The 57,671-nt window shown below is 57.3% G+C and carries 52 protein-coding genes (1 of these 52 cut by a window edge); 28 read left to right on the plus strand and 24 right to left on the minus strand.

The genetic code is table 11. The features are described from left to right. Positions 1–186 precede the first annotated feature (186 nt). The 8 genes from BUC36_RS19370 to BUC36_RS04655 all read left to right on the plus strand — a co-directional run bounded on the left by BUC36_RS19370 (position 187) and on the right by BUC36_RS04655 (position 5,631). Positions 187–345, plus strand: a complete 159-nt coding sequence (locus tag BUC36_RS19370; protein WP_143186882.1) for a transposase — start codon at positions 187–189, stop codon at positions 343–345. 140 nt (positions 346–485) lie between these two features. Beyond that, on the plus strand, positions 486–989 hold the full coding sequence (locus tag BUC36_RS04625; protein WP_073272092.1) for a GNAT family N-acetyltransferase: 504 nt from the start codon (positions 486–488) through the stop codon (positions 987–989). Between the two features lie 97 nt (positions 990–1,086). Continuing rightward, entirely contained in the window at positions 1,087–1,806 is a 720-nt protein-coding gene (locus BUC36_RS04630; RefSeq protein ID WP_073272095.1) for a methyltransferase family protein, read from the plus strand. A gap of 198 nt (positions 1,807–2,004) precedes the next feature. After that, positions 2,005–2,196, plus strand: a complete 192-nt coding sequence (locus BUC36_RS04635) for a DUF3185 family protein (protein ID WP_073272100.1) — start codon at positions 2,005–2,007, stop codon at positions 2,194–2,196. Between the two features lie 141 nt (positions 2,197–2,337). Continuing rightward, complete coding sequence (locus tag BUC36_RS04640) at positions 2,338–3,180, plus strand: YwqG family protein (RefSeq protein WP_159435980.1); 843 nt, start codon at positions 2,338–2,340, stop codon at positions 3,178–3,180. A gap of 99 nt (positions 3,181–3,279) precedes the next feature. Beyond that, entirely contained in the window at positions 3,280–4,068 is a 789-nt protein-coding gene (locus BUC36_RS04645) for an alpha/beta fold hydrolase (RefSeq protein WP_200797182.1), read from the plus strand. 217 nt (positions 4,069–4,285) lie between these two features. Next, positions 4,286–5,050 (plus strand): AHH domain-containing protein, encoded by a 765-nt coding sequence (locus tag BUC36_RS04650; RefSeq protein WP_084535612.1) that lies wholly within the window; start codon positions 4,286–4,288, stop codon positions 5,048–5,050. Continuing rightward, the gene (locus tag BUC36_RS04655; protein ID WP_073272105.1) at positions 5,047–5,631 is read left to right on the plus strand and encodes a hypothetical protein; all 585 of its coding nucleotides are present in this window, start codon (positions 5,047–5,049) and stop codon (positions 5,629–5,631) included. Before BUC36_RS04650 ends, BUC36_RS04655 begins: the two co-directional genes overlap by 4 nt. Before the next feature lie 91 nt (positions 5,632–5,722). Here BUC36_RS04655 and BUC36_RS04660 read toward each other — a convergent pair whose 3' ends face one another. From BUC36_RS04660 to BUC36_RS04675, 4 genes are all read right to left on the minus strand, one after another. Then, entirely contained in the window at positions 5,723–6,406 is a 684-nt protein-coding gene (locus BUC36_RS04660) for a spermine/spermidine synthase domain-containing protein (RefSeq protein ID WP_073272108.1), read from the minus strand. A gap of 197 nt (positions 6,407–6,603) precedes the next feature. Then, positions 6,604–7,908, minus strand: a complete 1,305-nt coding sequence (locus tag BUC36_RS04665; RefSeq protein ID WP_159435981.1) for a carbohydrate porin — start codon at positions 7,906–7,908, stop codon at positions 6,604–6,606. 37 nt (positions 7,909–7,945) lie between these two features. Beyond that, complete coding sequence (locus BUC36_RS18960; protein ID WP_234994884.1) at positions 7,946–8,275, minus strand: hypothetical protein; 330 nt, start codon at positions 8,273–8,275, stop codon at positions 7,946–7,948. Between the two features lie 508 nt (positions 8,276–8,783). Next, positions 8,784–9,965 (minus strand): PilT/PilU family type 4a pilus ATPase, encoded by a 1,182-nt coding sequence (locus BUC36_RS04675; RefSeq protein ID WP_073272116.1) that lies wholly within the window; start codon positions 9,963–9,965, stop codon positions 8,784–8,786. Positions 9,966–10,074: 109 nt separating this feature from the next. On the opposite strand from BUC36_RS04675, the gene BUC36_RS04680 reads away from it, so the two are divergent. Next, positions 10,075–10,479, plus strand: coding sequence for a GFA family protein (locus BUC36_RS04680; RefSeq protein ID WP_073272119.1), 405 nt, complete (start codon positions 10,075–10,077; stop codon positions 10,477–10,479). A gap of 54 nt (positions 10,480–10,533) precedes the next feature. On the opposite strand, the gene BUC36_RS04685 is transcribed toward BUC36_RS04680, so the two are convergent. Beyond that, a complete protein-coding gene (locus tag BUC36_RS04685; RefSeq protein ID WP_073272122.1) occupies positions 10,534–12,390 on the minus strand; it encodes a cation:proton antiporter in 1,857 nt (618 codons plus the stop codon). A gap of 172 nt (positions 12,391–12,562) precedes the next feature. Here BUC36_RS04685 and BUC36_RS04690 point away from each other — a divergent pair, with 172 nt between their 5' ends. From BUC36_RS04690 to BUC36_RS04700, 3 genes are all read left to right on the plus strand, one after another. Next, positions 12,563–13,153, plus strand: a complete 591-nt coding sequence (locus BUC36_RS04690) for a class I SAM-dependent DNA methyltransferase (protein ID WP_073272128.1) — start codon at positions 12,563–12,565, stop codon at positions 13,151–13,153. 74 nt (positions 13,154–13,227) lie between these two features. After that, positions 13,228–14,616: a glutamine synthetase family protein gene (locus BUC36_RS04695; protein WP_073274580.1), complete on the plus strand. Its 1,389-nt coding sequence runs from the start codon at positions 13,228–13,230 to the stop codon at positions 14,614–14,616. Between the two features lie 159 nt (positions 14,617–14,775). After that, positions 14,776–15,519 (plus strand): hypothetical protein, encoded by a 744-nt coding sequence (locus BUC36_RS04700; protein WP_084535619.1) that lies wholly within the window; start codon positions 14,776–14,778, stop codon positions 15,517–15,519. A gap of 105 nt (positions 15,520–15,624) precedes the next feature. Here the strand turns inward: BUC36_RS04700 and BUC36_RS04705 are convergent, their stop codons facing one another. Then, entirely contained in the window at positions 15,625–17,964 is a 2,340-nt protein-coding gene (locus BUC36_RS04705; RefSeq protein WP_234994885.1) for a DUF305 domain-containing protein, read from the minus strand. Positions 17,965–18,715: 751 nt separating this feature from the next. On the opposite strand from BUC36_RS04705, the gene BUC36_RS04710 reads away from it, so the two are divergent. The 4 genes from BUC36_RS04710 to BUC36_RS04725 all read left to right on the plus strand — a co-directional run bounded on the left by BUC36_RS04710 (position 18,716) and on the right by BUC36_RS04725 (position 22,075). After that, positions 18,716–19,375, plus strand: coding sequence for a DUF2306 domain-containing protein (locus BUC36_RS04710; protein ID WP_073272131.1), 660 nt, complete (start codon positions 18,716–18,718; stop codon positions 19,373–19,375). A gap of 344 nt (positions 19,376–19,719) precedes the next feature. Continuing rightward, a complete protein-coding gene (locus BUC36_RS04715) occupies positions 19,720–20,253 on the plus strand; it encodes an NlpC/P60 family protein (RefSeq protein WP_073272134.1) in 534 nt (177 codons plus the stop codon). Positions 20,254–20,360: 107 nt separating this feature from the next. Further along, positions 20,361–21,554 carry a hypothetical protein gene (locus BUC36_RS04720; RefSeq protein WP_073272137.1) on the plus strand — a complete coding sequence of 398 codons (1,194 nt, stop codon included), beginning with the start codon at positions 20,361–20,363 and terminating at the stop codon, positions 21,552–21,554. A gap of 137 nt (positions 21,555–21,691) precedes the next feature. Continuing rightward, positions 21,692–22,075, plus strand: coding sequence for a DUF2750 domain-containing protein (locus BUC36_RS04725; RefSeq protein WP_073272139.1), 384 nt, complete (start codon positions 21,692–21,694; stop codon positions 22,073–22,075). A gap of 146 nt (positions 22,076–22,221) precedes the next feature. Here BUC36_RS04725 and BUC36_RS04730 read toward each other — a convergent pair whose 3' ends face one another. Together BUC36_RS04730 and BUC36_RS18965 are read right to left on the minus strand one after the other, a co-directional pair. Further along, positions 22,222–23,178, minus strand: a complete 957-nt coding sequence (locus tag BUC36_RS04730; protein ID WP_073272141.1) for a DUF4862 family protein — start codon at positions 23,176–23,178, stop codon at positions 22,222–22,224. A gap of 109 nt (positions 23,179–23,287) precedes the next feature. After that, on the minus strand, positions 23,288–23,461 hold the full coding sequence (locus tag BUC36_RS18965; protein WP_159435983.1) for a hypothetical protein: 174 nt from the start codon (positions 23,459–23,461) through the stop codon (positions 23,288–23,290). Between the two features lie 278 nt (positions 23,462–23,739). Here BUC36_RS18965 and BUC36_RS04735 point away from each other — a divergent pair, with 278 nt between their 5' ends. The 5 genes from BUC36_RS04735 to BUC36_RS04755 all read left to right on the plus strand — a co-directional run bounded on the left by BUC36_RS04735 (position 23,740) and on the right by BUC36_RS04755 (position 30,119). Then, positions 23,740–24,213, plus strand: coding sequence for a tRNA-uridine aminocarboxypropyltransferase (locus BUC36_RS04735; protein ID WP_073272148.1), 474 nt, complete (start codon positions 23,740–23,742; stop codon positions 24,211–24,213). A gap of 389 nt (positions 24,214–24,602) precedes the next feature. Next, positions 24,603–26,570, plus strand: a complete 1,968-nt coding sequence (locus BUC36_RS04740) for an acyltransferase family protein (RefSeq protein WP_073272151.1) — start codon at positions 24,603–24,605, stop codon at positions 26,568–26,570. Positions 26,571–26,770: 200 nt separating this feature from the next. After that, positions 26,771–27,415, plus strand: coding sequence for a rhombosortase (gene rrtA, locus BUC36_RS04745; RefSeq protein ID WP_073272154.1), 645 nt, complete (start codon positions 26,771–26,773; stop codon positions 27,413–27,415). A 667-nt stretch (positions 27,416–28,082) separates the two neighbouring features. After that, a complete protein-coding gene (locus BUC36_RS04750) occupies positions 28,083–28,943 on the plus strand; it encodes a hypothetical protein (protein ID WP_073272157.1) in 861 nt (286 codons plus the stop codon). A 9-nt stretch (positions 28,944–28,952) separates the two neighbouring features. Next, the gene (locus BUC36_RS04755; protein ID WP_073272160.1) at positions 28,953–30,119 is read left to right on the plus strand and encodes a DUF4785 domain-containing protein; all 1,167 of its coding nucleotides are present in this window, start codon (positions 28,953–28,955) and stop codon (positions 30,117–30,119) included. A gap of 173 nt (positions 30,120–30,292) precedes the next feature. Here BUC36_RS04755 and BUC36_RS04760 read toward each other — a convergent pair whose 3' ends face one another. Together BUC36_RS04760 and BUC36_RS04765 are read right to left on the minus strand one after the other, a co-directional pair. After that, a complete protein-coding gene (locus BUC36_RS04760) occupies positions 30,293–30,961 on the minus strand; it encodes a DNA-3-methyladenine glycosylase I (RefSeq protein WP_073272163.1) in 669 nt (222 codons plus the stop codon). A gap of 37 nt (positions 30,962–30,998) precedes the next feature. Further along, positions 30,999–31,886: a dienelactone hydrolase family protein gene (locus BUC36_RS04765; protein ID WP_073272168.1), complete on the minus strand. Its 888-nt coding sequence runs from the start codon at positions 31,884–31,886 to the stop codon at positions 30,999–31,001. 253 nt (positions 31,887–32,139) lie between these two features. Between BUC36_RS04765 and BUC36_RS04770 the strand changes: the two genes are divergently transcribed. Continuing rightward, positions 32,140–33,597, plus strand: a complete 1,458-nt coding sequence (locus BUC36_RS04770) for an amidohydrolase (protein WP_073272171.1) — start codon at positions 32,140–32,142, stop codon at positions 33,595–33,597. A 159-nt stretch (positions 33,598–33,756) separates the two neighbouring features. Here the strand turns inward: BUC36_RS04770 and BUC36_RS04775 are convergent, their stop codons facing one another. The 5 genes from BUC36_RS04775 to BUC36_RS04795 form a co-directional block, all read right to left on the minus strand. Further along, positions 33,757–35,934, minus strand: a complete 2,178-nt coding sequence (locus BUC36_RS04775; protein ID WP_073272173.1) for a prolyl oligopeptidase family serine peptidase — start codon at positions 35,932–35,934, stop codon at positions 33,757–33,759. Positions 35,935–36,086: 152 nt separating this feature from the next. Continuing rightward, positions 36,087–36,725, minus strand: a complete 639-nt coding sequence (gene tmpT / locus BUC36_RS04780) for a thiopurine S-methyltransferase (RefSeq protein WP_073272176.1) — start codon at positions 36,723–36,725, stop codon at positions 36,087–36,089. Positions 36,726–36,833: 108 nt separating this feature from the next. After that, the gene (locus BUC36_RS04785; RefSeq protein WP_073272181.1) at positions 36,834–38,594 is read right to left on the minus strand and encodes a DUF3592 domain-containing protein; all 1,761 of its coding nucleotides are present in this window, start codon (positions 38,592–38,594) and stop codon (positions 36,834–36,836) included. A 180-nt stretch (positions 38,595–38,774) separates the two neighbouring features. Beyond that, the gene (locus BUC36_RS04790) at positions 38,775–39,578 is read right to left on the minus strand and encodes a zinc metalloprotease (protein WP_073272184.1); all 804 of its coding nucleotides are present in this window, start codon (positions 39,576–39,578) and stop codon (positions 38,775–38,777) included. A gap of 455 nt (positions 39,579–40,033) precedes the next feature. Further along, positions 40,034–40,846: a metallophosphoesterase gene (locus BUC36_RS04795; RefSeq protein WP_073272187.1), complete on the minus strand. Its 813-nt coding sequence runs from the start codon at positions 40,844–40,846 to the stop codon at positions 40,034–40,036. A 212-nt stretch (positions 40,847–41,058) separates the two neighbouring features. Between BUC36_RS04795 and BUC36_RS04800 the strand changes: the two genes are divergently transcribed. Continuing rightward, positions 41,059–41,952, plus strand: coding sequence for an alpha/beta fold hydrolase (locus BUC36_RS04800; RefSeq protein ID WP_159435984.1), 894 nt, complete (start codon positions 41,059–41,061; stop codon positions 41,950–41,952). A gap of 205 nt (positions 41,953–42,157) precedes the next feature. Continuing rightward, the gene (locus tag BUC36_RS04805) at positions 42,158–43,375 is read left to right on the plus strand and encodes an MFS transporter (RefSeq protein WP_073272194.1); all 1,218 of its coding nucleotides are present in this window, start codon (positions 42,158–42,160) and stop codon (positions 43,373–43,375) included. 90 nt (positions 43,376–43,465) lie between these two features. Here the strand turns inward: BUC36_RS04805 and BUC36_RS04810 are convergent, their stop codons facing one another. Continuing rightward, positions 43,466–45,649, minus strand: a complete 2,184-nt coding sequence (locus tag BUC36_RS04810) for a S9 family peptidase (RefSeq protein WP_073272196.1) — start codon at positions 45,647–45,649, stop codon at positions 43,466–43,468. A 255-nt stretch (positions 45,650–45,904) separates the two neighbouring features. Further along, complete coding sequence (locus BUC36_RS04815) at positions 45,905–47,281, minus strand: SLC13 family permease (RefSeq protein WP_073272199.1); 1,377 nt, start codon at positions 47,279–47,281, stop codon at positions 45,905–45,907. A 226-nt stretch (positions 47,282–47,507) separates the two neighbouring features. On the opposite strand from BUC36_RS04815, the gene BUC36_RS04820 reads away from it, so the two are divergent. The 4 genes from BUC36_RS04820 to BUC36_RS04835 all read left to right on the plus strand — a co-directional run bounded on the left by BUC36_RS04820 (position 47,508) and on the right by BUC36_RS04835 (position 50,925). Beyond that, positions 47,508–48,131, plus strand: a complete 624-nt coding sequence (locus BUC36_RS04820; RefSeq protein WP_073272202.1) for an MliC family protein — start codon at positions 47,508–47,510, stop codon at positions 48,129–48,131. A 124-nt stretch (positions 48,132–48,255) separates the two neighbouring features. Next, complete coding sequence (locus BUC36_RS04825) at positions 48,256–49,674, plus strand: Na+/H+ antiporter NhaC family protein (protein WP_268778199.1); 1,419 nt, start codon at positions 48,256–48,258, stop codon at positions 49,672–49,674. Between the two features lie 85 nt (positions 49,675–49,759). Continuing rightward, positions 49,760–50,359, plus strand: a complete 600-nt coding sequence (locus tag BUC36_RS04830) for an SLATT domain-containing protein (protein WP_073272209.1) — start codon at positions 49,760–49,762, stop codon at positions 50,357–50,359. A gap of 50 nt (positions 50,360–50,409) precedes the next feature. Next, complete coding sequence (locus BUC36_RS04835; RefSeq protein ID WP_073272212.1) at positions 50,410–50,925, plus strand: TrmH family RNA methyltransferase; 516 nt, start codon at positions 50,410–50,412, stop codon at positions 50,923–50,925. Positions 50,926–50,976: 51 nt separating this feature from the next. Here BUC36_RS04835 and BUC36_RS04840 read toward each other — a convergent pair whose 3' ends face one another. The 7 genes from BUC36_RS04840 to purL all read right to left on the minus strand — a co-directional run. Further along, on the minus strand, positions 50,977–51,855 hold the full coding sequence (locus BUC36_RS04840) for an aldo/keto reductase (protein ID WP_073272215.1): 879 nt from the start codon (positions 51,853–51,855) through the stop codon (positions 50,977–50,979). Between the two features lie 502 nt (positions 51,856–52,357). Next, positions 52,358–52,681, minus strand: coding sequence for a TfoX/Sxy family protein (locus BUC36_RS04845; RefSeq protein ID WP_073272218.1), 324 nt, complete (start codon positions 52,679–52,681; stop codon positions 52,358–52,360). A 10-nt stretch (positions 52,682–52,691) separates the two neighbouring features. Further along, a complete protein-coding gene (locus tag BUC36_RS04850; RefSeq protein WP_159435985.1) occupies positions 52,692–53,024 on the minus strand; it encodes a DUF1801 domain-containing protein in 333 nt (110 codons plus the stop codon). Between the two features lie 344 nt (positions 53,025–53,368). Beyond that, entirely contained in the window at positions 53,369–53,770 is a 402-nt protein-coding gene (locus BUC36_RS19165; protein ID WP_234994886.1) for a DUF5655 domain-containing protein, read from the minus strand. A gap of 536 nt (positions 53,771–54,306) precedes the next feature. Beyond that, complete coding sequence (locus tag BUC36_RS04855; RefSeq protein ID WP_073272224.1) at positions 54,307–54,792, minus strand: DUF2059 domain-containing protein; 486 nt, start codon at positions 54,790–54,792, stop codon at positions 54,307–54,309. Positions 54,793–54,912: 120 nt separating this feature from the next. Beyond that, positions 54,913–55,497 carry a hypothetical protein gene (locus BUC36_RS04860; protein WP_073272227.1) on the minus strand — a complete coding sequence of 195 codons (585 nt, stop codon included), beginning with the start codon at positions 55,495–55,497 and terminating at the stop codon, positions 54,913–54,915. Between the two features lie 428 nt (positions 55,498–55,925). Then, positions 55,926–57,671, minus strand: partial view of a phosphoribosylformylglycinamidine synthase gene (gene purL, locus BUC36_RS04865; RefSeq protein ID WP_073272230.1) — the 3' portion only. It continues 2,121 nt past the right edge of the window; the window shows 1,746 of its 3,867 coding nt (coding positions 2,122–3,867); the start codon falls outside the window, past its right edge — the gene reads right to left on this strand; the stop codon is at positions 55,926–55,928.

Genomic DNA, 57,671 nt, shown 5'->3' on the forward strand with positions numbered 1-57,671 from the left:
TTTATGGCGTCATTTTATATTGGAGAGTTTCATGCCGCAGCCCCCACTTATTCCGCCCAATAAGTTGGACTGGAATGTACAAAAAACGCGCGCCGATCTGTAATCACTTTCGTGGACGGTATTTACTGTTCATGAAAGAGGGCCAGAATTGGACAAACAAAAAAGATAAATTACGACCACTATACGTTGGCTTACAAGATTCAAGCCGTTAAGTTGGCCAATCATCCTGACGTTAGATCAAAGGATGTGGCAGAATCCCTCGGAATACATCCGGTGATGCTTTATCGGTGGCAGATGGAGCACCGCCGAAGAGTAAATGGGGTCAGAGTAAAATTTTGGCATTGAAACAGTCCAAACAAGCATGGCCAAAACATTGCCCGACCCTATTTATCGCATCCCGACCGCAAAATAGCGCGGCCTACGCAAGGCAGCCTACACTACGTTTCCGCTGCTCCTACAATGGGCGTTAAGCAAACTAGACGAAAATGATACCGACAATAGAAACAGAGCGACTCCGATTAATCCCACCCAGCCCAGATAGCTTTGACGTGTATGAGCGGTTTTACACCGATCCAGAAGCATCAAAGATGTATGGTGGCCCCATAGGTAGAGAACAGGTTTGGGCTAGGCTGAAGGCCGATCTCGGCTCGTGGTATTTACTCGGCTTTGGCGTCTGGGTTATCCAGCTGAAGGCCGATAACAGCCTGATTGGCACCTGCGGCTACTGGCAAGGAAGAGACTGGCCCAGAGAACTCACCTGGTGGGTAATGCCTGAGGGCCGTGGCAAGGGTATTGCCACGGAAGCGTCTAGAGCAGCCTTACTGCATGCGTATAACGAATTCAAATGGGACAAAGTTGAATCCTATATGAATGATGAAAATATTGCTGCACGCGCTTTAGTAGAAAAACTGGGCGGTACAACATCCAGGCGGCAAGAATTTAGCGATGGCTTGAGCAGAGATATCTATTTATTGCCAAAACCAGCCTGACGAGTCAATCAATCTAGTCTCAATACGCTACGCTTCTTTCGACGGCTAATCGGGGCGTTAGGCACACACTCAAATCCGTTTTGTTGTGGGGAATGACATGTCAGCGAAGACGGTTAATGACGAGGCAGCGCAAACAGTATCCCCTCGCCAGTGGATCAGATTAGTTCTGGTATATCTCTTTATCCCGCTGATTCTATTGATATGCGGTGGGGATCTCGGTTGGTGGCAGGCGTGGCTCTATTCCCTACTGATCTTTGCCGCTGGTATAGGAGGGCGCATGTGGGCGGAACAGCGACACCCCGGATTAATGGCCGAACGACAAAATATTGAAAATTTCCAAAACGCAAAAGTCTGGGACAAAGTGCTTGCTCCGCTGATGGCGGTGAGCCTCGTGTTCCCTATGGTCATTGTGGCGGGGCTGGACCACCGCTATAACTGGTCCCCCGAATTCCCGCTATGGCTCATCGTGATTGGCTTCACATTGATCGCCCTCGGATACGCTTTCGCTGCCTGGGCATTGGCAGAGAACCGCTTTTTCTTCAGCGTGGTGTGTATTCGGACGGATCGAGGGCATGTGGTGTGTGACAGCGGCCCGTACCGGTTTGTGAGGCACCCGGGTTATGCTGGAAATATTTTCCCACTGTTCGGTATTGTTCTTGCGCTGGGCTCGGTGTGGGCACTGATTCCTGCGGCGCTGGCAACAATCATCACGGTGATTAGAACCGCACTTGAAGACCAGATACTACAGGAAGAGTTGCCAGGCTATCGAGACTATGCACGACGCGTGCGCTATCGGTTGATTCCCGGGATATACTGAATAAATGGGGTCAGAACAACTTTATGGCGTTACTTTTATCGGAAGAATTTCATGCCGAAACACCTACCTGACCACATTTATCACGCCCAACATGTTTGACTGGGACGCGCACAAGATCACACGTCCTGCAAAGCAGTCATGTGACAAAAATTTTTAAAATTATCAAAATCTCTATAAATCAATACTTTTGGTTGGCATATGAACAATAAAATTATCGGAATTGGACTCATCATGGCCGGAGTGGCTCTGGGTATCTGGGGTTACGATATTTACGATTCGGCAAGCTCACAAATCACCAGGGCTCTGAGTGGGGATACCCCCATCGAGGCGTGGGGTGGAATGATCGGTGGTGCGATATGTCTTTTTATTGGCATAGCCAAAGTAAAATAGCGCATACACCACAAAGCACGTATCAAGACCGGTCAGCGCGCGCCCTGCGGGCGCCTGACTCGCTGTGCTCACATCTATCGCAAGTAGGTTGCTGCGCCCATTCGGACCTCCGCGGAAAGCAAATCCTCTCGAGAAATGATCATGGAACTGTTTAGAAAGTTATTTGGCGGGAAACCAACAATCGATTGGGATGAAGTAACAAGGTCGCTGGAGCCAAAACTAGAGAGCTTGAGGCGTCCCGCTGTACGACTCAAAAAAACATCAGCCGTAAAGAATTCAAAATTTGGCGGACTGCCTTTTGCCGACTCAAGCAGCTTTGAATGGCCTCGAAGCAACGGAAAACCTATGGCGTTCTTGGCTCAGTTAGATTTGTCGGAGATTTCCAGTGCCCATAAGTATGACTGGCTGGAAGATAAAGGTTTGCTGCTGTTTTTTTACGATGTCATCGAAATGCCGTGGGGATTCGACCCAAAGGATAGAGGGAAGTGGAGCATTCTCTTTCAACCGGAGCCAGATACCTACATCTCATATCCCGAAGACTTAGGGAATGAATTTAGAATTCGGGAGCTGTATATACAACCTGAGCTGGTACAGGTTTTACCGAACTACGATGACCCGAGCATAGAAGACCTTGGCCTTTCAGACGAAGAGATTGATGCATATATCGACTTGAACGAAGGAGATGAAGAGCCCTCCCATCAAGTCGGAGGTTTTCCGTCTCCAGTCCAGGGCAATTATATGGAGCTGGATTCACAACTGGCCTCAAATGGAATCTATGTCGGTAATGCTGAGGGATATAACAGTGAGGAAGGCAAGAAACTGGCATCAGGCGCCAAAGATTGGAAATTGCTATTCCAGTTTGACAGTGATGACGATTTAGACATTATGTGGGGCGACTGTGGAATGCTCTATTTCTGGGTTCAGGAGCATAAAGCCAAACAAAATCAATTTGATAATAGTTGGCTGATTTTGCAATGTTGCTAAACAAGCTTTATGGGCTTGTGAGAAGCACGCCCCTATTTTCGCGCCTATTTACAATAGCGTTAACCTTTTAATCACAGAGGTTATAGCGAGATGCCTACCATGACACTCAATGGCGTTGAGCTCTACTACGAATGCCACGGAAAGGGCCAGCCGCTGATGCTGATCGCCGGCCTGGCCAGCGACTCCCAGAGTTGGCAGCCGCTAGTGGAGGAACTGTCCAGGCACTACCTGGTTATCCTGCCGGACAACAGGGGCACGGGCAGGACAAAGCCGCAGGATATTGACACAAGCATCCGGCACATAGCCGACGATTGCATGGCCCTTCTCGACTTTTTAGGCCTGTCATCTGCCACGCTGCTCGGCCATTCAATGGGCGGCTTTGTCGCACTGGATTGCGCCATCCGCTATCCAGCGCGTGTCGCCAAATTGGTCCTGGCGGGAACGTCGGCGTTTAATTCAGACAGGAACAACCTCTTATTTCGCGATTGGGTTTCCTATCTGAAATCGGGAATGAACACAGAGCTTTGGTTTCGAAACGTCTTTTACTGGATATTTTCCAGGCGCTTCTTTGAGGACAGGGAAACATTAACTGATGCCCTGCGCTTTGCCGTTGACTACCCCTACCCGCAAAGCGCCGCGGCGTTCGAAAAACAGGTCGATGCTATCAGGGAATTTAACTGTCGGGAAAAGCTAGCTGGCATTAACGCAGAGACTTTGATCATCAGCGGCAAAGAGGACCTGCTATTTCCCCCTGAAGACTGCATCGAGGTTTTGCAGGCGATTCCGAGTACCAGTATCCGCGTTATCGAGGATGCGGCACATTCCATACATATGGAAGATCCCCAGGCATTCACGGACTGTGTCTTGCACTTCCTGGGCAATGGCTGAAAAATTGCTTCAGAAATAATTGGAATCAAGAGATAACTTGGGTCTGATCGGCATTTTGGAATTAACCGAAACCATCCAGGTCGATACCAACATCTTGATCTCACCCCACCTGATCGAAGCAATATTCAAATATATTTCCGTAAATAAGCCCCCTATTCTCACCCTTGCCGGCTAACGGTACAATCGGTCGAGCACATCCAAGGAAAGGAACTCCGCGATGCCCCACCCGATGAAACCCATTGAGCGCACCCTGGCCGCCTTTGAAGTCGCCGCGCGTGAATACCACCAACTCCGCGCTAAAGTCGCCAGATCACAGGAAGAGCGCCGGGCGCTCGATAAAGAGCTGCGCGATCGCCTCGCCGACCTGAAGCTCCGCTACAACCAGCTGACCGTGGAAGCCGACATCGCCGAACAGGTCGCCAACCAGGAGGCACTGCAAGAATACAGGGCGCACAACAACAAGGCGCTCGACAGCGATAAAGCGGTGTCCAAAGCCGCCCGGGCAACCATGAAAGCAGAGCCGCATCATCCCACTGAGGTACTGCGCAAGAATATGGCCGCGATCGGCGATGTGGAGCCAGACAGGTATTGCCGCTGCCACCATATCGTCATGGGCGTAGGCAAGAAGGAGCGCGATCCGGTCACCAATGAGAGGCGGCCGACCAAGAATTCGCTGCAGGCGCGGGCCAAGCTCCATATGCTCGGCATCGGTATCAACGACCCGCACAACGGGGTCTTCCTCCCCGCCAGCTTGGCCCATGTTCCCCACTGGCGTTTTCCGCGTGCGCTGCCACATGCGAACATCCACACGCTGGCCTACGAGAAAATGGTCGTCGACTATGTCGGGCATTTGAATGACCAGCAGAGCCTGGTGCAAAACCTTCGCCGGATCAGGAGACACCTGGAGGAAGGCGACCGCATCCTGTTTATGCGTGAAGAGAAGCAGCTGGCCTATAACGAGAAAATGAAATTACTGGCATGAAATACTTTAGACTTCAGGAATTGAGCAGCGTCTATGGTCTGCTGGAGATCGACTCTCACAAGATCATCGAAGCCTATGACGACGATATCTTTGATGAGCTCAGGGAGGCCTCGGCGCCGATCGGCGAGCACTGGCCCGATTGTCACGGTGTTTTCTATGACATGACGACAACCGCTAGCAGGGTTATTGAAGAAGCCCCTGACATCTATATCTGGAACAGTTCGTCGCTGGCGCTGTCCCCAAATGCCATGTCCGCGCTCGAAGGCCTGATCAGTCCGTTTGGCGAGTTCCTGCCGTTCCAGTATCAGGACAAACAGTTTCACCTGTTTGTCGTTCATGCCATGGCCGAAGAAGATAAAGCGGTTTCTGAAAAGCTCTACGATGAATTCGGGGAAGTAGGAATTAAACGCCTGGGTTTCCAGGCCGAGTCAGTGGGTACCAAGCCAGTATTCAAGACTGGATTCGATTCCTGCACACATCTGTACTGCACAGAGCGCTTTAAGGATGCCTGTATCGACAAGGGCCTGGCCGGTCTGGTGTTTCACGAAAACCTGGCGAGTGTTATTGGAGAAACCATTTAGCAACAAATGGCTTCAGATCAACATTTTGGCACCCAACCACCCAGGACAGACACACGTCAAAATTTGATTCGCCCCCCTCTTTCCTTGCGCGTCACATGCTCGTTTTCCTGGCCAGAAAAATGGTATGTCGCGCACCCTTGCCGGGGCGCTCGCGCACGGTCTTGACCTCGACGTCAAAACCGGTCTTTTTCAGCCGGTGAACATACATTGTGTCGGGCCCCGCCGACCACACCGCCAGCATGCCGCCTGGCGTCAGACTCTCGTAGATAGAGCTGGTACCCTCAAGTGAGTAAAGCCAGTTGTTGTCACTCTTGGTCAGCCCCTCGGGGCCGTTGTCGACATCCAGCAGCACGGCGTCGTAGTCACTGTCACCCTTTTCCAGCAGTTCACGCACGTCGCCGATATGCACGGCACAGCGGCTGTCGTCCAGGGGCCGGCCGGCACAGGCGCCCAGTGGTCCGCGGTTCCACTCCACTACCTCCGGGATCAGGTCGGCGACGATAACCTCTGCATCGGGCGGCAGTACCTCGAGGGCGGCGGCGAGCGTGTAACCCATGCCCATGCCACCCACGACCACACGGGCGTTGCTGTGCTGCTTCAGGTGGGCGCAGCCCAGCAGCGACAGCTCCCGCTCACTGTTAAAGCGGCGACTGTTCATCAACTCGCCGCGGGGGCCAGACAGGGAGATAGAGAACTCCTGTTCACGCTGGCGCAGTGTGAGTATGCCGCCGCCATTGGGAATGTGGGCAGTACCGAGTTCGACCCAGGGCTTCATGGTGTGTGCTCGCTGTGTGACGGTGGAGGGAGGGCGAGCAATGTAACATAGAGCCTCGCCGTATTGGTTAGCGATATTTGCTTTTCTTAAGGGGTAAGAGATACGCACAGTTAACCTGTGCTAACGGTTTCTGGTGGTAGAACAATTGCAAAGATTCGACAGCTGTGGAGCAGGCATCTTCCCGACCGCGCCCCAGCTCAGAAGCGGATCTGCAATCGCACCGCCCCGACAGTAACATCGTCGCGACTCAGCTCGTGCGGCTTGACCCTTTGCACGTCACCGGTGAGGCGCAGCCAGGGTGTCACGTAGAAGTTGTAGAACGCTTCGACGCCCCTCTCCGCACCGATGAAAAATGTCGGATCGAATGGCATGGTGGAGCCGATCTGTGCCAGCCCGTTGACCAGGTGCTCGCTCAAGCCGTACTTAAAATAAGCGATGCCCCAGCGGTCCTGTGTCCGGCTGGGGAACAGCCCCTGCCCGGCGAGGCCGACCAGGAAGTGCCATTCCAGTGGATTGGGGTTGCCATCGGAAATTGCCCCTTCTGCAAACAGGCCCCAGCCGAGGTCCGGGTTGCCCGGGTAGTGGTAAAGATATTGCTGCACAGCGGCGCTTAGGTACCAGTAGCCTTTTTTCACGAGAACGGATTGGGCCTCGGGGGGCAGGTCGATGAGCGCGGGAATGGTCTCAAGGTTCAGTCCTCTTTTAGAACTGTAGACACCGCGTACGCTGTAGAAACCTTTCTCACCGGCTATCGTTAGCGGGAACATCGCCGCGAGGCTTGTGGTCGTGCCGTCGGAGAAGGGATTCTCGATGACATTCTTGTCCTGGGCGTTGCGGGGATCGTAGACCATCAGCGCAAGGGCTGCGTGATCGGTCTTGTGCGTGCCAATGAACCCAAACAGATACGGCGGCGTTACCCCACTGATCGGTGCGGCGAGCGCGATATTCATGAAGGTGTCGAGACCGCCGCCGCCGGCGAGGGGTTTCTTGGCAGCGACGCTGAGCATATTGAATTTGCCGAGGGCCAGCGAAGAGCGGTCGTCGAAGGTCTGCTTCAGCGTAAGCGCCGTCTCGCCGTCACTGCCCCCGAGTCGCGGAAAGGCGAGCGCCGTATTGAACGGAAATAGCTCGCCACTACCCGGGTTGTTGGCATCTTCACCAAAAATCCCCTCCTGATGCACATTGATCGAAAAGCCGTTCCACAGCCCCAGCTTCGACATGTCCAGGTTGACGATAAGATCTGCTTTGCCGCCGTATTGCCAACTCTTGCTGCCATCCCCAGCGGTAACTCCCTGGGAGAACTGTGTCAGCCAGACGTCGAGGCTTATCCCACGATCCTGCAGGGCTTGCTTCGCACCGCCCGGACAGTCGGACAGGGAATCCCCTGAACAAAGTGCGTAACCGCGATCGGCTTCGTCAATCTCTTGCGCGGAGGCCGCCTGTAAAAAGGCAATGCAGGTACATACGATTATCGCAATCACCCGTCCCAGGTTATGTCGCATAGGCGCCTCACCTTCGCTCGCCCTGACCGCGTTTTGCTCAGGGGAGCCGAGCCTGCTCAACTTGTTCATATTCGCCCCGAACTCTGATGAATATTCGATAGAACCGCTGCCCGGCCAGCGTCCCTGCACTACTCGGGTTTCCTGATACATAGGCCTGTTCGCATCCAGCCCCGGCCGACATTTTCGTCATGTCTCGATAGGCTGTTGGCATCTGTTCGCGATATCCCGGGTGCGACTGCTTCATTTCCTCCTGCTTGGGGCCGTCCGGGCCGGCCTGTTGGGTGAATTTTCCGTGCAGATTGGTTTTCAGGACATTGATCTCGGAGACCTTCTCCGGATCCATATCGAGCGGGGTACTGGCCGGCACAACGATATCGGCGCCCCTGCCAAGGCGCGGCCGCCACCTTCTCACCCCGGCCTGACAGAGACGCAGTACTCTGGCGCAGCGGCACCAGCGTATAGGAAATCTTAGCCTAGCCCGGGAATGTTCGATCACTCCCCGGCCGGCCAACAGGAACAATGGGGGTCAGCGTAAAGTTTTGGCAGCCGGATCGACTGTTGGTGCAATTTCATGCGACACGAACGCATAGCGTCAATCCGGGCATGATAATGAGGCGGCCCGGCTTGCTGCCGGAGGGCCCTTGGGGAGGTGCAGGCCAACACAAATGGAAAAACAAATGAGGAAAAAAATGGGGTCAGACCAGCATTTTGACGTCGTATTTGCCTGAACAAATATGCCGTAAACGTTGGACCTGCCGCCAATTGATCCTGGTTGATTCAACGCCTCCAACAGCCGCTAACTGCGGAGGAGCATGCACCGAGGAAGCCACAGACGGACGGCATTGGCCGCCCCAGCTCAAATGGACGGAAGTGCATCAGTAATGCACCGCCTCCTCTTCTTCCTCCTCCAGCGCTTCGAGGGATAACGAAAGGCCAGCGCCGGTCTTGCCGCTGCTGTCACCATCTTTTTCCGCTGCAGCGGTTTTGGGCTTCCTGGCCTCTTCATACAGCTTGATGCGCAGGCGCAGGTTGTTGGCCGAGTCCGCATTGCGGATCGCCTCATCGTGGCTGATACGACCCTCCACGTAGAGTTTGAACAGCGCCCCGTCAAACGTCTGCATGCCGATATTTTCCGACTTCTCCATCATCTCCTTGATAGAGTGGAACTCACCCTTGAGGATCAGCTCGTTAATGGTCTGGGTGCCCAGCAGGATCTCTACCGCGGCACAGCGTTTGCCATCCACGGTGGGCACCAGGCGCTGGGAAACAAACGCGCGGATATTCTGCGACAAACTCATCAGCAGCTGCGGGCGGCGCTCCTCGGGGAAGAAGTTCACGATCCGGTCTAGGGCCTGGTTGGCGTTGTTGGCGTGCAGGGTGGAAATCGCCAGGTGGCCGGTTTCAGCAAAGGCGATGGCGTGCTCCATGGTCTCGCGGTCGCGGATCTCGCCGATCAGGATCACATCCGGCGCCTGACGCAGGGTGTTCTTCAGCGCGGCGTGGAAGCTGCGGGTATCCACCCCCACCTCGCGCTGGTTGATCACGCTCTTCTTGTGCTTGTGCACATACTCCACCGGGTCTTCGATGGTGATGATATGGCCACCGCTGTTGGTGTTGCGGTGGTCGATCAGCGCCGCCAGCGAGGTGGATTTACCGGAACCGGTGCCGCCGACAAACAACACCAGGCCGCGCTTGGCCATCACCACATCCTTGAGGATGGGGGGCAGCTTCAGGTCATCAAACTTGGGGATCTCGGTGACGATATTACGCGCAACAATGGAGACCTGGTTGCGCTGCCAGAAAATGTTGATGCGGAAGCGCCCCACTCTGGGAATGGTCATCGCCAGGTTCATCTCCAGCTCGCGCTTGAACTCCTCCCGCTGCTCCTCGTCCATGATTTCCATGGCGATCTTCTCGATCTCGCCGGGCGCCAGGGGTTCCTTGCTCAGGGGCTTCAGTACACCCTGGAACTTGGCACAGGGCGGCGCGCCGGTACTGAGGTAGAGGTCAGAGCCATCATTTTTGGCGAGTACACGGAGGTAGCCGGTAAAATCCATCGATAGAGTTCCTGTTGGCGCGATAATCATCGAATGCAAAGCTTAACGAATACTGTGATATGCAGCAAAGAAAAACCCAGTGAAATCAGGATTGCGAGAGGAGTAAGGAATGAGCATCAACTTAATGGAAGTCGACGGAGTCGCGATTCAGCCGAAACATCGGGCGACTTGCCACTGCGGCACTGTCGAATTGGAACTCGATTTACCACTGGGGCTGGTGGATGTGCGGCGCTGTGACTGCTCCCTGTGCCGCAGGAGAGGAGCCATTGCCGCTTCGATACCTCTAGACGGTATCAAGATTGTGAACGGCGCCGCGCACCTGAAGCTCTATCAGTTCAACACCAAAACCGCCCGGCACTACTTCTGCGATATCTGCGGTATCTATACCCATCACCAGAGGCGTTCAAATCCCAATCAGTTTGGTTTTAATGTCGCCTGCCTGGAAGGTATAAATCCATTGAAGATTGAAGGCATTCCCACCTACGACGGCGTCAATCATCCGGCCGACCAGTAATCAGGCTCAAGGCGCGCCTCGCGATCAAAGCTCCGTCTCAAGCTTGTCTCGAGACTAATCGGCAGAAGAATCGCCGTACGACAGCGGCGCACCCGCTGTCGGCCTTTCCGCACCCTCCTCCGGCGCGATAAGGCTGACAAGCTGCCAGTCGGCCTTCAGCGCAATGTCGTGTGAGCTTGTATAGATATGGATTTTGCCCTGCGGGTCCAGCGTATAGAGTCGCAGGGCGCGGTTGCCGTAGGTTTCGTTGTAATCCTCGATGGTGAAGGTTTCCGTGAGGCGCGTAGTGCGGATAACTGCGCCTTTCGCCACCAGGCTGGCAAGGCGACTGTAGGTTGCGCTCTCGGAGAACAGTTCCAGTTTCTTCGCGTAGTCCTCCGACACCTGGTGGCTGGCCCGCCCCTCCGGTGCGCCGTGGCTCAACCCGAGCACCGAGCCGTTACCAAGCAAGTGCTCGAAGTGATAAGTCACCAGTGGATTGAGCTGCTTGTAGGGCGACAGCACCAGCACCTTGCCCACCGTGGAAAGATCCATGGTCAGGCTCGCGTGCTCCGAGATCGGATTGCCGTAATAAGTACGGATATTTTCCATACGCGCCTCGCGTATGGCGTCCCAGTTGGTATCCGCAATGATGACGGGAACGTCCTTTTCCATCAGGTCCTTTGCCAGCAAGCGCGCAAACTTGTTGCCGCCGAACAACAGGTAACCGTTAGGATAGGGAGCGCGGATGCCCAGCAGTTTGGCAATGGTCTTGGAGGTGAGGCTCTGCAGTACGACGGTGGCGATAATCACCAGAAACACCATCGGCACCAGCAGCTCGGATTTTACCAGGCCGAACGCCTCCAGTTTCAGGGCAAACAGCGCGGACACCGCGGCGGCCACGATGCCGCGCGGCGCAATCCAGCTCAACATGGCCAGCTCGCGCCAGTTCAAGCCCGACCCGGGTGATGACAGGAACACGGATAGCGGTCGGGCGACAAACATGATCGCCGCCAACACCAACAGCGCCCCCCAGCCCAACTGTGTCAGCGTGAACAGCTCCACCCGTGCGGCAAGCAGGATGAACAGCGCCGAAATCAGCAGCACGCTGAGGGTTTCCTTGAACTCGAGAATATCGTCGACATCCAGTCCCTTCATGTTGGCCATCCAGATACCCATCACGGTAACCGTGAGCAGGCCGGATTCGTGGGACAGCAGATCGGAAGCGGCGTAGGCACCGAGCATCAGCGTGAGCACCGCGGTATTGCGCAGGTAGTGCGGCACCCAGTTGTTCCTGAGCAGTGTGCCGAGGAAATAGCCCATCAGCGAGCCGAGCCCGAAGCCGATACCCACGACCTTCAGCAAAGTCACCAGCGTGTGTTCAACCGCATCTTGCGCGGCAACAACGTACTCGTACACGAGCACCGCCAGCAGGGCGCCGATGGGGTCAATAACAATGCCCTCCCAGCGGAGGATATTGGAGATGCGCGTATTGGGGCGCACCGAACGCAACATCGGTACGATGACAGTCGGCCCGGTAACCGTGACAATGGCGCCAAACAGCGCCGCCAGCTGCATGGGCATGCCGAGCACATAGTAGGCGGCGGGCGTGGCGATCAGCCAGGTCACCAGGGCACCCAGCGTACACAGGTTGCGCACCATGGTGCCGTGCCCGGCGAGGTCGGAAAGCTTCAGTGTCAGCGCCCCTTCAAACAGGATAATCGCGACCGCCAGTGACACGAGCGGGAACAGCAGATCGCCAAACAGGGCATCCGGGTCGAGTACGCCGGTCATTGGCCCAAGCACGAGGCCAGCCAGCAGCAGGGGCAGGATCGCGGGTAACTTGAGCATAAACGCCAGGTACTGGCACGCAATCGAGACAATGCCCACCATCACTAACAGGGCCATTGGGTTCGAGAGGATTTGTTCCATAATGCGGATCAGCCGATTGCGGTAGGTGTTTGAGCGCGAGATGATAAGTTAGCGAATCGCCGCCGAAATTCAATGATTCAGAGCAAATGCCATGCGGCACTGCTGGTTACATTATCGCCAGTTCAGCACCGTGGCGTTTGGCACTCACTAACAGACGGAGAAGTCACCTGTAATGAGTAACAACACCTGGGATGATTATGCTGAGGGATGGGACAGCAATAGCGACGTCATCACTTATGCGGAGCGCGCATTTCAATCGCTTACAGATGCCATCGACTGTAAGGGTGCCCGAATTCTGGATTTCGGCTGCGGCACGGGTTTATTGACGGAGAAGCTGTCTGCACAGGCAAGCACTATAGTCGCCCTCGACCCATCGGCGAAAATGATCTCGGTGTTAAACGACAAGCATCTGCAAAATGTTATCACCATCCAGTCCGAGTTAACCCAGGGTCTGCTCGATCAAAACAAGCACCTGCAGACCAGGTTTGACCTGATCGTCGCCTCCTCTGCGCTGGCGTTTGTGCCGGATTACAAGAAGACATTGCTGCTGCTCAAGCAACTGTTAACAGAAAACGGCCGCCTGGTGCAGTGGGACTGGCTGAAAAAGAACGCGGACGCCGGCATGGGGTTTACCGGGGAAGAGATAGCAAACGCCTTCAGGGAAGCCGGCCTTGCGGATATCCAAGTGTCCGTCCCGTTCTCGATGCGCGCGGACGGCAACAGCATGGAGGTTGTCATGGGCATAGCCACCAATACCCGGTAAGCTTCCCTCCCGCACCATTTCTATACGGGACCATATGGCCAATGGCCACCTACCCTTTTGTTGTCGGAGTCACCATGAGTCAGTCTGAAAGTCGTTCCTGGCTGGACAAATTACCCGCGGCCTTCCAGGCCTATCGCAATGGCCGCAGGCTGGATGAAGTGGAGTGCATCGTTCCCGACCTGAACGGCATGTCCCGTGGCAAGGCGATGCCGCTGAAGAAGTTCTCACCGGAGACGCCGATCTTCCTGCCGATTTCCATTTTTTACCAGACCATCACCGGCCAGGATGTGGAGATGGACATCGTCAACCAGTGGGCAGAAAGCGATATGGTGCTGGTGCCGGATATGTCGACGGCAATGGCGGTGCCCTGGGCCAAACAGGCAACGCTGCAGATCATCCACGACCTGCAGGACCTGGACGGCAAGCCGATTTTCTGCGCGCCGCGGAATATCCTCAAGCACGTTATCGGTTTATATGAACAGCGCGGCTGGCAGCCCGTGGTGGCCCCGGAGCTGGAGTTCTACCTGACCAAGCCGAATATCGATCCCAACGAACCGATACAGCCGCCGGTCGGCCGCAACGGGCGTTCCGGCACGGCGCTGCAATCCTATTCGATGTCCGCCGTCGATGAATACGGCCCGGTGATCGATACCATTTATGATTATGCCGAGGCCGCCGGCCTGCATATCGATTCGGTGATCCAGGAGGACGGCGCGGGCCAGGTGGAGTTCAACCTCACCCACGGCGACCCGCTGCTGCTGGCGGACCAGGTTTTCTATTTCAAGCGCATCATCAAGGAGGCGGCGCTGAACAACAATATGTTCGCCACCTTTATGGCCAAGCCGATGCGCGACCAGCCGGGCAGCGCCATGCATGTGCACCAGAGTGTGGTGGATATCGCCAGCGGGCAGAATATCTTTTCCGATGCGCAGGGCAATGCCACCGACCTGTTCCGCTACTTTATCGGCGGTACGCAGAAGCACCTGCGGGAAGTGATGCCGTTTATCGCACCGAACGTCAATTCCTACCGGCGTTTCGAATCGGAAGCCAACTCCAGTGCGCCGACCAACCTCGCCTGGGGCTATGACAACCGCGCCACCGGTCTGCGCGTGCCGCACTCCGGCGCTCAGGATCGCCGCCTGGAAAACCGCGTGATCGGTGTGGACACCAACCCGTATCTGTCGATTGCCGCGAGCCTGGTCTGCGGCTACCTGGGCATGGTGAATCAAATTGCGCCGGGCGCGCCGGCAGAAGGCGAACTGGATGACGGGCAGCGCGCCGAGTCCTATATCCCCACGACCTTCGACGAGTCGCTGCGCATCTTTGCCAATGCGGAACCGGTCCACCAGGCACTCGGCCAGGACTTCTGCCGGCTGTATGCGGAAGTCAAAAAGGAGGAGCTGCGCCAGTTCCACCGCGAAATCTCGCCGTGGGAACGCGAGCACCTACTGCTGAATGTGTAGGGAGCGGGAAGGCCTGCCTTTAATGGCGTATGGAAGTCGCGCGAGTTCAACATTCTGTTGGTAACTCGCGCGGACCAGCCATACAGTTGAACCTTGCCCCGAATAAGAATTACAAGAGTACGAACTACTCCAACCACTAAAGTGTCTTGAGGAGCCCAAGTGACAGTCAACGACCAGCAGATAGAGCAATTTATGCAAACTTTCCTGGGTTATGGAAACCTGGAAAGTGACTTCTGGTTTATTGGGATGGAAGAAGGTGGCGGCAATACCGTAGAGGAAATTCAGGCGCGACTGAGCTACTGGATCGAGGGCGGCTGCAAGGTGGTGGAAGACGTTGCGGAATACCACCAGAAGTTCGGCATGGGATATTTTTTTGACGAATCGCCCAAGAACCAGCCAACCTGGAACAAGCTGATTCGTATCATACTGGCACTCGAACAACAGCCACTATCGCTCAATTGTGTTAAGGCATTCCAAAAAGACAGACTGGCCCGCCAGGGAGGCGACAACTGCCTGCTGGAGCTTTTCCCCCTACCCTCTCCATCGGTCGGACACTGGCTGTATTCAGAAGTCTCCGCTCTGGATTATCTCGCCAGTCGCGACCGGTATAAGGCCCACCTGCAGGAGCTTCGTATCGAACTGCTGCGGGAGAAAATAGCTAAGTACAAACCGAAACTGGTGGTCTTTTACGGCAACAATCCAGAGTACCGTCAATACTGGGGGAAAATTGCAGATTGCGAGCTTACAGGGATAGAAATAGAGGGGAGACCGGCATTCAAAGCTTTCAACGGTGAAACGCTATACCTTGTTGTCAGCCATCCTGTCGCGACCGGGATCACCAATGACTACTTCCATAGAATTGGCGATCTGGCGAGGACACATTTAGAGACAGTGGTTCTCTAGCTGATAAACGGCTGGGACAGCACCTAAACAATGCGCTGACACGCCTGTAACTGAATACGCCGCTGGGGCCAGCTGCCCCAGCGGCGTCCTGCCGAATCGGCGCGATCAACGCAGTTCCCGGGCAATCCCCTTCAGCGTTTTGGTAAACGCCTCCGTTTTCTTTTCTGCCTGCCCATCTTTCCTGTTCACCGCCGTCGCCGAAGCCAGCATCACCAGCCGCGCGGCAATCTTGCGGTCTTTGGCCTGCTGTTGCAGCAGGGCTTCAGAGCTGTCCAGCGCTTCGGCCAGCTCGATGGCCATGGCATCGGGCACCGCCTTGCTGCGCTGCAGCTGGTCGAGATAGGCCCTGGCCACCACCGGCTTGGCCGGCCAGCGAACCGGGAACTGTTGCTGCGGGTTGAAGATATCGTTCTGGTCGGCGATCTCCGCCGCGCCGACCTCGCTGGCGGTCAGGTACTGGCTGGGCAGCAGCGAGAAGACGTCGATACCGCGGGCAATCTCGGTGCCATAGATCTTGCCGTCGTACCAGTAGACCGACCAGTAGCCGCCGAGCACCATGTGCTCGGCATCAATCGGGCCGCGGTCGAAGTAGCCGATTTCCACCGGGTTGGCGGAGTCGGTAAAGTCGATCAGGGAAATGCCGCCCTGGTACCAGGCCTGCACAAAGATATCGCGGCCCGGCACCGGCACAATGGAGCCGTTGTGAGCCACACAGTTTTCCTGCTCGCTCTGCGGCGCGGACATTTTGTAGTGGCTGCGGTATTGCAGCTTGCCATCGACGATGTCGTAGATGGCGTTGGCACCCCAGTCCAGCGGATCGAAGGCCCGGCAGCGCGGGCGGCCGCCGCCACCCCATTCGTCGGTGAAGATCACCTTGGTGCCGTCGTTATTGAACGTGGCCGAATGCCAGTAGGCGAAGCCGCTGTCGGTAACGGCGTCGAGACGCTTGGGATTCAGGGGATCCGAGATATCGAACAGGATGCCATTGCCGGAACAGGCACCCGCCGCGAGGTTGTGTTCGGGGAACACGGTAATATCGTGGCACTGGTCGGTGCGGTTGGTTTCCTGGGTGTCATCGCCGTGGTCGCCACCGCGCCACAGTCCGGCTAAAGTGCCGCTCTCGGGATCGGCAAAAACGGTCGGGCTGTGCACTATGCGCGCCCTGGACGGGTCTGCCACGGGGATTTCAATCACGTCGATACGGAACAGCGCGGTGCGGCTGTCACCGGGAATATCACCGATACAGCCCGGCAGCTCCTCTTCATCCCGCACCGATGCAATGCCGGAGTTGTAGACGATAATCTTGCCGTCCTCGCCGGGACCGGACACCACCGAATGGGTGTGGGAGCCGCGACAGGTCTGCACCGCGCCCACCTGCATGGGGCGCTGCAGGTCGCTGATATCGAAGATGCGCAGGCCGCGGAAACGCTCGTTACTGACGTCGTCACTCACGCCCTGCAGGCCGCAGTCGACGCGACCGCGCGTCTGCTCCACCGACATGATCAGCAGGTCGCCGACCACGGAAACATCGCCCTGCCCACCGGGACAGACCACCGAACTGATCTGCTGCGGCAAGCCGCTTTCCTGCAGTCGATAGATATTGAAGCCGTGGTAGCTGCCGGCCACCATGATGTCGTCGAAGAAGGCGATATCCGTGTTGGCAAAGTCCATGAACGGAAAGCGCTCCCACTCGTCCTTGCCCTTTTTCTTCTTGTCCTTTGCCGACTTCTCGCCTTCTTTTTTAGGCTGTTCCGGTGGCAGCCCGACCACATTTTCCGGGTCGTAGAAGCCCGGGGGCTTGGGCAGCTGTCCTTCGTGTTTCAGGTTGAGGATCGCCTCGCCGGCATCGGCGTAACCCGCGGCCAGCCCGGCCCGGGGATCGTCCGACAGGCCGGCCAGGAGCTTGCTCATGCGCTCGACTTCTGCCGTCTGGTCGTTGGTGATATCGGAGGTGAACTCGAACAGGAATGGATCGTAGGCCGAGCCCGGTTTTTCATGCAGCTCCTTCACCATGGTCACCGCACCTTCGTGGTGGGTAATCATCAGTTTCAGGAATATTTTGTCAAAAGCCTTGCCGGACGATTCCGCGAGCGCCTGCATTTCCTCCGGCGACGCCATGCCGGCCATGCGGTGATCCATCTGCATGGCATGGTGGTGCTCGGGGTTGGGCACTGTCTCGCCGCGCGCACGCAACCATTCCTGCATAAACTGGATTTCGTCTTTTTGTGACACATCAATCCGGCCGGCCAGATCGACGATCTCCGGCGTATTGGTGCGCTCGCGGATCAGCGTTGCCATCTGCAGCGCCTGATGGTGATGCGGGATCATGTCCTGCATAAACTGCACGTCGTACGGCGAGTAGCTGGTCACGGCGATCTTGATGGCCTCGTCCGCAGTCAATTCCCGTACCGACTCGCCTGGTGAACCGGGCTGGATAATCGCCACCTCTTCGGCTGCGCTCGCCCCTACTCCGCCCGCAAGACAGACACAGACAGTAGTCGCGCATACAAATCGATTGATACCTCTATGAAGGTTCATCATTTATATCACTCTATTTGTACGTGTCCTGCTTAACCGCTGACTGCGCAAACACAGAAAATTCAAGCGCGTTTCAACTACGCCGGGATGCTCAGAAAGGACACAAGATTATTTTTTATTGATTAAAGAGAATTTCTACAGGCACACAGAATGTGTGCACGGGTACAGCAGATCACAGAATACCGAAGTCACAGCATTATCGCACGCCAGCATTTAGCCATGGCTCAGCTTTAATCGCTGAACCCGGGAATAACACTCTGCGTAAAGACTGATTAGCACCAGCATTGACGCCCAAATCAACTCGCGAAATTTATTATGGCCGCGGACACGTGGAAAACTTATGGCTTCAAGCAGTTGTCGCGAGATGACTATTTTTATCCTGTAGCTATGGCGAAAATTGTGCTGGAAACTCTTTCTTTACTGTTTATTGCCAGCCGATTGGCCTTACGCGATAAGGGCAAAGAAAATCCACGCTGATCCCAGCGCTTTTTAACACCTAAAAACAAATAGCTAAACAAGCAACTGTAAGTCGCGCAAAATAAAGTCATACGTGAACTTGTTGACTTTTATTCAAAGTTCCGCGCTATCGACTGATTGACCGGAGCACGGATAAATCGATAACTTACTGTTTCGAATAAAATCCAATAGAGAGTGCAAGATGATCTGGGAACCCTTTGATCCGGTCAGCTATTTCATCCATGTGGTACTCGGTTTTATTGCCTTTGGCGCAGGCATTGTTGCCCTTTCGACACAGAAGGGAACATCGATTCATATCAGGGCGGGGAAAGTCTTTGCCTACCTGATGATCCTGGTGGCGCTGTCGACATTCGCCTTTATGGCCTACAAGTTCCTGCCCCTGGCGCTGGTCCTGTCGATCGCCGTGATCTACCTGATTCCCAGCGCGATAAACGCATTCCGCAACGGGCGGAAATTCGCCAAGTTGTGGGACCGCTTGCTTATCGTAATTCCCTTTCTCCTGTGTGTTTTTGCCTCCATGCAATTTGTTAGATTTCAATCTATCGATACGGCACCCAGGGTTGGCCCGATCCTGTTGGCAGCTACTTTCGGATTTCTGTTCTTCCAGGACCTGCTGCTGTTGCGAAACCGGGAGCGGGAGCGCTATTACTGGATTCGCCGGCATATGACGCGCATGATCCTGGCCTTCACGTTCACCGCGATGGCGGTAGTACGGCTGGGTATCAATGTCGGCCTGACGCTGGAGCAGACGGTCATCTTCCCCACGCTGATCGCCTGGCTGTGCATTGCCTACTGCTACAAAAAATACTCGCCGGAAAAACTGACGCCCGCCCGGGCCTGATTGAGCAGCGCCGACGCCTGAGTCACGGGCTGGTCCCGTGGCCCGGCGGTCGGCCCCGCCGCAATAACGGCGGTCGATAAGGCTTCGCCAGGGCAGCCCCTCCCTCCTGAATAGCGCACGCTGACGCCGGCTGCAGACACCCGGACAGGGAACTGTTCAGCTCAAATTCAGCTCAAACCTGTACCTTTGTCTCATTTACTGATTGCCGGGTTCGCGAGGGTCAGCCACGGCAGGCACGGGCCCTGCCTACTTCGCTGTGTCCCCGTCTATCCTGTGGTGGGGCCGGCGCCGGGCTCGGGCCTGCCTGACCGGGGAACTGATGGGCTATTTCGCGACAAGATCCTATGTATAAGAAACTGCTGTTACTCCTCATCGCCTTCCTAACCGCCGCGACAGCGGGTTGCAGCCTCGCGCCATACCAGCAGCCAACCGCAGAACCCCTGCCGCCGGGCGCCTATGCCCCACCCCGCGCCGATACAGCGCAAGTAAAGAAAATGATCTACGCCCAGTACCGGGAGTGGAAAGGCACCCGTTACAAGCTGGGCGGCCTGAGTAAGCGCGGGATTGACTGCTCCGGACTCATTTACGCCACCTATCGCGATCAGCTCGGTATCGAGCTGCCCCGCACCACCGAGTACCAGGCCAGGCTCGGCAACGCCATCAAGCGCCGCGAGCTGCGCGCCGGCGACCTGGTATTCTTCAAGACCGGCCGCAAAGTCTGGCATGTGGGCATCTATATCGAGGACGACCAGTTTTTCCACGCCTCGACCAAACGCGGCGTAACAATTTCACGGCTGACCGATTACTATTGGCGGGACAAGTACTGGCATGCGCGCAGATTGGATCTGGATGCCCATCGGCTTCCGGCGGGGAAATAGCGCGGCCAATCGATGCATTTAGTTAAAGACAAATGCATGACTCAGGATTATCACTGCGGCCTCGGTAATTATTCGGCACGCAGTCAATTTGCGAGCTTCTTCAGCCCATGCCGTTGCGACTCCTGTTTCTGCTGACGACTCTGTGCCTGGCGGCCAGCGCCTTTTCCGCTGACTTCCGCGCGGGATTTGCCGAAGTGGAAATCACTCCACAACCCGGCGACACGCTCAGTCTGCTCGGCGGCGGTAGCGGCGCGGTCGAATCCATCGGGGATCCGCTCTATATCCAGGCTGCCGTTCTCGCGGACGGCCGGCACAAAATCGCGCTGGTCTCCGCCGACCTGCTGGTTCTGCGCGAAGCCGACTTCATCGCCGTCCGGCAGCAACTGCAGCAACGAGGCTTCGATCATGTGCTGATTGCCGCAACCCATACCCACGGCGGCTATTTTCCGGACCCCATGCTGGACGCCGTGCGGGCGAAGCTCATTCACAGTGTCGAGACCGCCGGCAGCAGGCTCCAACCGGTGACTATTGGCGCAACAGAGATTGCCATCGACGAGGCCTACAACCGCAGGATCATCGCGAATGAGCGGGTGGAAATGCTGTGGTCAAACCCGGACCGGATACCCAACCGCGACGTGGACAACACGCTGGGCGTCATCCACCTGCGGGACAAGGGGAAGCGGCCGTTCCTGACCATCTTCAATTACAGCGCCCACCCGGTGGTGACCATGGATCTGGAACGGGCCGTGGTCTCCGCGGATTACCCGGGCTCCCTGCGCGCATCCTTCGAGCAGAACGTCGGCGGCCGCGCCATGTTTTTCCTCGGCGCCGCCGGTGACGTCAATCCCTATCGCGCCGATACGAAACCCTTCGCGGCAGCACAGGCAGAGGCCAGGCGACTGGGCCAGGCTCTGTCACGGGGCGCGGCACGAGCGATCCAGGCGCTGGACCAATTCAGCAGCGAGGGCCACTTCAGATTCGACACCCTTCAGTTTGACGACCCCGCTGCGGAAGTGGGCTTGCTGCTGCTCACACCGCGCATTGCCCTCGCGAGCTTCCCCGGCGAGTACTTCGATGCACTCGGTAAGCGCCTGAAGCGCGACAGCCCCGTCGAGTTCACCTTCTTTGTGGGCATGAGCAATGGCGATATACGCTATGTGCCCACGGCGGCAGATGCATTGCTCGGCGGCTACGGCGCGGAAAAGCCTTCGTCGGTGGTCAGCGGCAATACCGGCGAACTCCAAATCCAGGCAGCCATCGATGGCCTGAAGACGCTGTCCAGGCCCCCGGGATCGGAATAGTGTCGTGCGGCAATTTTCCGTTGAAATAACCGCACCACAGCGGATACCCTGCCGGCAGCAATGGCCCGAACAGATGCTCGGCCGATCCTGTTTCTAGCGAGGCGACCCGTCCTCAACATTGGGAATCAAATCAAGACATGAGCAATGACCGCTTGCAAAGCGTACTGGAACTAAGCTGCGAAGAGCGCTTCGACTATTTCCTGGATGTGGTCGGCGAAGAAAGGGAAGTCTGGATACTGATCAACAGCGAAGAACATTTCCTCAAGCTGCACTCAGACGACGACGATATCGAGTATCTGCCGGTGTGGCCCGATTCGGAATTGGCCGCGGCCTACGCCGGCAACGATACCGATCTCAAGCCCAGGGGCATCCCCCTGCCCCAGTTCCTGAAGAAATGGCTGCCGGGCCTGAAACAGGATGGCATCGAGGTCGGGGTGATTCCGGCCCCGGATATGAGTGTCTGGATCACCGAGCCATCCGAGCTGGAGCAGGACCTCCGCGACGAGCTGTCCCGTTTCTGAGCGCAGTGACAGGGGTGCGGTGAAAGAAGCGCGGTGGGCGAAGCGCGGTTGCCCGGCGAGCGATCACACTTATAGCAAGCCGAGTCACATTCAGGCAGGCCATGCCTGCCTTCACGTTGTGCCCCCGGGATCGCTCCGGCGGCGAGTTACGCGCGGATCCGGTCGAGGATATGCAGCACCCCGGCGATATACGCCAGCCGTTCGGCGACGCTCAGGGAATCCGGACGCACGGAAATCTTGACCCCCGTAAAGTCGAGCTCGCCGGCGGCCGCCAGGCAGCGGCGGAATTCGGTTTCCGTCAGCAGCGAGCAGGGCTCGAACGACGGGATACCGAACGCCTGCGCCGGCGGCATATGGGTATCGCGCCAGACCCCGTAGGGGCTTTCCTGCCCCGACACACCGGAAAACATCAGCCCGCGCAGCAGGCCCGCCTGTCGCGCCGCTTCCAGATGCGCCACCGGCCCATCCACGCCGCGCGTCTCCAGCGCCGAGCGGCCCCAGTTGATACACATACCCACCGGGTTGCCGGCGCTGCGATTGGCGCTGGTCACGGCGTCGATTTCCGTTGCAATCGGCAGGAAGCCCTTGTCGGCGCCCTGCCCCGCAACCTTGGCATCGCAGTGCTCGAGCACCAGCGCGGCCCCATCCCAGTCCCAGGACGCCAGGGTTTGCAGCGAGGCGACCAGGGCCGCGGCATCGGGCGCGCTGTCCGCCGCCACCCGCGGGGCCGCGTGGATCAGCAGGGCGGTGACCGCCTGCCGGCCGAGGTGGCGGTTCAGTTTGTGAATCGCCTGCCGTGCCTGCTCGTAGAACGCCAGCGCCGCCTGCCGCCCGACCTCGTCAGAGGAAGCAAGGCCGAAGTTGGCATCGCCGCCCAGCCGCTGCATGACACCCGGCATACCGGTGAAGACGAAATCCCACTGCGGATCGATGTTGGCCAGGAACCAGTCGTCGTCGACCGGGTGCAGCGCGCCGGTAAACGGGTGCTCCAGCCCGCGGACGTTCGGCATCGCCTTCAGGCCGTCGTAGTACTCGGCCTGGATGGCCGGGTCCCAGGATTCGGTGATCGGCGCAGTGGCGTAGGCTCCAACGAAATAACCCATAGTTCTCTTTCCAGTTCCTGTTGATTGCGACCCCGGCCCGAGGGCCCGGCCGGAGTGATGCGCCCGAGCGGGCGGGCAAAGACCGGGAGTCTACCACTAGCGCCGCGATCTATTGGGACAACACCGGCCCGGTTGCCCGTTTCTCGCCTCTGGCAGCAGACATGTCGCACAGGTTCAACCGCCAGATTGCGGCGTCGCCAGCGAAACAGCCCGCGGCGGTGAGTATCATCAGGCGCTGCAGCCAGTCGATATCGTATCGACGCTCCGTGGAGGCTTGTGTCATGATTTTACTCTGTCTGCGTAGTAGCTTCGCCGCATTCTGGCAAAGTGGCGGCCGGCGGGGTGTAAATAAGGCCGTTACGCCCCACCCCGGGGACAAGCGGTGGCATGGTGGGATGAAATAAATGTGGCCACGGGGCGCCGTGACGGTAGCGGGATAGGAATGGAATACGAGAATCAGGCAAGACGGCGATCGACGCCAGCGGCACAATCCTGGATCGAGCGATTTGCCCGGCACCGGACCCCGTATATCTGTCTGGCGCTGGCCTGATCGGTTCGGCTATGAGAATCACCCTTCTGACCCACGAGCGCGAACTCCATCGCAAGACGAATACCGGCGCACTGGCGCTGGCGCAATGCGGGAACCTGGTAGAGCGCGTGGTCTGGGCGCGGCGCGAACCGGATCCGGCACTGGTGACCAGCATTGAGGCCGGCGAAGCGGTGCTGGTCTATCCCGCCGCGGACTCGGCGCCGGCACGGCTGGAAGATTTCTCGCATGTGATCCTGATCGACGCCACCTGGCAGGAAGCCCGCAAAATCTACAACCGCAGCCCCTACTTGCAGGGCTCCCCCCAGGTGGCCATCGAATCGGACGCCGCATCCAGCTACCGCCTGCGCCGCAATCAACCGGATGGAGGCCTCTGCACTGCCGAGTGCGTCATCGAGATATTGCGCCGGCACGGCGAAGACACCGCGGCCGATCGGCTGGAAGCGGCGTTCACGCAGTTCAATCAGGCTCCACATTCACAGGCCTGATATCAATTTTGACCGGCACAATCATTCTCGCACCGCCACATGTGATCCATCCGACAGGGTGACAGTAGCGACGCAGTCCGAGTCTGCCGGCGATCGCCCTCGCCAACGAAGGGCATACCCGGCAATACGAACAAGGCACCCCATACTCTGCCTGGCGCCGCCCCCTTCTCGACATTTCCACAAACCGAAATAATTACAGAAACATCACTATAAGTCCGCCATACAGCAATCCTGACCAACTAGATTGCCTAAAATTTATCCACCCGAAGAAAATCCATTTGTTTGGCTGAAAAAACCGCCGCAACCGCACGGGAATTTTTTCGGACCGTTGAGATTAAAACTAAGACACTGAGGCAGAAAACTAAACCGATCACCGATATAGCCCAGCAATGAAAATTGATTTACCCATGCGATACCGAGCCGATATCGACGGCTTGCGCTCGGTCGCCGTGCTGCTCGTGCTCGTCTTTCACTTCAAGATCCTCGATCTCGGTAAAGCGGGATTTCTCGGTGTCGATATCTTCTTTGTTATTTCCGGCTACCTGATCACCAAAATACTCTATACGCAAGCGCTCAATAACCACGGGAAAATCGACTTCGCAAAATTCTATCTTGCGAGGATTCGCCGGCTCGCGCCCGCGCTGTTTGCGACCCTTGCATTGACTCTGATAGCGGGCTACTTCCTCCTGCTTCCAGAGCACTTTTCCAGCCTGGCCAAAGAAGTCATTTTCACCCAGGTCTACGCGTCAAATATCTACTACTGGCAGACTATCAACTACTTCGGCCTGCAAGCCGACTCTGCCATACTGCTACACACCTGGTCCCTGGCCGTAGAAGAACAGTTTTACCTGTTTTTCCCACTTTTCATTTTTGCGTTGTTTCTGTTTTTCCGCAGGCATTTCTGGTCCGCCTTTGCACTCGCCGGCGCATGCTCGTTTTTACTGAACATTTACTTCGTAAACGTCAAGCCAGAGGCAACTTTTTACCTGATGCCGACACGGGCCTGGGAGTTTATTGTCGGAGGCCTTATTGTCTTTTTTGCCCAACGCCGAAAGGCGATCACTGCCTTTGAGAGTGAGACCTGCGCTGTAGCCGGCGCTATTGTCATTGCGGCGGCGGTTATCTTCTATTCGGAGAACGTACAGTTTCCCGGGTATTATGCCCTGCTGCCGACGATCGGCACGGCCCTGGTTATCTACGCCGGCACCTGCCAAGGATCATCGATTACCAGGCTCCTCAGTACCCGGCTGCCCGTTTACATCGGCAAGCTCTCCTATTCGCTTTACCTGGTGCACTGGCCGATTAATATCTTTGCCGCCTACCAGCTGGGAGCGGACTACACGGTAGAGTGGCGTATTACCTTTTTCCTGTTGACCTTTCTAATATCGATAATGATGTTCCACTGGGTGGAGCATCCTACAAGGAAAGTCTCGATCGAGACCCACCCGCAGCGCGTCGCCTGGGGCTATGTTACCGGGTTGGCCTGCACGATTATCTTCAGCGCCACGGTCCTGACGCAAAACGGCCTGCCCTCACGGCTTACCGATACGGCTCGACAGCTCGCCAACTACAGCTCTGACACTCCGCCAGACATGCCGGAGTGCCAACCCGACGCGACCAGCGAATTGCGCAGGGAAGATTTCTGCCAGGTCGGTGATGCAGCGCAAGATCCTTCCTGGATCATGCTTGGAGACTCCCATGCCTGGGCTCTGAAGAGAGCCTTCGACATCTGGCTAAAAGGCAGAGGAGAATCCGGCCTGTTTATATTCCGCCACTCGTGCCCCCCACTGGTTGGCCTGAGTCTGTTCAAGGAAAAGGGGCGATGCCGGCAATTCAATGAGAGAGCCTATGCATATATCTACACGGACAAATCAATACGCAATGTCGTGCTAGCGTCTACATGGATACAGGCAAGGCGCGCGTTAACGCTGGACTCCGACCGGAAAGCCGAACCGGGAGAGTCCCTGGCCATTTTTTCCAGTGCATTCACCCAGTCAATCGACACGCTGCACAGCAAGGGCAAGCACATCTATATCTGGGGGCCCGTGCCGGGCGCCAAGGGCAATGTGCCGCTGCGCCTGGCCAAGGCCGCCAATCCGGAGACAGAAGCTGAAAACCTGGCATTCACTTTCAGTGAATATCAGCAGAGATATGATTTCTTCTACGACGCCGTCGAATTCAGCAAGAAGAAGATTTCGGGAATTATCAACCCGTCCAGAGAACTGTGTCGTAACGGCGAAGTCTGTCGCGTAACGATAAACAACCTCCCCGCCTACTCCGATGGCGACCATCTGGCCTATTCATGGAGTAACTACTGGGCCAATGTGATTGAGGATCAGCTCTCGGGAAAGCTGTAGGTGAGCTGTTGGCAAGCGTTTGCCGGGTTCCCCTGGGTTGGCGTAAGCTAGCCTGAACCATCTGACCATCGCCGCATCCAGACAAAATGGAATAGACGCCGCAGTCACTCGCCTGTAGCGCAATTGGCGGTCCTGATATTCGATGCGTCAAAGTTTTTTAACCATAATGCCGTTACGAATAACTACAGAGGCACAAGAAAATGTTACGCACTGTCCTGGACAGGGTCATTGAGTGGCTGGCCCCCGCAATCGTCATTGCCAGCGCCTGTCTGATCTACTTCGTCCCGGCCAAGCTGGACAGCCTGCTGCATTATGACCGCAGCCTGATTTTCACCGGTGACTACTGGCGGATTGTCACCGGCCACTTCACCCATACCAACCTCAATCACCTGCTGATGAACTGCGCCGGGGTCATCCTGGCCTGGGGATTGTTACCCATCCGTCCCCGTCTCGACCTGGCCCTGTTCGGCCTCACCATCCTCGCGGGCCTCTGCGGACTGGCACTATTGGTATTCGAGCCGCATATCGGTGTGTATCAGGGGCTGTCCGGTCTGACTCACGCACTGATCGCCCTGGGTGCCGTCCTGAACATAAGTGACAGGGATTCCCGCTGGTGGGGTCTTTTCCTGATGGCACTGCTGTCACTGAAGGTGTACTCGGAATGGTTTGGCACCAGTGGCTCGCTGATTGAGCAGTGGACCGGGGCACCGGCGGCAACAGAAGCACATATCTGGGGTCTCGTTATCGGAACCCTCGTCGCGACCACGGTGCTACTCGGCATGGGCCTGGGCGATCTGATGACAAGGGCTCTCTCCTTTATGCGCGGGCAGAAGTCTTCCGGTTAACCTCTTGCTGTGGAAGCGACTCAGTAATTTTTCCCCAGCGCTGCGAGTGGAATTCAACGCTCCCCGAATGTCACTGTCCGCGCATTACTGAAAACGCAGCATTCAGAATCGCTAACCGCCGCAATTCGACAGCATGCTATTCGCCATCGAGGCCGATATAAAACCCTCGACGGAATTGGATCTCACCCCACACAAAACTTCCCCACAAGATCGCAATATCTTTCACTGTCAGCGCGCACATCTTCCGCCGACATCAGTCTTCACAACTTCCAGCTCGCCACCGATAGAACTTCTCTCCGGCCCGCCGATTTAAAGCTGCCCCCACTAAACGGTTCGGACGCACCAGTCGAAACCAACCGGTCTTTTTTCATTAATTTAACACCCGATCATTCGCCAATTTTTTCTTTGAATTTTTTATGCACTGCCGCACAAATTTCGGATCATTCTGGCACCACTGCCGCAATGCCACTATTGCGTAATCAGAGGAGCTATAGAATCAACGGCGCACGCGAAGGAGACGCAATGCATACCGGATTCTGAGCAGGCGCCGTCTCGATCAATATCTCAGCGCCGCTCCGCAACCGGCCAAAACAACAGGGACCTCTCTGTATCGCCCTGCTATTTCATTTCGTCCAAACAATAAGAGTAACGAACAGGTGAACAGTCGATGAAAACAAGAGTATTAAAGCTATTAGCGGTGCTGTTAATCAGCGCACCACTGTCCGCACTGGCCGCGACCGGAGTGGCACTGGTGCACGGTACCGGCCAGCAGTCCGATGCCTACAACGATTACTGGAAGTCCGGCATGGTCGAGTCCATTCGCCAGGGGCTGCCCACCAGCAACAACCTGCTGGTCGTAAACTGCAATTTCGAGGAATACATGTGGGACGACGCTGCTGCGGGCTGTCTGGCGACGCAGCTGTACAACTTTGTCACCGCGATGAATATTGATGACCTGGTGGTAATCACCCATTCCAACGGCGGCAATGTCATGCGCTGGATTTTGTCCAATCCCACCTGGGACAGCCGCTACCCGACGATCATCAACAGTACCCGCTGGGTGAATGTACTGGCCGCATCCAGCGCGGGTACGCCACTGGCAGACGCGGTAATGGCTGGCAATGTGTTTGAAGCATCGGTGGGCTGGCTGCTCGGTTACCAGAACGACGCGGTGCGTATGCAGCAGACCAGCTGGATGACCTACTACAACGACAACTGGCTGCTGGGCACTGCCGGGCGCCCGTCGCTGCCAGTCGGCTTCTGGAATGTCGTCGGCACCGATGTGGAGACGGCGGTGTGGGATTCCGACAGCTACTGCGGGGGCTACACCGAAAACCTGGGGCTGGAAATTACCCAGGAGTGGCTGGACAACTGTTCAGACGGCTTCCTTAACTGCACCTCGCAGAGGGCTGCAGGCAGCCTCTGGTTCTACGACTACGACAGGACGAATGGCGGTGAGCCTCTCAGCCACAACCAGAGCCGGCGCAAGTGTTTCAATCTCGACGTAATCCTGCGAAATGACATTTAAGGTGAAAACATGAAATCAATACTGATCAAATCCCTTGCGTTATTTTGTGCATTCACCACCGTCGCCACTGCCCAGGAGATCCGCAATGACAGCCGCGAGCGCATTCACTTCTCGCAGTACGTGGAGCCGGATGTCGAGCAGCGCCTGAAGGACTCGGGCAGCACCGAGCACAGTCGGGTCTTCTTCCGCAAAGTCAGTGGCGCCGAGCTCAATCGCGGTGCCGAGCTGGTGATCGAGGCGGAAAAGGCGGTGATCCAAATTTCACCACTCGATCGCGGCAACAACGGCAAGCGCGTGGTCAATTCCGACATCCCGCGGGGCATGACCCTGTCCAATGGCACAGAGCGCCGCCGCGTGGATGACGACAGCATCGCGCTGTACCGCAAATCCCAGGGCCTCAGGGAAAACTTCCCCGACTTTTACGGCCGAGCGCATGTGATGCGGGTACCGGCAGAAATGGGCCGCGGCAAATTCACTCTGCAGGCCAATGGCAACGCCAGGGCCGATGCCGAATACATCGTCTATGTGCTGGACAAACACAGCGATACTGCCCTGGAAGTGCAGACGCCGCGCAAACGTTTTGCCCGCGGTGGCAACCTGGTGCTGGAAGCCAGACCCAGCGGTAGCGCCGGTGCGAAACTGGAATCCATCGCAACCACGCTGATCGCCCCCAATGGCCAGCGCTACGATGTCAGTGGGCAGATGAGCGCTAATGGCTACCGGGTGAGCTGGCCGATCAAAGCGGATGCCCCATCGGTCCCCGGTGAGTTGTGGCGCATCGAAGTGCGCTCCACCCTGCGCAATGCCCGCGACGAGGCCATTGAACGGGTCGCCGTGGTGGCCGCGGATATCTTCCTGCAAACGGCGAAAATCTCGGCCGTGGACGGCGGCGCACAGAAGCTGAATTTGTCGGTCGACGTGCGGGACGCGGGGCGCTATGAAGTGCGGGCACTGGTGTTCGGCCGGGACGGCGCCGGCGAATACAAGCCGATCCTACTGGCCTACCAGGCGGAGTGGCTGGACGCCGGGTTGCGCGAAATGCAGCTGCCGATCGACCAGTCCAAGCTCGAAGCCTCCGGCCTGAAAGCGCCCTATGAAGTGCGCAATATCCAGTTCCTGGACCAGGGGCGCATGTCGGTGCTGGAATACCTGGATGGCGCCTGGAAGTTGGATTAATCCGTCAACCGCCACAGCGGGGTGAATCTTTGACGCCTCTACAGGGCGATCGGGGTTGTCGAATTTTCTCCCTGCCGCAATAGAATGGGCAGCGGCTCGCAAGGCCGCTGCCGCCTGAACAGCAAGGGTGCCGAAACCTTTATTTTGTGAATGCGTATCAACGCTGGCAGTCATTAGCCAACGGAAAAGGCCAGTATCTGGCTGATCGCATTCAGGCTGCGCCCGCTCTGGGCCTGCCACAGCTCGATCGCTTCCTGCAGTGCGGCCCAGTCTTTTTTCGACGACGGCGTTTTCTGCACCACGCCCGCACGAATCAGTCCCTGCACCATATCGTTGGAGAACACCAGCGTATCCACCCCCATACGGCGCAGGAACACCTGCGCGGTCTTGCCGCCGAGCCGGTCGCCGCCTTTCTGCAGTGATTTCAGATTGTCGGCGTAATTGGCACTGTTCCAGCCGGCGAAATAGTTGCCCAGCCCGCCGTGCTCGCCGGACAGCTGCCAGAAGAAATCCGCATTGCGCTGGATGGACTTGGTCTTTTTCCAGTGACTGATCATGCCGTCCTGCTTCAGGATATCTTCCAGCGCCTCATCGGAAAGGAAACGGCAGTAGGACAGGTCGAAATCGTGAAAGATTTCCTCTATGCGCGGCCACTTGTTGTCGACCACCTTCCAGTTGAAGCCGGCCTGGAATACCGCCTTGGAGGCCTCGGACAGCCAGCGGCCATCGGCTATGTTCTTCAGCGTGCGCGGCGACTTCGGCTTGGTCAGGCGCGCATCCAGCTCCTGTTCGCCGCCGAAACGCTCGATCACTTTTGCTTCTATTTCTGCGAAATCCTGCATCGTCCTTCTCTCTCGGCTCACTCGCTACAACGCCGCATCAGGCGAGATTGCGCTCGAACAGTGTCAGCGCCTCGCGCCAGGCGCGCTCCGCCTGGGCCTGGTTGTAGACCGCGGAATCCGGTGGGCACCAGCCGTGCAGCGTGCCCTCGTACACCTCGACGTCGGCCGTCACGCCGGCGCTGTCGAAGGCCTCGCGCAATACGATTTTGGCCTTAGGATCGCGCTCGTCGTCGTTCTCGGCAATCGCGACCAGGAATCCGGCCTTGATTTCCGGTATCAGGAGATGGGGGCTGTCGGGCTTGTCTGTCACCAGGCCGCCGCCGTGAAAGGACGCACCGGCACCGATGCGCTCTGGCATATCGGCCGCCAGCCGGAAAGTATAGGAACCGGTCATACAGTAGCCCATGGTGCCGACCTGTCGATCGGTAGCCACCGCTGGCTGCTGGTCGAGAAACTTCACGAAGGCGCGGCCATCTGTCACGCAGGTTTGTGGCGACAGCGTGCGGGCCTGCTCGCGCGCCTTGGGAAAAATCTTTTGCTTCAGCTCGGGATCGATAACGGCGACATCATTGGGGACCAGCTGCCCTTTCATGGTCCGGTAATAGGGATTGACCACCAGCACCGCATAACCGGACTGAGCGAGGCGCTTGCCCATCTGGCGGAAGGCCGGGCGCATGCCAAAGATATCCGGCCACATAATCACCGCCGCGTGCCGCCCTTTTGCCGGGTGCACGAAATAGCAGTCCGCCTCGCCGTCCGGCGTCTCGACCATCACGTTGGCTTCCACCACGTCCTGTGCCGTTGCCGAGAGAGGTAGCATCATCGCCAGGGCCGCGCCCAGCCCCACTTTGCCGAAATCGCGGCGACTCATGCCCCTGCTGAGAAAATAGGCTTCCGCGTCTTTATTGGTCAGGTCGTCACACATGGTCCATGTCTCCTGAGGTTGTGGGCCTTCGGCTGGCAATGATTTTTGTTGGATTTATTGACCCCACTGCTGGGCAGCTCCGCACCGCCAATCACGCGATCCGAGTCTGCTGCCGTTTATAACAGGCACAGGGCGCGTCGGCCAGAGCCGCTGGGCGCGGCGAAGCGAGCTGCTATCGGGCACAATGCTCAGTAAACTGGTACGGTGTCACCAAGGCGCTCCGACCGCAATGATCATAACAACAGGAAATTCCATGATTCGAAGCACTCTGGCCACGCTTGCGCTGGCAAGCGCCATCACCACCGCCCACGCCTACGACAATCAGTCCCTCGCCAGCGACGCCGCCTGGGTCGGCGAGCAGGCCGACCGCATCAGTGCGCAGGCGACCGGCCTCGCCGACGATTTGTGGAACTGGGCCGAGATGGGCTATCAGGAGACGCGCAGCAGCGCGGCCCTGCAGGATCACCTGAAAGAGGCCGGCTTCAGTATCGAGGCCGGTATCGCGGACATTCCCACCGCCTTCGTCGCCCGCTACCGCCAGGGCCTCGGCGGGCCGGTGATCGGCCTGCTGGCGGAGATGGACGCCCTGCCCGGTGTCGCGCAGCAGGCAGCCCCGCAACTGAGCCCGATCCAAGGCCAGGCCGCGGGCCACGCCTGCGGACACCACCTGTTCGGCGCCGGTTCCACTGCCGCGGCGATCATGCTGAGCCGCTGGCTCAAGGAGAGCGGCACACCGGGCGAGATCCGTCTGTACGGCACACCGGCTGAAGAGGGTGGTTCCGGCAAGGTGTATATGGTGCGCGCGGGGGCCTTCGACGGAACCGACGTGGTATTGCAGTGGCACCCGGACGACCAGAACTCTGCCCTGCCCCGTTCCAGCCTGGCCAACAAGTCGGCCAAATTCCGCTTCAAGGGTATCGCCAGCCACGCCGCCGCGGCGCCGGAGCGCGGCCGCTCGGCGCTCGACGGGGTCGAGGCGATGAACTTTATGGTAAACATGCTGCGCGAGCATGTGCCGGACAGCACCCGCATCCACTATGTGATTACCGACGGCGGCATGGCCCCGAACGTGGTGCCGGCCAATGCCGAGGTGTTCTACTACGTGCGCGATGTATCGGCGGCCGCGCTGGAGCCCATCTGGGAGCGCGTGGAGCAGGTTGCCCGGGCCGCGGCCCAGGGCACCGGCACCAGCGTCGAGTGGGAGGTGATCCACGGCAACCACAGCCTGCTGCCGAACCAGACCCTGAACCGCCTGCTGGACGCGAGCATGCGCCAGTTCGGCGGTATCGAGTACTCCGCGGCGGAACAGAAGTTCGCGCAGACCCTGACCGGTCTCGCCCACCGCCCGGAACATCAACTTGGCGATGAAAAGAAAATCGTCGCTTACGATCCGTCCGAGGCTGCCTCGCCGGGCTCCACCGATGTCGGCGACGTAAGCTGGAACGTGCCCACCGGCGGCTTCGGCACCGCCACCTGGGTGCCCGGCACCTCCGCGCACACCTGGCAGGCGGTGGCCGCGGGTGGAATGGGCATCGGCCACAAGGGCATGCTGCTCGCGGCGGAGACACTGACGCTGGCCGGCATTCAGCTGCTGCGCGAACCGCAACTCGTCGAGCAGGCAACGAGTGAGTTTCAGCAGAAGCGCGGCGATGATTTCGACTACGCCCCGCTGCTCGGCGACCGCAAGCCGCCGCTGGATTACCGCAAGTAACTGGATCGGGGGCGTATTCCACCTCCATTCCCGGCCATTGATGCGCTCTGCTTCAACGGCCCGTTTGTCGACCCGGCTTCACGAAATAGCTACAGAAACCAGTTCACACAAAAAAAAAGCCCGGATAAACCGGGCTCTTCTTTTGCTAATCAGACCAAATCAAAGCGTCAGGCTTTCCACTCCCATGTTGTAGAGCGTAAAGCTGAAGATATCCGCATACTGCTCGATACTCTTGGAAACCGGTGTCCCGGCGCCGTGGCCGGCTTTGGTTTCGATACGGATCAGCGTCGGTGCGCTGCCCGCCTGCTTAGCCTGCAGTTCTGCGGCAAACTTGAAGGAGTGGGCCGGCACCACTCTGTCGTCGTGATCGGCGGTGGTTACCAGAGTTGCCGGATAAGCCACGCCCGCTTTCACATTGTGAACCGGAGAATAGCGTTTCAGATATTCGAACATCTCCTCGCTGTCTTCCGCGGTACCGTAGTCATAGGCCCAGCCGGCACCGGCGGTGAAGGTGTGGTAGCGCAGCATATCCATCACGCCGACGGCGGGCAGCGCCACCTTGAACAGGTCCGGTCGCTGGGTCATTACCGCGCCCACCAGCAGGCCGCCGTTAGAACCGCCGCGCACCGCCAAATAGTCACTGGAGGTGTACTTGTTGTCGATCAGGTAGTCGGCCGCCGCGATAAAGTCATCAAAGACATTCTGCTTCTGCAGCTTGGTGCCGGCATCGTGCCAACGCTTGCCGTACTCGCCACCACCGCGCAGGTTCGGCACCGCGTAGATGCCACCCAACTCCAGCCACACCGCGTTGGGAATGCTGAAGGACGGCGTCAAGCTGATATTGAAGCCACCATAGCCATAGAGAATGGTCGGGTTCTTGCCGTTGAGCTCGGTACCCTTTTTGTAGGTGATCATCATCGGCACGCGGGTGCCGTCCTTGGACTTATAGAAGACCTGCTTCGACTCATAGCGGTCGCCGTCAAAATCGGCACCGGACTCGTTGTAGACCGCCGATTCGCCACTGTCCACATCGAAAGAGAAAATGGTGGAGGGGGTCTTGTAGTTGGTAAAGGAGTAATAGAGCAACTCCTCTTCCCGCTTGCCGCCGATGGAGCTGGCGCTGCCCGGACCCGGCAGTTCGATCTCCCGCACGCGCTTACCGCTGTGATCGTACTGATAAACCTTGGACAGGGCATCTACCATGTACTCGGCAAAGAAATAGCCACCGCCGGTGGAGGCGGTCAGGACATTTTCCGTTTCCGGGATCAGATCAACCCAGTTTTCCGCTGCCGGCGCCGCCGCATCCACGGTGACCACTTTCTTGTTCGGTGCATCGCGGTTGGTCACCAGATAAAGTTTGCTGCCTTGGTTGTCGATGACATCGGTATCCGAGTCGAAGTCTGTCACAACCGGCACTAGCGGCGCATTCTCCTTGGAGAGATCGCGGATAAAGAGGTCATTTCCGGACGTAGACATGGCCCCGGCGACAACCAGGAAGCGGTCATCCTCGGTCACATAGCCCTGCACGTAGCGGCGCTTTTCTTCCGGCGTGCCGCCGAATACCAGCTGATCCTCGGACTGGGGCTGGCCCAGCTTGTGGTAATAGAGTTTGTGCTGATCGGTCTTCGCCGATAGTTCACTGCCCTCGGGCTTGTCATAGCTGGAGTAGTAGAAACCCTCGTTGCCCTGCCAGGAAATGCCGGAGAACTTCACATCCAGCAGCGGCTCTTCCAGGACTTTCTTGGTTTCCGCGTCGATCACTATGATCTTGCGCCAGTCACTGCCACCCTCGGAAATTGAGTAGGCTGCAATGGCACCATTTTTAGAGAAGGCCAGCGAGGCCAGCGACGTGGTACCGTCCTCACTGAACTGATTGGGATCCAGGAAAACTTCCGGCTCGCTGTCGCCCTTCTTGCGCCAGACCACATACTGATTCTGCAGCCCGTCATTGCGGTAGTAGTAGGTGTATGCTCCCTCGGTGAAGGGCTTACCGACCTTCTCGTAATTCCAACGCGCTTCCAGGCGCTCTTTCAGCTGGTCGCGATACGGAATTGCATTGAGGTAGTCAAAGGTCACCTTGTTCTGGGCCTTGACCCAGGCCGCGGTCTCATCGCTGCGGTCATCTTCCAGCCAGCGATAGGGATCGGCAATCTGAGTACCAAAATAGCTGTCGACCACATTCCCCTCCCGGGTTTCCGGATACACCATGCTCAGGGTCTGTTCGGCGGCCAGGGACTGGGCGTCTGCGGCGCTAGCCGCCGCATCTTCACGGCCCGGATTATCACCGGAACAGGCCGTCAGAATCCCGGCCACGGCCAGGGAAATAATCTTTTTCATAGATCTGTCTCTGAATTATTTTTCTGGAGTAGCAAGAGCAAAGCGATCTCTCGACCAACTCGATGGGGCAATAGCAAAGCGTGTATCGGCGCGAATATCAAGTCCTGAGGCACCATTTCTACCGCTCACCCCGCCAAAACAATGAAATAGCTTCAGGAGTTATGCAGAAGCCAGGCACTTTCCGTAGCCGCGCATTTGCCTTTCAATCCGCCGGCCACATCCTGGCTTTCGGCCAGCGTTAACGCGTAGTGATCGCTGTAGTGCTGCTCGACTTCCGCGCTGCTGATCGAGAAAGGTGGCCCCGGCTGCAAGCTCTGGTCGTATTCGAAAGTGATCAGCAATTGCGGTGCACTTTGGGTGATCTCAAGTAAATGCCGGGTATAGCGCTTGCGCATGTCTTCCGGCAGAGCCACCAGCGCAGCGCGGTCGTAGACCGCGTCGACCTGGCCGAGTGTCTCGGCCGACAGGTCGAAGATATCGCCGACGAAAACATCGATCGATTCCGCACGGAAATGCAGGATATTACCGACCTGGGCTATCTCCGGCTTTACCCCCAGCCCCTCAAAAAGCTGCTCTATCGCCAGCCGACTCAGCTCAGCACCGACCACCCGGTACCCCTGCGCGAGCAGCCAGGCGATATCCAGCGTCTTGCCGCACAGCGGTACAAATACACGACTGCCGGTAGTGAGCGACAGTGCGCCGAAATGTTTGACCAACAGCGGATTGGCTTCGCTGGCGTGGAAACCGATCTCATTGTCCGCCCATTTCCGGTGCCAGAAATTTGCTTCCATAATCAATACTCCAGAATTTACTTATTTTTGCGGCCTACACCGATAACTCCACTTCGCTAAGAATGCCGCAGCCGCAAAGTACCCAGCATACCTGCAGTGCCAGAAATACTAAGCCTGCATCTCTTCTTTTTTGAGCTGTATCCTGGTCTTGTACTCGTCCAGTGTGGGCAACCCGGTCAGCAGGCTTACACTCTCCAGCAACTGGTTCGCCGGCAGGCGGCCGGCGATACCACAGCTGACTTTCAGTGTCTCACCGCTGCTGTTCTGCAGCAGCAGATCGAAATATTCCGTTGTCTTGCCGCCACTGCCGCCGGAGCCGCTCTTGTGCAGGCAGAGCCCCCGCAAAGTGGAGCGAGGCCAGACAACCTGCTTTTTCTCCTTGCCGCGCCGAAATACCTTGTGCACGGCGCTGTCGCGGCCGATAAAGGTTTCGTAGCCGGTGATCAACAGGTTGATACCCAGCGCGGCGAACAACAACCCGAATGCGGAAAAAACGATCGGGAAGAGTAGCGGCGCTTCGGTAAAACCGACGCCGATACCGATGCCGCCAAACAGCACACCGAACAGTACCAGCGGCCAGGCCAGTGACTGCTTCCCGGGAGCCTGTTTTATCAGGACGCCGCCATCGCGCTGCTCCACATCGAGCATCGCTTCCAGCTGCTCGGTAAAGTCCGCCTGCGCAGTTGCCACTTTGACACCGGCCGCAGCCGTCGCCGTTGCCGGTGCACCCGTATGGAATACCGGAATCTCGTAGCTCCGCTTGAAATCGACGCCCGGCATATCCCCTTTTACCTCCAGGTTCCACCAGTAACCGTTGCCGACGTTGGTTCTTGACGGCGGCATGCCCGCGGGAACCTCGATCGCGAAATGCACCCGAGAGCCCTGGCCGCTGCTCCTCATGGCGCCGCTACCGCTCAGCTCCCACAGGCTGGTATTGCTGATACTGGTCTTATTGCCGGAGCGCTTGGTTTCCGTTTTCATTTGCTGGAGCGTAACGCGGAAGCGGGAACCGGCATCGAGCCATTTGGAGAACTGCAAATACCCGCTCACCCGCCCGCCTATCTCCCCCGGGAAGGGATCCAGTACCACAGGCACCCTGCCGAAGCGGACATGCTCAAAGGTCTTTTTTATGGCCCTGTAAATGAAGTAGCAACCAAACAGTCCGACCATCAGCAACAACAGGCCGGCGTACTTACCCTTCGCCAAGTGCTCCAATCCGATATAGGCGCAGGGCAAACTGATCGTGTTGACCGCCAGCGCGATAAACCAGGCACCACCGACCATCAACTTGTTATTGGAATAGATACCGCGGGGCGACCATTCCGGCCGCGCCAGCCAGGGCGTGTCCTTCACGACCTCCGGGTCCGGCACCGCCTCCTTGCGCCAGGCCAGATAGACGATACCGCCACCAATAAGCATAAAGACGGAGCACAGCATGGTGGGGAAGAGCACCAGTATCCAGCGCAGCTCCCGATCCAGTACCGATTCGGATGGATCGGCGGGATTGAGCCACCCGGATACCGACCGACCCTGTCGCTTTGCGGCGGAGAGTTGCCGGTGCATGTCGTGCTGGTAACTGCCGAAGTTGTCCGAGCCGGTATGGACGCTAACCCGGTCTCCGCGGTAGTCGCGGCCGTTGAAGCGGTACTGATAGTTCGCCTTGGCCCGGTAGGTGGTACCGCCGTCGCTATCGCGGTGCGTCTTCAGTTCAGTCGAGAGAATTTGCGCCTGCATCGGCTGCCAGCCCTGCATTCCGACACGATCCACCAGTGTCAGGCCGACGAAGACGGTAAAGAAACCAAACCCCATGCAGAAAAAGAAACCACCGAAAAGCGTGCCGCCGACCCTGGATGAGAGCTTATCAGCCATCCCAACCCTCCTTGTTATCTTCGTATGCCTGTTAAGCAGATGGCGCGAAAATCCAGCTTATCACAGATATTTCACCAAACGACCAATAGCCTGAGCGGCAAAGCACGCTGGAATAAAAAAGCCCGCCTTGCGGCGGGCCTCTGGAGAGAGCTTCAGGCCAATCCAGCAAATGACTCTGGATCAGTGCCCCTTCGCCCAAGTGACGTGCGTGATATGCCAGATCCCCTGTGGGTCGATGCGGATGAAAGTCTCATGTTGTCCGCGCCGGCCCATGGACATACCCCAACCATTGTTGCTGTTCTCCCAGCCGATATCCGACTTGTTACAGCCTTTTCCGGGTGGAGAATTACAGTCGCCGCCACCACCACCGGAACCGCTGGAGATATAGGAATCGTACGAATCCAGATGGTCATAAATCTCGCCGAGCTGCTGCATGTCGTGGTTGTCCGGATACTCGTAGGGAGGATCCTGGTAATCCATGCAGGAAAACAGCGACTGGTTGTTAAAGTCTTCATCCTGGTGATCCAGGCCGACATCGTGCCCCAGCTCCTGACAGGTGACACTCTGCTTCCAGTCATCATTGTTGTAGTAGGACTGGGCAAAGTAGGTGTCGTTCAGCTTGGTGTAGCCGGTCGTTATGTGTCCCTGCGAGTCCAGGGATATGCCGGCAATACCCAGCCAACCGGTATTGCCATAATCGAGGTTGCAGATCCGCACCATGCCATCCGGCGCGGAGCAGCGGCGGCGTGTCTTGGAACTGGTATCGCCGCTCCCATCCTCGACCATATTCAGCTTGTTGGAACTCGACCAATCCGCAATGGCCCGGGTAACGTAGGGATCCCAGTCACTGGTGGTGCTGTTGATTACCGTGAGGTCGAAGGAGCTGGTGGTTCTGGCCCAGTGATAGTCGCCCCACGAGTGATCGGCAGATGCACTGAGAGGCACACCAGCGGCGATAAGTGCGGCAAGAATGCTTCTTTTCATTATTGTCTCCAAATAAATTCACACTGCTTCTGGATGAGTAGCGCTTTGCAGTTTTTTCTTCGGAGTAATTCTCAGCCCGGAAATAAAACGCACAGCGCGATTTACCGGCCCAAATGCTGGCATCAAATGCCAAATACTGGAGGAGTGGAAAGCGTTGCAGCCAACCCCCGAATCGTCAAGTCGGGTTCCGACCACGACAAAATAGTCCAACCTGTCTTTTTTATTCTTCAACCCTACGACATGAAAATAAAAAGGTTCACATCCCAGATCACACGCACTTTTTCTCTAATATTTTTCGCTATTGAAACTAACTGTGACATATCCGGAACCTTGGTCTCGGTTTCAAATTATGGCGCCGCCCTGCACCATTTGTGACAGGACGCACTTATTCGAGGATACTTCGATGCCAAAAAATTCACCCTTTGCCACGGGAGCTATTTTTCCTGCAGGTCCGTTTAGGTCCAGCTTACGCACACAATGCTCAGTTGCTCTCCCTGTGCTTCTCGGTAGCTATCGAGAAAATGACAATTGCCGACTTGCATCGCCGTTGGCACGAAGGTGTGCCCCATATACACGGCATCGATGCCGTCAATCTGGAACGGCCGCAGCGTTTCCGCCGAGGCCCGCGCGATCCGATCCTGATAGCGCGGCGCGCGTATGTAATCAGCGAGTTTTCTTATGCTTCTGCGGGGCTCAAGGATTTCGCTGTAGAGTCTGAGCACCAGATCCCTGTCCCACAGCAGCCTTTGCGCGGCGTACTCCACCGCGCTATCCGACAGCAGAACACCGGACTGCCAATTATCGTCGATGGACTTCAATAGCTCCGTCACACGTCCCCAGCTGTTGTCCGGTACATTCGCATGCACAAAACCAATGCAACTTTGCCCGGCATCCAGCTCAATGGCCCAGGGCCAGGCGCGACACTGCTCAACAAGCTCTTGTTGTCGCCGCTGCGGGAGTGCGTAAAACCACTCCCCGCCGTTCCACCGGTGCAGTACATCGCGTCCAGGTTCCTCGAAGCCCGCAATCATCATCGCCTCATGGTTGCCGAGCACGCTCCAGTAGGTGTGCTGGTCAATCATCGCGAGCACGGCCTCGCTGTCGGGGCCGCGATCTATGATGTCACCGAGAAAAAAGAGGCGATCACTGCCCGGATCGAAGCTCAGCTCCGTCAGCTGCCGGCGCAGTTGCTTCAGGTGGCCGTGTACGTCGCCGACCACAAAGTCCCTGCCCTGCTGATTCCCACCTACCCTGAGCAGCGTCGCCATCGAAATTCCACATCGATCATTACCTGCAATGTTTCAAGCCTAGTCCTCACGGATAACGTCGACAAAGTGCCGCCAGCCTGGCACCGGCACAGCACCGGAGTCATTCGCGCGAGGGACTCAGGCGCCAACCAACCAACCGCCCCACCCGCTCCGGCAACTAAACTGGTTTCAGCCACACGCAGCAAAAGAGGTTGAATCAGGCGATGGGCCGATTGTTTTTACGCCGCCTAATCAGGGCGCTGTTTGTTACCGCCTGTTGCCTCGCTGCGCTGGTAGCCAGTGTCGGCGCCTCCGCACTGGACAATTCCTGGCAGCGCCGGGTCATCAGCCACGGCGATGTGAACCTGGAAGTTTTTCAAAAGGGGGGCGGCACGGCGGTGCTGATGCACCCGTCCCTGGGCAGACCGGCACGGGATTTCGAAGATCTCGGCAACAGGGTCGCCAAGGCCGGTTACCGGGTAGTGCTGATCAATCCCCGCCGTATCGGTGGCAGCAGCGGCCCAATGGAAAAGGTGGGCCTGCGGGAGCTGGCCGAGGATGTCTGGCGCGTCGCCGACCAGCTGATGATCGACCGCGCGTTTATTCTCGGCCAGAACTTCGGCAACCGGGTATCCCGCACAGTCTCCTCTCTGCAACCGGAGCGTGTCATCGGCCTGGTGCTGATGGCGGCCGGCGGCGAGATAGAGCCAAGCGACAAGGTTTGGGCGGAATTCAAGAAGGCATTCGACCCCAACCTGCCCAAGGAGCGGCAGATGGAAGCCGTGGCCAATTCGTTCTTCGCCCCCGGCAATGATGCCTCCGCCTGGCGGCGCGGCTGGAACGGCGAGACGGCAAAACTGCAGGTGGGGGCCGTCGAGCGCACGGATTTCAAACCTTTTTACCTGGGCGGCACGGCGCCGGGGCTGGTGATGCAGGGCCTGGATGACAAAATAGCCCCGGCGCAGAATGCCTGGAACCTGGTCAACAAGCGCCAGAACACCCGACTCGCCGCCTTCCCGAACATGGGGCACGCCATGCTGCCGGAACAGCCCGAGGCTCTGGCGACAGCACTGATCGATTTCCTCAACAGCCAGACGCAGGCAAACTACAACCAACCGGTTCAGTAGGATAACGGCGCGAACGCGTGCCGATACAGCCGGAGCTGCCCCTGGCGGAGGCCGCCCCCGCAGCCCGACCCACCTGTCAGGGACTTTCGCGGTATTTCATCCTGATTGCGATATTTTGAGCGCCAACGGCTTAGCGGTTACTCTGGGCGAGTTTTGCTCCCGGCCGGTTGCCGGGCCCCTGCCGCCATTCAGCCCGAGCTGTTCCATGAAAAATATCAAGCCCATCCTGCCCGTTTTGATCAGCGCGTGCCTGCTGTTGCTGCTGTCCTTTGGTTACCGGGCTGGCTTCGGCCTGTTCCTGGCGCCCATGTCAGAAGCGCACGGCTGGGGGCGGGATGTGTTTTCACTGGCTCTGGCCGTGCAGAATCTGGCCTGGGGCCTGTTCGCGGTGTTTGCCGGCGGCCTGGCGGACCGCCACGGTATCCTCAAGGTGCTGTTGGGCGGCGCCGCCTGTTACGGGCTGGGCATGTGGCTGATGGCCGACTCGACAACAGACTGGGCCATCACGTCCACCGCGGGCCTGCTGGTCGGCGCGGGGGTTGCCGGGACGGCCTTCGGAATCGTGCTGCCGGCGCTGGCCCGCGCCGTGCCGGAGGAGCGCCGCGCCTGGGCACTGGGTATCGGCACCGCGGCCGGCAGCCTCGGCCAGTTCCTGCTGGTGCCGATCATGCAGCAGCTGATCGACTGGGCCGGCTGGTACCAGGCGCTGCAGATCCTCGGATTGTCCGCCGTGCTGATGGCCTTCTGCGCCATTTCGCTGGTACGCCACAGCGCAGCGCCCGTCGACAGCAGCGACGATGCCGCGTTCGCGAAAATCAGTCTACCCGAACTTGCGCGCCGCGCTTTCCAGGTGCCCTCCTACACCCTGCTGGTGTTCGGCTTCTTCGTGTGCGGTTTCCACGTGGCCTTTATCACCGTGCATATGCCGGGTTACCTGGTGGATCTGGGCTTCGACCCGAAAGTGGGCGCATGGAGTATCAGCCTGATCGGCCTGTGCAACGTCATCGGTGCCTATATGGCCGGGGTAATCAGCAGTCGCTACCCGATGCACAAGCTGCTGTCACTGATCTATCTGGGGCGCGTGGTCGCGATCACCGTTTTTCTGGTTTTGCCCGTATCGCTTGCCAGTGTACTGGCGTTCAGCGCGCTGATGGGCTTCCTGTGGCTGGCGACGGTGCCGCCGACGTCGGGCCTGGTCGCACGCTTCTTCGGCACCCGCTACATGACCTTCCTGTACGGCATCGTGTTCTTCAGCCACCAGCTCGGCAGTTTCAGCGGCGTATGGCTGGGCGGCTTCCTGTACGAGACCTTCGGCAATTACGACGGTATCTGGTATGCCGGCATACTGCTGGGCCTGCTCGCCGCATTCCTGCACTGGCCGATTGCCGACCGGGATCACTCGCCGCGTCTGCAAACGGCCTGATTCAGGCGTTACCGAGCGACGTCCCCCCAACCGGAAACACGCAGCCGCTGCCGGTGTCTCCCGGGCTGCGGCTGCGGGTTTCGGCCGGATCTATTCCGTCGGCCCCGCCAAATGCCCCTTATCCAGCAAATCCAGGTAGAAAGCGTATTGCAACGCAATATCCTTGTACCTGCGGTAGCGGCCAGAGGCACCGCCGTGACCGGCATCCATGTCGACATCGAAAATCAGTCGATTGTTGTCCGTTTTAAGTTCGCGTAATTTCGCCACCCACTTCATCGGCTCGAAATATTGCACCTGGGAGTCGTGCAGGCCGGTGGTCACCAGCATATTGGGGTAATCCTGCGCCTTAACCTGGTCATACGGGGAATAGGACAGCATGTACTCGTAGCTGTCTTTGTTGTTGGGATTGCCCCACTCGTCGTACTCATTGACCGTAAGCGGAATGGATTCATCGAGCATGGTAGTGACGACATCCACGAACGGAACCATCGCGGTGACGCCGCGATAGAGGCCCGGCTCCATATTGACGACCGCTCCCATCAACAGCCCACCCGCACTGCCGCCCGCCGCAAACACCTTGTCCGCGGCCCCGTATTTTTGTGTGGTTAGTCCCTTGGTCACATCGATGAAGTCGGTGAATGTATGCTTCTTGTTGAACATCTTCCCATCTTCATACCACTTTCGGCCCAGCTTCTGCCCGCCGCGAATATGGGCAATGGCAAATACGAAGCCCCTGTCGAGCAGCGAAATCACTTCCGGGCGAAATCTGGGGTCTACCGTGTTGCCATAGGAGCCATAGCCGATCTGGAACAGCGGGTTACTGCCATCCTGTTTAAACCGGTCCTTGCGATAGGCCAGAGATACCGGAACCTCGGCCCCATCGCGAGCGACTATGCTGACGTATTCACTTTGATAGCGCGCAGGATCAAAGTCGCCCGGCACCTTGTCCTGTTTCATAAGCTGCAAATCGCCCGTCGCGAGTTTGGTATCGTAAATGGTATTCGGTGTCGTCAGGCTCGAATAAGCGACCCGGACAGTGTCGGAATCCACACTGGGGTTCTCGTCGAGGTAGAGTTGGTAAATGGGGTCGTTGAAGCCGACCGTGAAATCATCGCCGTTATCCAACCCGATGATTCGCAGCGCGCTCTGCCCATTCTCGCGCTCGACAATCGCGAGGTGGCGATCAAAAGTCGTGAAGTCTTCCAGCAATACATCCGCACGATGGGCGAGGACTTCCCGCCACTTGGATTTGTCGCCGGCATCGCCTGCCGCAACCTTCATCAGGCGGAAATTTTCGGCCTCCCAGTTGGTCAGAATATAGAAGTCATCCTTCAGCTTCCTCGCGGAATATTCGAGCCCTGCTTCCAGGGGGTGAAGAGGCTGGAACTCGCCCTCCGGCGAATTGGCATCCAGCATCGAAAGTCCCTTGACCAGCGTCGAGTAGTGATGGATATAGATGAGTTCGCCATCCCGGGACTTGGAGAGCCAGGTGTAAAACGAAGTGTCGCCTTCCTCATAGACAAGCACATCCTCACTCTGCGGCGTACCCAGCCTGTGGCGCATTACCTGGTAGCCGAGCAGTGTCTGTGGATCTTTGTTTATGTAGAACACCGTCTGATTGTCGTTGGCCCAGACCAGCTCCGGCTCCGCATTTTCCAGGCGATCCTGCAGCAACTTGCCGGTTTTCAGGTCTTTGAAGCGGATACTGTAGATACGGCGACCGACACCATCCTCTGAATATGCCAGCAGCCGATCATTCGGCGACACAACAGACCGGCCGACATGGTAGTAATCATTGCCCTCGGCGAGTGTGTTGACATCGAGCAGAACTTCTTCCGCCCCCTGCAAGGCACCTTTCTTGCGTGCGTAAACGGGATACTCCTGGCCAGGCACATAGCGGCTGTAATACCAGTAATCGCGAACCTTGACCGGCACGGTCGATTTGTCTTCCTCCAATCGCCCGGTAATTTCTTCAAAGAGTGTGTCCTGGAGTGCACGGGTGTGCTTCATCACCGCCTGGCTATAGTCGTTCTCCTGCTGCAGGTGGGCGATGATTTTCGGATCTTTACGCAGGTCATCGCGCATCCAGTAATAGTTATCGATGCGTTCGTGGCCGTGAATAGACATCTTGTGGGGAATTTTTTTGGCGACCGGCGGGGATAGTGCCTCGCCCATTGCGCTGGCAAGTTCGGCATCCCCGGTTTTAGCGGAATCCGGTTTGCCGCAGCCGGTTAACGCCAGTGCACATATCAATGCGATGACAGCAGCTTTCATAAGTCCTCCGTGGACAATTATTGTTTTTGGTACCACGTTCGAAAGAATCCTAAAGCAGTTCCTATGCCTTTTCACCCGAAAGCACATTACAACCGCTTGCAAGTCGTTAACCTCTAGCGATAGTCATAGCTCTTGCGATACTCACCCCGGTCGAGTTTGGCGCTTTAGTCTTTGGCACTTGCCGACTTTCCCGGCCAAATTTCGACACCGACACAACACCCTCAGTCGTTTTGGGAAAGGGATCTGTGCGCTTCGCTATACGAGCAGCAGCCAGCTCATCGCCGCGATAATCAGCGATGCCGCCACGCTGAGTACGGCCCCTTCCCGCACCATATCCTGCATCCGCACCTTGCCGGTGCCGTAGGCGATTGCGTTGGGGGCCGTGGCCACCGGCAGCATAAACGCACAGCTGGCGCACATGGCGGCGGGGATCATCAGTACCATCGGGTCGAAACCGGCAGATTCTGCGGCGACGGCGAGGATCGGCATCAGGAGAGTCGCGGTAGCCGTATTGCTGGTGATTTCCGTCAGGAAAGTCACCGCCAGACACAGCAGTACCAGCATCAGCCACAGCGGCATCGCGGTGAGGAAGGACAGGCCGTTACCGAGCATATCGCTGAGACCGGAGGCGGCGAAACCCTTGGCAATGGCAATCCCGCCGGCGAACAGCAGCAACATGCCCCAGGGAATGTTTTCCGCAGTCTGCCAGTCCAGCAGGCGGCCGCCCTTGCCGTTCGGCACCAGAAACATCAGTACCACTGCGCCGAGGGCCACGGTGCTGTCGCCGGCGCCGTCGATACCGAGCCAGCCGCTCCAGCCGCCGAAGGGCTCGCTGCGCGTGATCCACGCCAGAATCGCCACACCGAATACCATCAGCGTGCGGATCTCCTCTTTGCGCCAGGCGCCTATCGTCGGCAGCTCCAGGGATTTTTCCAGGTGGACATTGCGCGTCAGCCACAGCGCCATGATCGGCAGCGTCAGCAGCACCACCGGGACACCGATTTTAAGCCAGCTGACAAAGCTGAATTCCCGCCCGGTGACTTCCTCGTAGATGCCCATAAAAATCACATTGGGCGGTGTGCCGATGGGAGTGCCCACGCCGCCGAGGCTGGCCGCGTAGGCGATGCCGAGAATCAGGGCAATATTGAGGCGCTGGTTATTGGCCCGCGACAGAATCGCCAGCGCGATCGGCAGCATCATCAGGGTGGTAGCGGTATTGGAGATCCACATGCTCAGCAGACCCGCCGCCAGCATAAAGCCCAGCACCAGCCGCCGCCCGCTGGAAACGCCGACAACTGTCAGCATGTACAGCGCCAGGCGCTCGTGCGCGCCACTCTTCTCCAGCGCCTTCGACAGAATAAAGGCGCCCATCAGCAGCAGGATCACGTGGCTGCCGAGCGATGAAGCCACCAGCTTGTGATCAGCCACGCCGAACAGCGGTAACAGCACAAAGGGCACCAGTGACGTGGCGGGTATCGGCAGCGCTTCGGTGATCCACCAGATCACGGTCAGCAGCGTGATTGCCGCCGTCACCGCCGCCGGATACGGCATGCCCATACCACTCAGCAGGAAATAAAATGCTGCGGCCAGTACCGGACCTATAACCACGAAGTGCTGCCGCGCAATCGCCATTGTCGAATTCCCCCAAGAGAGTCTGTCGCGCCTTTTCGGCCGTTTATAATTTGCGTTGTTATTATCAGGCCGGCACGATGGCCGTAACCGCCACGCTGCCGTCACCGCCGTCTTCTATAGGATACCGGCATTCGACGGCTTGTGGTCACCGATCCACGTATCGGCTGCGCCGGGGCTATGATTACTAAGGTCCTCGGCACTACAAGAGCCTCTCAGGAGACAACCGATGATGGCAATGCGCTCGGCCCGCTGGATGACTTCAGTCCTTCTCCTGCTCGTTTCCGGCACCTGGGTCACGGGCTGTTCTGCCCGGGACGAGGGGCCTTCTTACTCCTGCGAAGGTGTGGAGACCGGCAGCATCGAGGCCATGGTCTGCAGCGACGCCGAGCTGGCCGCGCTCGACCGCAAGCTGGCCGATGTCTATGCGAAGGCATCGGCCAAGGCTGCAAATGAGCGGCCACCGCTGCTGAAGGCTGAACAGCGCGGCTGGATCAAGGGGCGCAATGAATGCTGGAAAAGCGACGACAAAAGAAACTGTGTTGCCGACGAGTACCAGCGCCGGATCGCCGAACTGCAGGCGCGCTACCGCCTGGTAGCGGCAACGGGCCCGGTGACTTATGTCTGCGGCGACAACCCAGCCAACGAAGTAGTGGCCACTTACTTCCAGACCGATCCGCCGACGCTGATAGCCGAGCGCGGCGACAGTGTTTCGCTGATGTTTCTGCAGCCCAGCGCCAGTGGCAGCAAATATCAGGGCCGCAATGAGAGCCTGTGGGAGCATCAGGGTGAAGCCAAAATCATCTGGGGCTACGGCGCTGATGAAATGCACTGCAGGAAAACCCCGCTATAGTGCAGCTCCAACAATAGTGCAGCTCCAACAACGCCCGCCCCAAAAAACATTTGCGCGGGGCGGACCGGCTCACTGGATATAACGAATTTCGACGACTTCCTGCCAAAGAATTATTGGTCAGCCTTTGACCAGCCCTTATAATCCGCCCCCTTCTCCGCCCAGGCTTTACGTCGAAGCAGTAACCATGACCAAAGCAACCCCGCTGGCACTCTTACCTCTCGCCCTGTTTCTGGCCCTGTTTGTCGGCAGCGGTCTCTGGTATCAGTCCCAGGGCGTCGAGATGGCCTTCTACCAGATCTCCGCCCCGGTCGCGATTCTGCCGGCCATTGCGCTGGCGCTGTTGCTTGCCCGCGGTTCACTGAACCGCCGCATCGAGACGTTTATTCACGGCGTCGGCGATCACACCATCGTCACCATGGCACTCATCTATCTGCTGGCCGGCGGCTTCGCCAGTGTGGCCAAAGCCATCGGTGGCGTGGACGCAACGGTAAATTTCGGCCTCAGCGTGATTCCCGCCGAGCTGGTGCTGCCGGGGCTCTTTCTGATCACCGCCTTTGTCGCCACCGCCATGGGCACCTCCATGGGAACCGTGGCTGCCATAGCACCGATTGCCGTCGGCGTCGCGGACGCGACGGATCTGCCACTGCTGCTGACGGTGGGCACCGTCGTCGGCGGGGCCATGTTCGGCGACAACCTGTCGATCATCTCCGATACGACTATCGCCGCCACCCGCACCCAGGGTGTAGAGATGCGGGACAAGTTCCGCATGAACGTCCGCATCGCCATGCCCGCCGCAGTGCTCACGCTTGCGTGGCTCTACTTCCAAAGTATTGGACAGGGAGCTACCACAGCCATCGCCGCACCAGGTGACTATGAGCTGCTGCGGCTACTGCCCTATGTCGCGGTACTGGTACTGGCGGTAGCCGGGGTCAATGTACTGCTGGTGCTGTTCACCGGCATATTGCTCGCCGGTGCCATCGGCTTGGGACTGCAGCCGGAGTACAGTCTGGCCAGTCTGTCCAGGGACATCTATGCCGGCTACAGCAGCATGCAGGAGATTCTGCTGCTGTCACTGCTGATCGGCGGACTGGGAGCGATGATGAAAACCCAGGGTGGCCTGGCGTGGCTGGCCAACGCGATCGACCACATCAGCCGTAGCGGCGGCCGACGCGAACGCAATGCGCGTAGCGGCGAGCTGGGAATCAGTGCTGCGGTAGCCCTGACGAATGTCTGTACCGCCAACAACACGGTGGCGATACTGCTGAGCGGCAGCCTGGCGAAAGACATCGCCGCGCGCTATCGAGTCGATCCGCGCCGCAGCGCCAGCCTGCTGGATATCTTCTCATGTGCGGTGCAGGGTTTGCTGCCCTACGGCGCCCAGGTGCTGCTGGCCTCATCCCTGGCCCGGGTATCGCCGCTGGCGCTGGTGAGCAACATCCAGTATTGCTGGCTGCTGGGCGCCGCTGCGCTGATTTCGATTGTGATCGGCGCGCCCCGCTTCGCCGACCTGACGGCCAGGCGATCCGTTACGGATCTTTCCTGAACCTCCACGCGGCCCTGTACTTCTGGCTGTCAATCGGCAAACTATAGCCACCGACAGCAAGATGCCCGCGGGGCCGAATGGATTCATGAGCAATATCCCCCACACCATCCCCAATACCATTGAAGTCCTGGACAAACTCCGCTGGAACGCCCACCTGTGCAAGCACAGCCACTTCCGCGCCTCCATGAAGGGCCGCAACCTGCATGTGCTGTGCGGTGTACCGATCGTGGTAATTAACCTGTTCCTGGGCTCACTGTTCTTTTCCCTGATCAACGCCGAACTGCCGGACTGGACCAAGTGGGCCGGCGCCGCCCTGGCACTGCTCACCGCCCTGCTCGGCGGCGTGCAGACGTTTTTCAATTTCAAGAAAAATTACGAGGGACACCGCGAGATAGGCAATGAGTACCTGGCCATCGCCCGCGAGTGCGAACGCCTGATTGCCCTCTACTTCGATGGTATTCTCGACCTGGAGCATCTCTCGACCAAAATCGCCGAACTGAATGCGCGCTACAGCGATATCAATCAGCGCGCCGAGGAATACATCGTCTCGGACAAGGTTTACCGGGAGGCCCTGCGGGTACAGAACCTGAAGGCGGAGCGGGAGCCCTCGCTGGTCGAACAGATGCGCCACCGGAAAGCGCAACGCGAAGCCAACAAAGTGGCCACTTCCGCCACACCGGCCTAGACGCCGTTCTACCTTCAATAGAAACGCCCGCTAGATTAGCGACGACGGTCATGCAGACGGATCACAGTGAACACAAGCCCACTTCGACACTGTACCCACTGTGCTATCTCGCCATCGATATTCGTACGCCAAGTAATGTCGGCGGGCTTTTCCGAATAGCCGATGCGCTGGCCGTCGAGAAAGTCTATCTGGCCGGCAAGTCCCTAACCCCGCCGAACTCCAAGCTCCGAAAAATTTCCCGGTCGACGGAAAAGAACGTCGACTACGCCTACGCGGAGAACGCCCTGGAAACGGCGCGCAATCTGCGGGACCAGGGTTACAGGCTGGTTTGCCTGGAGATCACTTCGAACAGTATCGAGTTGGACCGACTCAAAATTGATGGGCAGGACAAAATCTGCCTGATTCTCGGTTCGGAAAAAGACGGGGTGCCACGGGAAATACTGGAACTGGCTGATACCACAGTGCACATTCCAATGCACGGCACCAACTCTTCCATGAACGTCGCCACGGCCTGTGCGATCGCCACCTATGAAATTACCCGAAAGCTGCATCGCGCAAACGGGTAACCTCTATCTGTTGCCCTGCGTGCTGGGCGTTGTCGGTATAAAACCGCACGCCTAATCGGGTACCGGAATGTTTTTGTTTATCTCCTGGGCAGTGTCTGGGTCCGCGCCAAAGCGAAGATCGCGATTGAGGCCGTCGATTGCCTGCAGCTCCTCTTCACTCAAGTGGACATCTGCCAGCAGGAAATTATTGCGGATATTATCCAGGCTTTCCGCCTTCGGAATCACAATGCGGTGCTGCTGGATGTTCCACTTCAGGATAATCTGCCCGACGCTCACTCCGTGCTTTTCCGCCAGTTCGACGATGAGCGGGTCGCTGATGGGCTTTTCACTCTTTTTCACGCCACTCCAGCTGCCCGATCCCAGCGGCGACCAGACGGCGACGGCAATCTTGTGGAACTGACAATAGTCCACCAATGTTTTCTGGGTCAGATACGGATGTAGTTCTATCTGGTTACAAGTGGGCCTGATATTGGCGAAAGTGGCGAGCTGCTCGATATCGGATTCGCGAAAATTCGACAGGCCCAGCGCGCGAACTTTTTTCTCCGCGTACAGATTTTCCATCGCCTCCCAGGTCTCCCTGGTGTAGGCCGGCAGTGGCCAGTGAATCAGGTAGAGGTCCAGGTAGTCGAGCTGCAGGCGCTCGAGGCTGCGCTCGAATGCGTCGCGTGTGTCCCTGCCCTGCTCCGAATCCCAAACCTTACTGGTGATAAACAGTTCCTGCCGCGGCAGTCCGGACTCCTTGATAGCCCGGCCCAGCGCACGCTCGTTGCCGTAAACAGATGCAGTATCGAAATGCCGGTAGCCGATGGACATGCCCTTCAGAAGGGTTTCGGTGACATAGCTGTCATCCTGCTGCCATTCACCAATGGCGGCGGTTCCGAATCCCAACTGGGGGATTTCGACTCCATTGTTCAGCGTCACGGTGGTCATCGCGGATTTTGCCTCGCTGCGATTGGAACAAACGGCGCCAGCGTCGGGCACCTCTGCGTTCGGAGTATGGGAATCAGTGTAGGGCAGCACCGGGGACGGCGGTAGGAGAAGGAGCGAATCGGCCTCATCGAAATCCGGCCATCTCAATAGCAAACTATTGAGCCGGCAACCTCACTGCTAGTGAAACGACACGCCAGCAGAAATCATCGCAGCCGAAATCTGCCAAATGCGGAGCGCACTCTAACGCTTCCGTAAGAATTATCCTGGGTTGTCGGGGCCGACCCGAAGGGACCGGGTACCGGATCTCGCGGGGTCGAGTCTGGAACAGTTGTCAGACAAACTGCACGCGGCTTTCGGCATGGATCTGGACGGGGAACTGTCGGAGGCTGGGAGATACACGCAGCACTGCACCGGACAAACGGCCTCAGCCTGAGCCGCGCCAGCAAGCGGTTGACGGGGAAGCGCCAATTCTGACACGGGTAGAGCTGCCCCCGGCCTTGGATTACTTGGGCGGCAGTGAGCCGGCGAACTCGGCACCGCGACTCACCCAATCCCCCAGGTCCGCCGCAACTGCATCTTCTTCCACATACACCATGCCCTTGAGCGGCCGCCCGGTAAAATCCATCGGCCTGGTATAGCGTTCGGCCAGCGCTTCCTGGTAGTTGTCCGGACCGACACGCACCATCAGCTCCTCTCCAACCACACCGCAGGCCATATTGCCGTTCAGCATAAATGCCAGGCCGCCGAACATACGCTTTTCCGTAAGTCCATCGTTGCTCCCCAGCAATTCACGCACTTTTTCTGCCAGCTCTTCGTTGTATGTCATAACAACCTCCTTAGTGATCCCTGCTGAACGCGGAAGACAACACCGGCTTCAGGTCTGCCCAGGCAATTTCATCGCTGTCGCGGAAATTCAGGCAGCCGGTACCGCACTTTGTATCGGGATGAATATCGATGTAGGACTGAATATGCTCTCGGGCACAGGTGTAAAGGGAGACATAGTGTTTCTGGCTGGCCACGGCGACCCAACCACTATCCACTTCATAGGTAGGCATCTTGTATTTCAGGGAAACCTGCGCCTTGGGAAAGAGCTTGACGATAAATTGATGCAGTGCCTGTATCCGCTCACTGCGCTGCGGAGGGAGCAAACTGATGTATTCAATGACCAATTCCGGAACCTGCACCATATTTAAAAAGTTATTGTGAGTTACTTTTTAAGTGTAGCAGGAAATATCATTTTTTCCGGACCGACAGGGAATAGTAGACCAGAAAACAAATAGCTCGCTCGAAACTGTGCTCAAACGGCGCCCGTACCATCTAGTATCTACCGAAAACCTTACCTCTTCTTCTGGCAGAAGATCTCTCTCTCAATGGCGGGAGTACGCTCATTGCCGACAGAGGTGGTATTGAAAACAGTCCATCGCCGTTTGGAAGATCTGCACGCCAAAGCCGATGTCCGCTAAAGCGGGTAAAGATCAACGCCGGATGCCGCACCTTGTTAAGAGCTAGGCCGCTAGGACAAAGAAAGCTCATACGCCTCTTTTATTAATGGTTCTATTTCTCTTAGCTCAACAAGATTTCCAATTTTAGCTACGTGTGTAACTTTCTTGTCGTCATCAACGACCTTTATAAAAATAGGGCTTTTGACTGTTCGCCCAATATGGATAGCAATACGAACCACGTCTTTCATTATTGATAGATCGACAAATATCCGGGAACTTCGAAAAAGGACATATCTATCTCTGGTAACGATTTCGACTTTGCCTAACTTACAAATAAATTTTTCAATCGCGCTATAAACTTCCACGACTGATTGTGGCCTATCTCGTATTACGTCTTCTCGATTTCCTGTGCCACAGACGTGTCTTTGATTTTTACGCGTAAATTCTCTTTCGCATTTTTGGCATAGCCACATTTTTTACCCCCTATAAACTCCTAACCTCAGCAGCTGGGGCGGCCTCCGCTGTTGATACGCGAAGCGCATAGCGTAGGTCCTCCCGCGGAGGCCCGAGGGGCCGAAGCAAATTGCTTGCGCTTGCATGGTGCTTCTACTGCCACTGATATGATGCTCCGTTTACCAGATGCTCTAATGCCTTTGCGGAAAGCCAAGGAAATTCGCCTGCAATATGGCTCCTGGCGCTTTTGGCTGCAGAGCCAATATCAGCGTGAGACGCCCACAGATTCTCATTTGTTGCAGCCAACCAGACTGCCTCAAATCCACGGCGCTCCTCGGGCGCCAACGAATTGGCAATGGAATCGTAGAATTCCCATGGTCGACCCAGCGATCAAAGGCTTCTAGGGCATCTAATAATGAATCCTTCATCTGCCGCCCATCACCTAACGCCGTGCACAGTAGCGGCTTGCTTTGTGTGCTTTTTGCACGAAAATAGGAGCGTAGCGACTATGCAAAAAGCGTACAAATTAAGACATCGGCTGCCGCACCTCGTTATGTTACTTGTACCCGTGCTTTGCCAATTCTTGCTGAGCATGTACCGACGCTATAGGTGCAATTTTTCTAGCCCACGCCTGAGCCACAGGCATTATATCTTGCATCATTGGTGTCAATACTGATGCATACTTTTTGCCCGTTGGTGTTTTGAAGAAAATGATGAGGTCTTTTATTTCTTGATGGGTATAGTACTTGTCATACAGAGGAATAGTCATTTCATCTAGCTCAGGAGCATGTTCAATCACAACATCGTAGATGATTTTGGAAAGAATATGCTCTACTTTTTTTGGCAAGTCAGGGTGCCTTTGCTTTTCCTGTGAAATTGCAATTGATACCATCGAATTTGCTAGTTCCTCAGCCATTTCTGAGTTTCCCATTTGAACGAGTAACTCTTTAATATCTTTTTCTTTCTGCTCTGTGATTGAATGCCCAACCGAGCTAAGCAGAAAAAACATTGTAAATATTACTGAGCTAAAAATTCCTTTCATTTACTCTGTCCTTACTATTCCTGGGTAAGTCTTAAACATAACGCCGCAATCAGCTGCGGCTTACCTTGTGTGCTTTTTGCACGACAATAGGAGCGCAGCGGCCGTGCAAAAAGTAAGCCGTCAGCTGCATTGCTTTGTTAAGCGCGCCTTTCCCCATGCCACCAATTTCTTAATATTTACCCCCAGCCCGGCAAAATTTGGCTCGAGAATTAGCGCATCAACTAAAGCGCCATTTTCATTCGCTCTCAGCTCTTTAGTAATAGCAAAATTTTCTATCGTATTTTTTTCTTTAATATCTATAAAAATATTCTGGATTAAATTCACGACATCATCAGGCTGCTTACAGATCTCCCGAATATTTAAAAAAATGAGAGAATCTGTGATCTCAGACTTCGCCTCCCCGCAATTTGCCTCAATGAAGTATCTAGGGTGAACTGTCGTTATCATTAATGCAGGCAAAATCATACTTGGGTCTTGCCCGTTAATTTTTACCCACGAAAGAACCTCGGAGTAAAAATGACTGTCCGGTAATCCCTGCACCATAACTGCGTTATTCTGCGCGCAAAGCGTTGCAATTTTTGGAAGGTTGGCCATCAATGTATTAGAAATCGGCTCATCCCAATTGTAGTAATCGAGGACATATAGGTAGTAATCCCTTTCCTCTGACATAGGAAAATCTGAGATTGCGTTTACATGAAGTCCCATATATTTCCTTTACGCATAACATTTGTATCGAAGTCGTCAGGACTGCTATCCCTCCGACCGATATCTTTTTAAGACATTCACAGCAGAATGTCGTCAAAGGACCGTATCGTCAAGCCTTCAGCCTGTTTGGCTGCTCAGCAATTTTGTGTAAATCGATCGTGACGGCTACTATCCCCATTCCCCATAACGATTGGTAACTATCTGATTTATAACGAGAAAGGAACAATTTCTATCCTGTACCCAGAAATAGCAGTCGCGGCGACCGATATGTCGGTGTAATCCAGGTCACATTAATCAAGCTGCCCCCTCAGTGCCGAAAGCACACTGACTGCGGGAATCGCTGTCTATCGCGAACAGGAAGCCAAATTCGAGCACAAAAAAAGCCCGCTCATTTGAACGGGCTTTTTCGGGTTTGCGAGCGAATCGACTTAGTCGACAAATACACGCGCATTGCGGAACAGGCGCATCCAGCCGGAATCCTCCTGCCAGTCGTCCGGGTGCCAGCTGTTGCTGACGGCGCGGGCGACGCGCTCCGGGTGCGGCATCATGATGGTGACGCGACCGTCTTCGGAGCAGAGCGAGGTGATACCGTTAACCGAGCCGTTCGGGTTGGCCGGATAGGTTTCGGTAATCTGCTGTTTGTTATTCAGGAAGCGCATGGCGATGGTGCCGGACTGCTCACAGGTCTCCAGCGCTTTCTGGTCCGCGAATTCCACGCGACCCTCGCCGTGGGCGACCGCCACTGGCATATAGGAACCGGCCATGCCCTTGAACAACACCGATGGAGAATCCTCGACACCCACCAGCGCGAAGCGCGCCTCGTATTGTTCGGACAGGTTGCGCACAAAACGCGGCCAGTGACCCGCGCCGGGAATCAGCTCCTTGATCACCGAGAACATCTGACAGCCGTTGCACACCCCCAGGCCGAAAGTGTCCTTGCGGTTGAAGAAGGCCTCGAACTGGTCCCGCGCACGAGAGTGGAACAGGATCGTCTTGGCCCAGCCCTCACCGGCACCCAGAACGTCGCCGTAGGAGAAGCCGCCGCAGCCGACCAGGCCCTTGAATTCATCCAGGCTGACGCGACCGGCGAGAATATCGCTCATGTGCACGTCGACGGCGTTGAAGCCGGCGCGGTGGAAGGAGTGCGCCATCTCCACCTGACTGTTGACGCCCTGCTCGCGCAAAACGGCTATCTTCGGCCGCACGCCCTTGCTGATGTAGGGCGCACTGATGTCCTCGTTGATGTCGTAGGTCAGGTTTACCGACAGGCCCGGGTCGTCCTTGGCAATCGCGGCAAATTCCTGCGCTGCGCAGTCGGCATTGTCGCGTAGCGATTGGATGCGGTAGCTGGTTTCGGACCAGATCTGCTGCAGTTCCGTCCGCGTGCGATTGTAGATTTCCACACCGCTGTTGTTGATGCGCAGGCGATCGCAATTATTGATGTAGCCAATCTGGTGCGCCGGAATGCCCTTCTCACCGAAGGTCTTCACCAGCATCCGCGCGTCGCAGGCAGGCACCTGCAGTACCGCGCCCAGCTCTTCGCTGAACAGTGCCGCTACCGGGTCGGCGCCCAGCTCCCAGATATCCAGGTCGAGGCCGACGCGGCCGGCAAACATCATCTCCGCCACCGCGGCAAACAGGCCGCCGTCGGAGCGGTCGTGGTAGGCGTAGATCAGGTCATCTTTCAGCAGCTTCTGCACTACCTCGAAGAAGCCTTTCAGCTTCTTGGCGCTGTCCAGGTCCGCTGGTACATCGCCCAGCTGGTTGTATACCTGCGCCAGACAGGAACCGCCGAGACGGTTTTTGCCCGCACCCAGATCGACCAGCAGCAGCTCGGTGTCGCCCTTGTCGGTGCGCAGCTGCGGCGTAGCGGTCTTGCGCACGTCGGTGACCGGCGAGAAGGCGGAGATAACCAGGGACAGCGGCGCGGTGACCGCCTTGTCTTCACCGCCATCGTTCCAGGCGGTGCGCATGGACATGGAGTCCTTGCCCACCGGGATGGTGATGCCCAGCTCCGGACACAGGTCCATACCCACGGCTTCTACCGTGCGGTAGAGCTTTTCCTCTTCGCCCGGGTGGCCGGCGGCGCACATCCAGTTGGCGGACAGCTTGATGTCAGACAGCTGCTCGATCGGGGTACAGGCGATATTGGTGATTGCCTCACCCACCGCCAG

Source organism: Microbulbifer donghaiensis, assembly GCF_900129095.1.
Taxonomy (GTDB): Bacteria; Pseudomonadota; Gammaproteobacteria; order Pseudomonadales; family Cellvibrionaceae; genus Microbulbifer; species Microbulbifer donghaiensis.

Coding starts and splice junctions, on each gene's coding strand:
- BUC36_RS04625 (WP_073272092.1), top strand. CDS start 486: ATGATACCGACAATAGAAACAGAGCGACTCCGATTAATCCCACCCAGC.
- BUC36_RS04630 (WP_073272095.1), top strand. CDS start 1,087: ATGTCAGCGAAGACGGTTAATGACGAGGCAGCGCAAACAGTATCCCCT.
- BUC36_RS04635 (WP_073272100.1), top strand. CDS start 2,005: ATGAACAATAAAATTATCGGAATTGGACTCATCATGGCCGGAGTGGCT.
- BUC36_RS04640 (WP_159435980.1), top strand. CDS start 2,338: ATGGAACTGTTTAGAAAGTTATTTGGCGGGAAACCAACAATCGATTGG.
- BUC36_RS04645 (WP_200797182.1), top strand. CDS start 3,280: ATGACACTCAATGGCGTTGAGCTCTACTACGAATGCCACGGAAAGGGC.
- BUC36_RS04650 (WP_084535612.1), top strand. CDS start 4,286: ATGCCCCACCCGATGAAACCCATTGAGCGCACCCTGGCCGCCTTTGAA.
- BUC36_RS04655 (WP_073272105.1), top strand. CDS start 5,047: ATGAAATACTTTAGACTTCAGGAATTGAGCAGCGTCTATGGTCTGCTG.
- BUC36_RS04660 (WP_073272108.1), bottom strand. CDS start 6,406: ATGAAGCCCTGGGTCGAACTCGGTACTGCCCACATTCCCAATGGCGGC.
- BUC36_RS04665 (WP_159435981.1), bottom strand. CDS start 7,908: ATGCGACATAACCTGGGACGGGTGATTGCGATAATCGTATGTACCTGC.
- BUC36_RS04675 (WP_073272116.1), bottom strand. CDS start 9,965: ATGGATTTTACCGGCTACCTCCGTGTACTCGCCAAAAATGATGGCTCT.
- BUC36_RS04680 (WP_073272119.1), top strand. CDS start 10,075: ATGAGCATCAACTTAATGGAAGTCGACGGAGTCGCGATTCAGCCGAAA.
- BUC36_RS04685 (WP_073272122.1), bottom strand. CDS start 12,390: ATGGAACAAATCCTCTCGAACCCAATGGCCCTGTTAGTGATGGTGGGC.
- BUC36_RS04690 (WP_073272128.1), top strand. CDS start 12,563: ATGAGTAACAACACCTGGGATGATTATGCTGAGGGATGGGACAGCAAT.
- BUC36_RS04695 (WP_073274580.1), top strand. CDS start 13,228: ATGAGTCAGTCTGAAAGTCGTTCCTGGCTGGACAAATTACCCGCGGCC.
- BUC36_RS04710 (WP_073272131.1), top strand. CDS start 18,716: ATGATCTGGGAACCCTTTGATCCGGTCAGCTATTTCATCCATGTGGTA.
- BUC36_RS04715 (WP_073272134.1), top strand. CDS start 19,720: ATGTATAAGAAACTGCTGTTACTCCTCATCGCCTTCCTAACCGCCGCG.
- BUC36_RS04720 (WP_073272137.1), top strand. CDS start 20,361: ATGCCGTTGCGACTCCTGTTTCTGCTGACGACTCTGTGCCTGGCGGCC.
- BUC36_RS04725 (WP_073272139.1), top strand. CDS start 21,692: ATGAGCAATGACCGCTTGCAAAGCGTACTGGAACTAAGCTGCGAAGAG.
- BUC36_RS04730 (WP_073272141.1), bottom strand. CDS start 23,178: ATGGGTTATTTCGTTGGAGCCTACGCCACTGCGCCGATCACCGAATCC.
- BUC36_RS18965 (WP_159435983.1), bottom strand. CDS start 23,461: ATGACACAAGCCTCCACGGAGCGTCGATACGATATCGACTGGCTGCAG.
- BUC36_RS04735 (WP_073272148.1), top strand. CDS start 23,740: ATGAGAATCACCCTTCTGACCCACGAGCGCGAACTCCATCGCAAGACG.
- BUC36_RS04740 (WP_073272151.1), top strand. CDS start 24,603: ATGAAAATTGATTTACCCATGCGATACCGAGCCGATATCGACGGCTTG.
- rrtA (WP_073272154.1), top strand. CDS start 26,771: ATGTTACGCACTGTCCTGGACAGGGTCATTGAGTGGCTGGCCCCCGCA.
- BUC36_RS04750 (WP_073272157.1), top strand. CDS start 28,083: ATGAAAACAAGAGTATTAAAGCTATTAGCGGTGCTGTTAATCAGCGCA.
- BUC36_RS04755 (WP_073272160.1), top strand. CDS start 28,953: ATGAAATCAATACTGATCAAATCCCTTGCGTTATTTTGTGCATTCACC.
- BUC36_RS04760 (WP_073272163.1), bottom strand. CDS start 30,961: ATGCAGGATTTCGCAGAAATAGAAGCAAAAGTGATCGAGCGTTTCGGC.
- BUC36_RS04765 (WP_073272168.1), bottom strand. CDS start 31,886: ATGTGTGACGACCTGACCAATAAAGACGCGGAAGCCTATTTTCTCAGC.
- BUC36_RS04770 (WP_073272171.1), top strand. CDS start 32,140: ATGATTCGAAGCACTCTGGCCACGCTTGCGCTGGCAAGCGCCATCACC.
- BUC36_RS04775 (WP_073272173.1), bottom strand. CDS start 35,934: ATGAAAAAGATTATTTCCCTGGCCGTGGCCGGGATTCTGACGGCCTGT.
- tmpT (WP_073272176.1), bottom strand. CDS start 36,725: ATGGAAGCAAATTTCTGGCACCGGAAATGGGCGGACAATGAGATCGGT.
- BUC36_RS04785 (WP_073272181.1), bottom strand. CDS start 38,594: ATGGCTGATAAGCTCTCATCCAGGGTCGGCGGCACGCTTTTCGGTGGT.
- BUC36_RS04790 (WP_073272184.1), bottom strand. CDS start 39,578: ATGAAAAGAAGCATTCTTGCCGCACTTATCGCCGCTGGTGTGCCTCTC.
- BUC36_RS04795 (WP_073272187.1), bottom strand. CDS start 40,846: ATGGCGACGCTGCTCAGGGTAGGTGGGAATCAGCAGGGCAGGGACTTT.
- BUC36_RS04805 (WP_073272194.1), top strand. CDS start 42,158: ATGAAAAATATCAAGCCCATCCTGCCCGTTTTGATCAGCGCGTGCCTG.
- BUC36_RS04810 (WP_073272196.1), bottom strand. CDS start 45,649: ATGAAAGCTGCTGTCATCGCATTGATATGTGCACTGGCGTTAACCGGC.
- BUC36_RS04815 (WP_073272199.1), bottom strand. CDS start 47,281: ATGGCGATTGCGCGGCAGCACTTCGTGGTTATAGGTCCGGTACTGGCC.
- BUC36_RS04820 (WP_073272202.1), top strand. CDS start 47,508: ATGATGGCAATGCGCTCGGCCCGCTGGATGACTTCAGTCCTTCTCCTG.
- BUC36_RS04830 (WP_073272209.1), top strand. CDS start 49,760: ATGAGCAATATCCCCCACACCATCCCCAATACCATTGAAGTCCTGGAC.
- BUC36_RS04835 (WP_073272212.1), top strand. CDS start 50,410: ATGCAGACGGATCACAGTGAACACAAGCCCACTTCGACACTGTACCCA.
- BUC36_RS04840 (WP_073272215.1), bottom strand. CDS start 51,855: ATGACCACCGTGACGCTGAACAATGGAGTCGAAATCCCCCAGTTGGGA.
- BUC36_RS04845 (WP_073272218.1), bottom strand. CDS start 52,681: ATGACATACAACGAAGAGCTGGCAGAAAAAGTGCGTGAATTGCTGGGG.
- BUC36_RS19165 (WP_234994886.1), bottom strand. CDS start 53,770: ATGTGGCTATGCCAAAAATGCGAAAGAGAATTTACGCGTAAAAATCAA.
- BUC36_RS04855 (WP_073272224.1), bottom strand. CDS start 54,792: ATGAAAGGAATTTTTAGCTCAGTAATATTTACAATGTTTTTTCTGCTT.
- BUC36_RS04860 (WP_073272227.1), bottom strand. CDS start 55,497: ATGGGACTTCATGTAAACGCAATCTCAGATTTTCCTATGTCAGAGGAA.